Source organism: Clostridium sp. 19966, assembly GCF_032335695.1.
Taxonomy (GTDB): domain Bacteria; phylum Bacillota; class Clostridia; order Clostridiales; family Clostridiaceae; genus JACTOJ01.
In genome coordinates, this window is sequence record NZ_JACTOJ010000010.1 from 57,672 (window position 1) to 115,342 (window position 57,671).

At 31.9% G+C, this 57,671-nt stretch carries 51 protein-coding genes (2 of these 51 cut by a window edge); 41 read left to right on the plus strand and 10 right to left on the minus strand.

Features of this window, described 5'->3' with window-relative positions; translation table 11 throughout:
• The 3 genes in view from IAI10_RS11985 to IAI10_RS11995 are tightly spaced (at most 41 nt apart) and all read left to right on the plus strand, a layout consistent with a single transcriptional unit that may run on beyond the window.
• Positions 1-863, plus strand: partial view of a sensor histidine kinase gene (locus IAI10_RS11985; RefSeq protein WP_315673505.1) — the 3' portion only. The gene continues 919 nt to the left of window position 1, outside the view; only the last 863 of its 1,782 coding nucleotides appear in the window; its start codon lies beyond the left edge, outside the window; the stop codon is at positions 861-863.
• Between the two features lie 17 nt (positions 864-880).
• Positions 881-2,617 carry an extracellular solute-binding protein gene (locus IAI10_RS11990; RefSeq protein WP_315673506.1) on the plus strand — a complete coding sequence of 579 codons (1,737 nt, stop codon included), beginning with the start codon at positions 881-883 and terminating at the stop codon, positions 2,615-2,617.
• Positions 2,618-2,658: 41 nt separating this feature from the next.
• Positions 2,659-4,227, plus strand: coding sequence for a response regulator (locus tag IAI10_RS11995; RefSeq protein ID WP_315673507.1), 1,569 nt, complete (start codon positions 2,659-2,661; stop codon positions 4,225-4,227).
• Between the two features lie 158 nt (positions 4,228-4,385).
• Here the strand turns inward: IAI10_RS11995 and IAI10_RS12000 are convergent, their stop codons facing one another.
• Positions 4,386-5,603, minus strand: coding sequence for a glycoside hydrolase family 5 protein (locus tag IAI10_RS12000; RefSeq protein ID WP_315673508.1), 1,218 nt, complete (start codon positions 5,601-5,603; stop codon positions 4,386-4,388).
• A 673-nt stretch (positions 5,604-6,276) separates the two neighbouring features.
• On the opposite strand from IAI10_RS12000, the gene IAI10_RS12005 reads away from it, so the two are divergent.
• Positions 6,277-7,794 (plus strand): hypothetical protein, encoded by a 1,518-nt coding sequence (locus tag IAI10_RS12005; RefSeq protein ID WP_315673509.1) that lies wholly within the window; start codon positions 6,277-6,279, stop codon positions 7,792-7,794.
• A 45-nt stretch (positions 7,795-7,839) separates the two neighbouring features.
• A complete protein-coding gene (locus tag IAI10_RS12010) occupies positions 7,840-8,337 on the plus strand; it encodes a helix-turn-helix domain-containing protein (protein WP_315673510.1) in 498 nt (165 codons plus the stop codon).
• A gap of 46 nt (positions 8,338-8,383) precedes the next feature.
• Here IAI10_RS12010 and IAI10_RS12015 read toward each other — a convergent pair whose 3' ends face one another.
• Positions 8,384-8,719 (minus strand): rubredoxin-like domain-containing protein, encoded by a 336-nt coding sequence (locus IAI10_RS12015; RefSeq protein ID WP_315673511.1) that lies wholly within the window; start codon positions 8,717-8,719, stop codon positions 8,384-8,386.
• A gap of 388 nt (positions 8,720-9,107) precedes the next feature.
• On the opposite strand from IAI10_RS12015, the gene IAI10_RS12020 reads away from it, so the two are divergent.
• The 3 genes from IAI10_RS12020 (at position 9,108) to IAI10_RS12030 (ending at position 13,336) form a co-directional block, all read left to right on the plus strand.
• On the plus strand, positions 9,108-9,665 hold the full coding sequence (locus IAI10_RS12020; RefSeq protein WP_315673512.1) for a DUF1003 domain-containing protein: 558 nt from the start codon (positions 9,108-9,110) through the stop codon (positions 9,663-9,665).
• Positions 9,666-9,757: 92 nt separating this feature from the next.
• Positions 9,758-11,476, plus strand: coding sequence for an ABC transporter ATP-binding protein (locus IAI10_RS12025; RefSeq protein ID WP_315673513.1), 1,719 nt, complete (start codon positions 9,758-9,760; stop codon positions 11,474-11,476).
• Between the two features lie 3 nt (positions 11,477-11,479).
• Positions 11,480-13,336, plus strand: coding sequence for an ABC transporter ATP-binding protein (locus tag IAI10_RS12030; RefSeq protein ID WP_315673514.1), 1,857 nt, complete (start codon positions 11,480-11,482; stop codon positions 13,334-13,336).
• A gap of 120 nt (positions 13,337-13,456) precedes the next feature.
• Here IAI10_RS12030 and IAI10_RS12035 read toward each other — a convergent pair whose 3' ends face one another.
• Positions 13,457-14,881: a PocR ligand-binding domain-containing protein gene (locus IAI10_RS12035; protein ID WP_315673515.1), complete on the minus strand. Its 1,425-nt coding sequence runs from the start codon at positions 14,879-14,881 to the stop codon at positions 13,457-13,459.
• Between the two features lie 288 nt (positions 14,882-15,169).
• On the opposite strand from IAI10_RS12035, the gene IAI10_RS12040 reads away from it, so the two are divergent.
• From IAI10_RS12040 to IAI10_RS12095, 12 genes are all read left to right on the plus strand, one after another.
• Positions 15,170-15,601, plus strand: a complete 432-nt coding sequence (locus IAI10_RS12040) for an Lrp/AsnC family transcriptional regulator (RefSeq protein WP_315673516.1) — start codon at positions 15,170-15,172, stop codon at positions 15,599-15,601.
• Between the two features lie 243 nt (positions 15,602-15,844).
• Positions 15,845-16,687: a D-amino acid aminotransferase gene (locus IAI10_RS12045; RefSeq protein ID WP_315673517.1), complete on the plus strand. Its 843-nt coding sequence runs from the start codon at positions 15,845-15,847 to the stop codon at positions 16,685-16,687.
• Positions 16,688-16,703: 16 nt separating this feature from the next.
• Entirely contained in the window at positions 16,704-17,816 is a 1,113-nt protein-coding gene (locus IAI10_RS12050; protein WP_315673518.1) for a DUF4392 domain-containing protein, read from the plus strand.
• Positions 17,817-17,828: 12 nt separating this feature from the next.
• Positions 17,829-18,614: a putative hydro-lyase gene (locus IAI10_RS12055; protein WP_315673519.1), complete on the plus strand. Its 786-nt coding sequence runs from the start codon at positions 17,829-17,831 to the stop codon at positions 18,612-18,614.
• A gap of 10 nt (positions 18,615-18,624) precedes the next feature.
• Complete coding sequence (locus tag IAI10_RS12060; RefSeq protein WP_315673520.1) at positions 18,625-19,392, plus strand: 5-oxoprolinase subunit PxpA; 768 nt, start codon at positions 18,625-18,627, stop codon at positions 19,390-19,392.
• Between the two features lie 35 nt (positions 19,393-19,427).
• Complete coding sequence (gene alr / locus IAI10_RS12065) at positions 19,428-20,555, plus strand: alanine racemase (RefSeq protein ID WP_315673521.1); 1,128 nt, start codon at positions 19,428-19,430, stop codon at positions 20,553-20,555.
• 29 nt (positions 20,556-20,584) lie between these two features.
• On the plus strand, positions 20,585-21,286 hold the full coding sequence (pxpB, locus tag IAI10_RS12070; RefSeq protein ID WP_396334374.1) for a 5-oxoprolinase subunit PxpB: 702 nt from the start codon (positions 20,585-20,587) through the stop codon (positions 21,284-21,286).
• Positions 21,286-22,287, plus strand: coding sequence for a biotin-dependent carboxyltransferase family protein (locus tag IAI10_RS12075; RefSeq protein ID WP_315673523.1), 1,002 nt, complete (start codon positions 21,286-21,288; stop codon positions 22,285-22,287). Before pxpB ends, IAI10_RS12075 begins: the two co-directional genes overlap by 1 nt.
• Before the next feature lie 62 nt (positions 22,288-22,349).
• Positions 22,350-22,793: a biotin/lipoyl-containing protein gene (locus tag IAI10_RS12080; RefSeq protein ID WP_315673524.1), complete on the plus strand. Its 444-nt coding sequence runs from the start codon at positions 22,350-22,352 to the stop codon at positions 22,791-22,793.
• Between the two features lie 2 nt (positions 22,794-22,795).
• Positions 22,796-24,139: an acetyl-CoA carboxylase biotin carboxylase subunit gene (locus IAI10_RS12085; protein ID WP_315673525.1), complete on the plus strand. Its 1,344-nt coding sequence runs from the start codon at positions 22,796-22,798 to the stop codon at positions 24,137-24,139.
• A gap of 280 nt (positions 24,140-24,419) precedes the next feature.
• Positions 24,420-28,853 (plus strand): alpha-amylase family glycosyl hydrolase, encoded by a 4,434-nt coding sequence (locus IAI10_RS12090; RefSeq protein WP_315673526.1) that lies wholly within the window; start codon positions 24,420-24,422, stop codon positions 28,851-28,853.
• 175 nt (positions 28,854-29,028) lie between these two features.
• Positions 29,029-29,226 carry a cold-shock protein gene (locus IAI10_RS12095; protein ID WP_315673527.1) on the plus strand — a complete coding sequence of 66 codons (198 nt, stop codon included), beginning with the start codon at positions 29,029-29,031 and terminating at the stop codon, positions 29,224-29,226.
• Between the two features lie 78 nt (positions 29,227-29,304).
• Here the strand turns inward: IAI10_RS12095 and IAI10_RS12100 are convergent, their stop codons facing one another.
• Positions 29,305-30,195 carry an MATE family efflux transporter gene (locus IAI10_RS12100; RefSeq protein WP_315673528.1) on the minus strand — a complete coding sequence of 297 codons (891 nt, stop codon included), beginning with the start codon at positions 30,193-30,195 and terminating at the stop codon, positions 29,305-29,307.
• Between the two features lie 142 nt (positions 30,196-30,337).
• Positions 30,338-30,502, minus strand: a complete 165-nt coding sequence (locus IAI10_RS12105) for a hypothetical protein (RefSeq protein WP_315673529.1) — start codon at positions 30,500-30,502, stop codon at positions 30,338-30,340.
• An 88-nt stretch (positions 30,503-30,590) separates the two neighbouring features.
• On the opposite strand from IAI10_RS12105, the gene IAI10_RS12110 reads away from it, so the two are divergent.
• The 14 genes from IAI10_RS12110 to IAI10_RS12175 all read left to right on the plus strand — a co-directional run bounded on the left by IAI10_RS12110 (position 30,591) and on the right by IAI10_RS12175 (position 48,163).
• Positions 30,591-31,064 carry a MerR family transcriptional regulator gene (locus tag IAI10_RS12110; protein WP_315673530.1) on the plus strand — a complete coding sequence of 158 codons (474 nt, stop codon included), beginning with the start codon at positions 30,591-30,593 and terminating at the stop codon, positions 31,062-31,064.
• A gap of 252 nt (positions 31,065-31,316) precedes the next feature.
• Positions 31,317-32,642 (plus strand): MATE family efflux transporter, encoded by a 1,326-nt coding sequence (locus tag IAI10_RS12115; protein WP_315673531.1) that lies wholly within the window; start codon positions 31,317-31,319, stop codon positions 32,640-32,642.
• A gap of 510 nt (positions 32,643-33,152) precedes the next feature.
• Positions 33,153-34,553 (plus strand): glucuronate isomerase, encoded by a 1,401-nt coding sequence (gene uxaC, locus IAI10_RS12120; RefSeq protein ID WP_315673532.1) that lies wholly within the window; start codon positions 33,153-33,155, stop codon positions 34,551-34,553.
• Positions 34,554-34,777: 224 nt separating this feature from the next.
• Positions 34,778-36,127, plus strand: coding sequence for a glycoside-pentoside-hexuronide (GPH):cation symporter (locus IAI10_RS12125; RefSeq protein WP_315673533.1), 1,350 nt, complete (start codon positions 34,778-34,780; stop codon positions 36,125-36,127).
• 195 nt (positions 36,128-36,322) lie between these two features.
• Entirely contained in the window at positions 36,323-37,330 is a 1,008-nt protein-coding gene (locus IAI10_RS12130; RefSeq protein WP_315673534.1) for a LacI family DNA-binding transcriptional regulator, read from the plus strand.
• Between the two features lie 211 nt (positions 37,331-37,541).
• A complete protein-coding gene (locus IAI10_RS12135; protein ID WP_315673535.1) occupies positions 37,542-38,990 on the plus strand; it encodes a tagaturonate reductase in 1,449 nt (482 codons plus the stop codon).
• A 25-nt stretch (positions 38,991-39,015) separates the two neighbouring features.
• Entirely contained in the window at positions 39,016-40,500 is a 1,485-nt protein-coding gene (locus tag IAI10_RS12140; RefSeq protein ID WP_315673536.1) for an altronate dehydratase family protein, read from the plus strand.
• A 35-nt stretch (positions 40,501-40,535) separates the two neighbouring features.
• Positions 40,536-41,183: a bifunctional 4-hydroxy-2-oxoglutarate aldolase/2-dehydro-3-deoxy-phosphogluconate aldolase gene (locus IAI10_RS12145; protein WP_315673537.1), complete on the plus strand. Its 648-nt coding sequence runs from the start codon at positions 40,536-40,538 to the stop codon at positions 41,181-41,183.
• Positions 41,184-41,201: 18 nt separating this feature from the next.
• A complete protein-coding gene (locus IAI10_RS12150) occupies positions 41,202-42,152 on the plus strand; it encodes a sugar kinase (RefSeq protein WP_315673538.1) in 951 nt (316 codons plus the stop codon).
• A gap of 198 nt (positions 42,153-42,350) precedes the next feature.
• Positions 42,351-43,052, plus strand: a complete 702-nt coding sequence (locus tag IAI10_RS12155; RefSeq protein ID WP_315673539.1) for a response regulator transcription factor — start codon at positions 42,351-42,353, stop codon at positions 43,050-43,052.
• Positions 43,036-44,484 (plus strand): HAMP domain-containing sensor histidine kinase, encoded by a 1,449-nt coding sequence (locus tag IAI10_RS12160; RefSeq protein WP_315673540.1) that lies wholly within the window; start codon positions 43,036-43,038, stop codon positions 44,482-44,484. Before IAI10_RS12155 ends, IAI10_RS12160 begins: the two co-directional genes overlap by 17 nt.
• 78 nt (positions 44,485-44,562) lie before the next feature.
• Positions 44,563-45,885 carry a hypothetical protein gene (locus IAI10_RS12165; protein WP_315673541.1) on the plus strand — a complete coding sequence of 441 codons (1,323 nt, stop codon included), beginning with the start codon at positions 44,563-44,565 and terminating at the stop codon, positions 45,883-45,885.
• Positions 45,886-45,903: 18 nt separating this feature from the next.
• Positions 45,904-46,785: a LysR family transcriptional regulator gene (locus IAI10_RS12170; RefSeq protein ID WP_315673542.1), complete on the plus strand. Its 882-nt coding sequence runs from the start codon at positions 45,904-45,906 to the stop codon at positions 46,783-46,785.
• A 103-nt stretch (positions 46,786-46,888) separates the two neighbouring features.
• Positions 46,889-48,163 (plus strand): adenylosuccinate synthase, encoded by a 1,275-nt coding sequence (locus IAI10_RS12175; protein WP_315673543.1) that lies wholly within the window; start codon positions 46,889-46,891, stop codon positions 48,161-48,163.
• 90 nt (positions 48,164-48,253) lie between these two features.
• On the opposite strand, the gene IAI10_RS12180 is transcribed toward IAI10_RS12175, so the two are convergent.
• Positions 48,254-49,189, minus strand: a complete 936-nt coding sequence (locus IAI10_RS12180; protein ID WP_315673544.1) for a Gfo/Idh/MocA family oxidoreductase — start codon at positions 49,187-49,189, stop codon at positions 48,254-48,256.
• A gap of 117 nt (positions 49,190-49,306) precedes the next feature.
• On the opposite strand from IAI10_RS12180, the gene IAI10_RS12185 reads away from it, so the two are divergent.
• The 4 genes from IAI10_RS12185 (at position 49,307) to IAI10_RS12200 (ending at position 53,329) form a co-directional block, all read left to right on the plus strand.
• Positions 49,307-50,269: a YafY family protein gene (locus IAI10_RS12185; protein WP_315673545.1), complete on the plus strand. Its 963-nt coding sequence runs from the start codon at positions 49,307-49,309 to the stop codon at positions 50,267-50,269.
• A 149-nt stretch (positions 50,270-50,418) separates the two neighbouring features.
• Complete coding sequence (locus tag IAI10_RS12190) at positions 50,419-51,312, plus strand: diacylglycerol kinase family lipid kinase (protein WP_315673546.1); 894 nt, start codon at positions 50,419-50,421, stop codon at positions 51,310-51,312.
• Positions 51,313-51,523: 211 nt separating this feature from the next.
• On the plus strand, positions 51,524-52,639 hold the full coding sequence (locus IAI10_RS12195; RefSeq protein WP_315673547.1) for a ribose-phosphate pyrophosphokinase: 1,116 nt from the start codon (positions 51,524-51,526) through the stop codon (positions 52,637-52,639).
• Between the two features lie 162 nt (positions 52,640-52,801).
• Entirely contained in the window at positions 52,802-53,329 is a 528-nt protein-coding gene (locus tag IAI10_RS12200; RefSeq protein WP_315673548.1) for a 2'-5' RNA ligase family protein, read from the plus strand.
• A 105-nt stretch (positions 53,330-53,434) separates the two neighbouring features.
• Here the strand turns inward: IAI10_RS12200 and IAI10_RS12205 are convergent, their stop codons facing one another.
• The 3 genes from IAI10_RS12205 to IAI10_RS12215 are packed head-to-tail and all read right to left on the minus strand — an operon-like array spanning position 53,435 to position 54,692.
• Positions 53,435-53,569, minus strand: a complete 135-nt coding sequence (locus tag IAI10_RS12205) for a hypothetical protein (protein ID WP_315673549.1) — start codon at positions 53,567-53,569, stop codon at positions 53,435-53,437.
• Positions 53,570-53,579: 10 nt separating this feature from the next.
• The gene (locus tag IAI10_RS12210) at positions 53,580-53,735 is read right to left on the minus strand and encodes a hypothetical protein (protein WP_315673550.1); all 156 of its coding nucleotides are present in this window, start codon (positions 53,733-53,735) and stop codon (positions 53,580-53,582) included.
• 60 nt (positions 53,736-53,795) lie between these two features.
• A complete protein-coding gene (locus IAI10_RS12215; protein WP_315673551.1) occupies positions 53,796-54,692 on the minus strand; it encodes an AraC family transcriptional regulator in 897 nt (298 codons plus the stop codon).
• 188 nt (positions 54,693-54,880) lie between these two features.
• Here IAI10_RS12215 and IAI10_RS12220 point away from each other — a divergent pair, with 188 nt between their 5' ends.
• The 3 genes from IAI10_RS12220 (at position 54,881) to IAI10_RS12230 (ending at position 56,701) form a co-directional block, all read left to right on the plus strand.
• Positions 54,881-55,837, plus strand: a complete 957-nt coding sequence (locus IAI10_RS12220) for a glycoside hydrolase family 113 (protein WP_315673552.1) — start codon at positions 54,881-54,883, stop codon at positions 55,835-55,837.
• Positions 55,838-55,914: 77 nt separating this feature from the next.
• Positions 55,915-56,256 (plus strand): hypothetical protein, encoded by a 342-nt coding sequence (locus tag IAI10_RS12225; RefSeq protein ID WP_315673553.1) that lies wholly within the window; start codon positions 55,915-55,917, stop codon positions 56,254-56,256.
• A 136-nt stretch (positions 56,257-56,392) separates the two neighbouring features.
• Entirely contained in the window at positions 56,393-56,701 is a 309-nt protein-coding gene (locus IAI10_RS12230) for a 2Fe-2S ferredoxin (RefSeq protein WP_315673554.1), read from the plus strand.
• A gap of 27 nt (positions 56,702-56,728) precedes the next feature.
• Here IAI10_RS12230 and IAI10_RS12235 read toward each other — a convergent pair whose 3' ends face one another.
• Positions 56,729-57,671: the 3' portion of a sulfate/molybdate ABC transporter ATP-binding protein gene (locus IAI10_RS12235; protein WP_315673555.1), read on the minus strand. 134 nt of this gene lie beyond the right edge of the window; only the last 943 of its 1,077 coding nucleotides appear in the window; its start codon lies beyond the right edge, outside the window — the gene reads right to left on this strand; its stop codon occupies positions 56,729-56,731.

Sequence of the window (57,671 nt, forward strand, 5' to 3'; positions counted from 1 at the left end):
AAACCGTAGCTGTACTAATTTTCTTTTCAATTCTCATCGGTATTATAATTTACATAACTACCTCAGCTTTGCTTGCTAGAATCAAGATATTAGTAAAAGCTATGAAGCAAGTGAGGGAAGGAAATCTTAATGTTTCTGTGGAGGTTAAGTCTAAGGATGAATTTGGGCAATTAGGTTCAACCTTTAATCATATGACTAGCCGAATTCATGAACTAATAGAAACGGTATATAAGATAAAACTTATAGAAAAAGAAACAGAACTTAAAATTTTACAAGCTCAGATAAATCCACACTTTTTATATAATACTCTTGCGACTATATCATGGACAGCAAGAAAAGTAAAATCTCCTGAAATAGAAAAAATATCAAATTCTCTCGCTAAGTTTTATAGATTAGTACTTAGTAAAGGTCGTAATGAAATCACTGCTAAAGAAGAAATAGAAATGGTTAAGGCATATTTAAATATTCAAAAGATAAGATTTGAAGATATGTTTGATGTTGTTTACGATATAGATGAAGAGGTTTACAATCATAAAATGATAAAAAGTGTTCTTCAGCCGCTTGTTGAGAATGCTCTCAACCATGGGATAGAGCCTAAACGAAGTCATGGTACCATCATTGTAAAAGCAAATATGCTTCAAGATAAACTTTGCTTCAAAATTATTGATGATGGAGTTGGAACAACTAATGAAGTGTTGAAGGAAGTATTATCGGGACAAGTTACTGGAGCTAGAGAAAGCGGATATGCAGTAAAAAACATAATGGAAAGGCTAAAGGCATATTATGGAACAAGCAGCAGCTTTGAAATCTACAGTAAACCTGGAATTGGCACAGTGGTAAGAATAGTTATGAAAAGTCTTTAAGGAAGGAGAAAAATATAATGAAAGTACGCTTTATCAAAGGTTTAAATATTTTTATTACAATTACTGTGATAACTGTAGCCTCATCAGGTTTATGGGGATGTAAAAAAGCTCCAAGGGAAGCAAATAAAGCTGTAAAAGATGATCAGGAAGAAGCATTGAAGCTAGATGTGTTTTCTATGACATCCAATTATGCTGGAAAACAAAGCGGATGGTTTGGAAAAGTTGTTAAAGATAAATTTAATATAGAACTGAACATAATTGCTCCTAATCTTCAAGACGGGGAGGCAAAATACGGTACTAGAATGGCTGCAGGAAATCTTGGAGATATTATTATTTTTTCTACAGATGATCAAAAATATACAGATGCAATAAAGGCAGGGCTTTTATTGGATTGGAATAAGGATGCTTTGTTAGACAAATATGGTAAAGATATAGTTGAAAATTACTCTAAAGCTATCGAAAAAAATAAAACAAATTTCGGCGCTGGAAAAAGTGTTTATGGATTAGGACACGATATATCTAATATGTCCGCAAATTCGCCATCAGAAGGTAATTCCATGGCTTTCGGACCGGACTTAAGATGGGATGTCTATGAAAAAGTAGGTGCACCAAAAATGAAAACCATGGAAGATCTTCTGCCTGTATTAAAGAAAATGCAGGAGGCTGAGCCTAAAAGTGATTCAGGAAAACCTACTTATGGATTCTCCTTATGGGGAGATTGGGATACTTATTTTTTAACGGCTGGAAAACAGTTTGCCTGCATGTATGGTTATGATGAGTTGGGCTTTCTTTTAGTACATGCTAATCAAGAAAAATATCAAGATATTCTAGATGCTAAAGGGTATTATTTAAGAACTCTTAAATTATATTATGATGCCAACAAAATGGGACTTATTGATCCAGAATCAATATCGCAAAAATATTACGATGTAAACAATAAAATCATAGATGGACAAATATTGTTTTCTTGGTTTCCCTGGATGGCCGAAATGTATAATACCTGTGAAAGGGTAGATAATGGCAAAGGAATGGCTTTTGTACCTTTTAGTGATGAGAGTGTATATTCCTATGGAGCTACAAGCTATGGAGGGAATAGGGTAATTGCCATAGGAGCAAAAACTAAGGATCCTGAGAGGGTAATGAAATTTGTTAACTGGCTGTATACCCCTGAAGGAATAATGACCTCTAATTACGGACCTAAAGGGTTAGCGTGGGATATTAAAGATGGACATCCATTTGTAACAGATTTTGGCAAAAAAGCCCTTCCTTCAAATAAGGTAACTGTGCCTGAAAAATTTGGAGGTGGAGATTTTAATGAGGGAGGAAATCAGATAAACTATTGCAATGTAAAGACAACTTCAATAAATCTGGAATTTAATGAGCCCTATGATTATAATCTATGGAAATCTACCTTAGAAAGTCAGCCTACCAGCCTAGAGAAAAGCTGGAAAAGTGCTATGGGGGCTTCCACATCTAAGGAATATCTTATAAAAAACAATATGATAGCTATAAGTCCAGCACTTAGTATTAGCACAGATACACTTGGCAGTTCTCTACAGCAGAAACAAAGTAAAATTTCTGCTATAATCAAGCAGTATTCTTGGAAAATGATATTTGCGAATAATGATAATGCTTTTACTTCACTGGAAAATGAAATGATAACTAAGGCTAAAAACCTAGGCTATGATGAAGTGGTTAATTTTTATATAGGCCAGGCTAAGAAACAATTTTATGCTAGAAAAAATGGAAAATAATAAAATATTTATGTTATCAGTTTTTGGGAGGTAATTGATATATGTTGAAGGTATTAATAGTTGATGATGAGCCTAAAGCTAGAGAAGGAGTAAAAGAGTTTATACCTTGGGAAGAATATGGATTTTACATATGCGGAGAAGGAGTAGATGGCATAGATGCTGTGAAAAAGATAAATTCATTGGAACCAGATCTTGTTTTAATGGATATTAGTATGCCAGGAATGGACGGAATTGATGTTATAAAATATGTGAATGGAAGAGGCTTTAAAGGAAAATTTATTGTTTTTACTGGATTTTCAGATTTCGAATATGCAAGAAGTTCAATAAAATTAGGAGTGTGCTCATATATACTTAAACCAATAGATGAGGAAGAGTTTATAGAAGCGGTAAAGCATGCCAGAGATGAGATACTAAAAGAAAAGGAAGTCCAGCAAATGATATCCGATGGTGAAAAAAATTCTAAAAATATGGCTTTAAGAAATATAATTTTAGGAAATGAAAGCTTTCAACAATTTGAAAAGGTTAACAGTTTGAAAAAATCCTGCGAACCAAATATGAATTTCCAGACAGCATTAATATATAGCAAATTATTTCTGGAAAGCAATGCAGTTAAGGAAAAATTGATGTCTCTTATCTTAGACTTTATAGGAGAAATGGAAAATATTGATATTGTTACTATAGATAATAATATTGTATTACTAATTAAAAATACTAGCACTTCTAAATCAGTAAGAATATGTGAAAGGCTATATAAAAGAATAATCAGAGCTGAGAATTTAGAAATATTTATTACTATAGGAAGGATGATTGAAGGATGGAACAATATATCATTATCTTATAAAGATGCAATAAGACTACTGGAAATTGGATTTTTTAAAGATGAAATTAAAGTTGTATCTTGGGATAATATATTTAATAAATTTGTGATAAAGTCGTATAATCCTAAGAAAAAGGAAATATATGACTATATTGAAGAGCTATTTACCTATATAGAAGTAAACGATAAAGAAAGAATGATGAATATACTTGATGATCTAACCTCTTATTTTGTCCGTAACGATTATTCCTTAGATAAGGTAAAAGGCATATCTATAAATATTGCTGTGGAGCTTAAACAGAAGATTAACGCAAATTATAACCATATTAGTAATATGACTCCACCATGTGAAGAAATTATTTATCATATTTACGAAAAATCAAATTTATATTCCGTAATTAAATATTTGAATGATTTATTTTGTAGTATCTCTGATAAAGTTTGCAATAATTCTACTGATGGTGTTATAAAACGCATTTTAAATTATATTGATAAAAATTACTATAAATCATTAAGATTAGAAGGTCTGGCAGAGATATTTAATTATAATAGCGCGTATTTAGGTAAAATATTTAAAAATTATACTGGTGAAAATTTTAATAACTATCTAGATAAGGTAAGAATAGAAAAAGCAAAAATTATGTTGGCAGAAAAATCAATTAAGATTTATGAAGTCTCTGAAAAAGTTGGATATAGCAGCATGAACTATTTTTATGAAAAATTTAAAAAGCATGTAGGAGTAAGTCCTATGGAGTTTAGAAGAAAAAGTATGTATGTTTCAATCCATCATTAATATATTCTATAGAATCAAACATATGATTAATGAAAGGTGCTGTTCCGTAATGCATAAAAGTCCTAAATAATATGAAAACCATGCATAAATAGATATGAGAGTAATCTATTATGTATGGTTTTATTTGTATTGAAGTATCCTTTTTTTATATTAATGTCTTAGGAATTAATACCACTCATTATGGCATTAATTATTCCTTGTTGAGTTATAGCATAAGTAGATCTGTTAAACAATCCAAAACCATATTGTCCATTATATCCATTATCCCAGTATACTGGTACGGATTTATACTTTTTAGCTGTAGAACACACTGCTTTTGCAAATGCAGCACGATAAGTATTATTAGTTGAATCAGCACTCGTTTTATCTACTGCTCCATATTCTCCAATTACTACAGGATATCCTTGGGCTACGAATTTATTATACATTGACTGAAATTCTGAATTCAAATAATCTTCTTGTCCCCAAGTAGATTTCTTTGAACTATTAGTAGCAGTTGCTCCCCATTGCGTTATTGTGCCAGATTGATCACCACAAAAATCCCATGGAGAGTAATAGTGAGCCGATATCATTATTCTTTTTTCTGAACTTGGTATTGTACTTGATCTATAATTATCTGTAGGGAGAACAAAGCCATAATTTCCAGCTGTATAATCTATATTGGTGTTCCAGCCAGGAATTAAAAGCCATCTTGCACTATTGTTACCACCTGTTTGCCTTACAGTGTCAACAAAAATTTGATTATAGGCATTTATATTTGAATAGTAGGTAGTATTAGGTGTGCCGTAAGTACCATCAAATTCTTCATTCATAGATTCAAATATTAAATGCTCATCATAATTTATAAATTGGTTTGCTATTTGCTGCCAAACTTTTTGATATTTTGCTTTAATGGTAGTTTGGTCATTCGAATTACATAATAACCATGAGCCACTAACTGAAGTATATCCATCTCCGTGTATATTGATAATTACATATAGACCTTGGCTGTATGCGTAGTCAACAACTCCCTTTATTCTGGAGAGCCAAGAAGCATCTATAGTATAATTTGGAGCATTTCCTATTTTATTTAAGTATGACACAGGAATACGTATAGTTTTAAAACCTGCTGCTTTTACTTTTTGGATTAAAGCCTGTGTAACCGTAGGATTGCCCCAGGCAGTTTCGCTGGGTACACCATTAGAATTAGCTTCAAGCTGATTTCCTAAATTCCATCCAGCACCCATGTCAGAAACTATTTGTGTAGCATTTAATTGATTGAAATCACTTGTTAGTGAAGAGGAAGCTAAAACCGCAGAACTCCAGCCAGAGAGGATAGTTGTAAGTGAAAACATCATAGTAACAAGAAAAATTTTAATTGATTTAATTCTTGGCATTATAAAACATCCTTTCATAATTCATTTTCATTTAAATTTTCTACACAGTACTGGTTGAGCTTTTTTAGATTTAAATTTGAAGTTTTGTTATAAAGTGTATGATTTGGTAATCGTTAAGTTAGAATGATTTAATAATCACCTCCTTTAGATACAACTATTTAACAAAAATAAGGCTATATTTTAAGAGAATGCTGATAAAGGTTTTGATTGCCTAGGTATGGTTTCTTTCATACTACATAGAAGAAACTTTAAGGGTTGCTTTGTTATAATTGGCTACCAATCATAATGAGCCATCCTCGGTGATAAAATGGCTTTGCATGTCCTATTTTGGAGCATAAAAGATATTACTTGAGATAGATAGTATCTTTATCCTCTAAAGTAATCGGTTACAGCAAAGTATAAAAGGTGAAGTTATTTAATACATTATAGTCTAATAATACAATTATTGTACTATAATGTAAAATGTCAAAAATAAGCAAAATACAAAATGTAAGTTGAAATACTTACATTAATCCTAAAAATATCTACGATAGACAATATAGCTTCTATTATTACATAGATTAATTATATTTATTTTAGGATGTGGGTTAATAAATTAGATATTTTATGCGATTTGAAGTATAATTTATATGTTTGGATATGTTTAATAAATTAGAGAAGATAGGAGGATATTATGAACAAAAATAAAAAAAGTAAAAGAAAATTATTCCTATCAATGCTGACTAATCCAGTATTTATTTTAGTGTACGTTATAGCGTTTTACGAATTAGATATCTTGTGCCGAGTTGGAAGAAAAGATTATAATACTGTCATTTTACCTGTCTGTGCTGCATTTTTTTTAATATATCTAATCATTTTTATAATTAGAATTGTAAAAAATTTGCGTAATGGAAAAATAGATAAGGTAAGGGATGATTTAGAATCTGATGAAGATCACAAAAGCGTTTATAAGACTTTGTGGTCTTGTATAGCTATAGTAATTATAGTGTTCATAACATTATTTTATGGAACTAGAATATATCATAGCTCACAGAAATATAATGGAAAGTTAGCTTGGTTTTTAAAGGATCTAGAAGATAAAAGAACTGTGACCTTTGTACATAATAATATCTATAATGATGGAATAGAAGGGATTTTTACTGATATTAAAAGTAAAATTACTATGCCTGAAAAATTATATATTTCCACAAATTTTGCCTTTAAATTTAACTCTAGCGGAACCATTACTTCTTTAGATACATTTATTTATGGAAAAAATTCTAAGGGTAAAATGGAAAGCTTTTTAATTAGCTATGATAGCGTTAAGTCAAATAAGATAACTATATATTTAAATGGTTATGCAAAACCTGACTATAGTGAAGATAAACTCTTAGAACCATTATTTAAAACCATGAAAGTTATTCCAATCAAGAAAACAATAAGCAATTGGAAAGATCAGAAGGAATATGGGATTCTGTATTCTGGTAAACGAAGCTTTGGATATAGTACAACTGGGGTGGTTTATATTGATGGAAAGGGAAATACAAAACAAGCCTATCAAGCTAATTCAGAAATAATAGGGTATTTCGTATCAGTATATGTGCCAGGTAAAGAAAATGCATATACTCCTGTTAGATATAATTTTACTGATGATTTAAATAATATCAAATCTGAAAATGAGAATAACAATATAAGCATTGGAACAGATGACAACAACAAGCCAGATGTAGCGGAACAATTCTATTTATCTAAAAAAATAGGATATCGCTTAGAAGTCACCGCAGCTGCAGCAGGTAGCAGATCCTATTCATTAGCATCTACTTCCGATGGAGGGGCAACTTGGAAAACTATAAATCAGGATCCTTTTTCAGGAAAGCTTGGAGTAGCAGCAGGAATAACTTTTTTGAATGATAAGCTCGGCTTTTTATGTTTATCCTATAGCGGAGGAAAGAGTGGTGAGTTGTATCGTACAGAAGATGGAGGACTGTCTTATAAAAAGCTAGATTTTCCAGCTGTAAAAGCTACATTAAAGGGAGGGGAAACTTATAATCCTTTTGATTTACCTGAGATGCCTTATAATAAAAACGGAAATCTTAATGTCTTAGTTGGGCAAGGAGCTGATGGTGATTATAATGGTGGAAGTAAAGCGCTATATCAATCATCAGATGAAGGCAAAACCTGGCATTACGTTCAAGAAGTTGTAAAAAATTGATGCTGAATATTTTAGAAACATTTTTAAATTGAAAGGTTAGGTATCATGGAAAATAATTTTTATACAATAGATAAGGTTGCAGAAATATTAGGAATGCACCATAAAACTATAAGAAAATTTATATCAGATGGAAAACTTGAAGCCAGCAAGGTAGGAAAGCAGTGGCGAATATCAGAGCACGCATTAAGTGTATTTATGGAAAAAAATAGTCATGGAGTTAAAGAAGAAAAAGTTGAGGATGAGGAAAATATAGATTTTGTAACTACTGAAAAAATGGAACATGTTTCGAAGGAAAGGATTAATATATCAACCGTTATAGATTTAAAGGATGTAAATAAGGATGAATATATGAGAATATCAAATACTCTCATAGCTGTAATGAATATTAATGATTCTAAAATGGATAAAGCCACACTTAATATGAAGTATCAGGAGAAAGAAAGCAGATTAAGAATAATGCTATGGGGAAATATGAAGTTTATACAAGATATGTTAAGTTCAATTTCAGTGCTCATAGAGAAAAAAGACCAAGAAGAATTATAGAATAGTTGATAAAAAAAGCCGCCTAGAAAGGCGACTTCTCTCTTTTTTACCATTTTCCTAATTTCATGTGTCCAGCTAATTCAGTCTTACATCTTTGTTTTATTGTCCAAGCTTCATTCTTTGCTTGATTAAAAGCAGCTACACATTTTGGATCTAGATTATCTTCTATTCCTTCTTCGCTTAAAGCTATTATTTTTGAAGCTAAAGCTATTACTTCCATATGAATATCATTTGTTTTATTAGAACGATATATTTTTTCAGCATCTTCGCTGCTTAATTCCTCAAATTTATCTGCTCCAACTCCGCATTTAGGACATTTTTCTGGTGCTGCTTCTCCTTCGAATATGTAACCACAAACACTGCATTTAAATAATTTTTTCATTAAAATCCTCTCCTTCAATCATAAAATTGTTTTTTAAACTCTAATAAATTCATTATATGAGTAAAATAAAAATTGTGCTTTTCAATAATGCTTGTATTAATAATGTTCTTGTCTATATTTATAATATAATACCAATAAAGGGAAAAGTCAATATTTTTTATTAAATAATAATTATTATTTACAAACTTTTATTTTTTAAAAACGGTAATGCAATATTACTTCAGTTTGGATATATTTTGTAGGACATAGGCTAATTTTTAAAGATAATATCAACATTTTAAAACATAACATTATATTTTATACGTATTTAATTATTGGCGAAATATTTTTGCTAATGAGTGGTAAAATATAGATAAGTACCCAATATTAAAGTTAGGAGTGATTATTTATGGAAGAAAAAAATAAATTGCCTGATAAAGAGGAGCTGGTAAGAGAAATATTAGCCAAAGACCGGGATTTAAAAGGAAGTAATATTGATGAGGAACTAATACACGAACTTATTAGCGGAAAAGTTTCTAAAAATATCAATAAGACTCAAGATGATAACTTAACTGTTGGGCAAAGAACAGCAGATAAAATAGCAACCTTTGGAGGAAGCTGGATATTCATAATTGGTTTTGTAGCAGTATTAATAATTTGGATTGCAATTAATACAGTTATATTGGCTACAAGGGCCTTTGATCCCTATCCTTTTGTTTTTTTAAATTTAATGTTATCTTGTCTTGCGGCTATACAGGCTCCAATTATTATGATGTCACAGAATCGTCAATCAGAAAAGGATAGATTAACAGCTTCAAATGATTATCTTGTTAATTTAAAATCAGAAATAATAATAGAAGATCTTCACAATAAAATAGACTTGCTAATAGAAAGACAGGAAGAATATAGAATAAATCAAGAAGCTTTACTAAAAGAAATGGAAAGCTTAAGAAGTAATAGTAAATAGCTGTAGGTTTGTATACATAAAATATAAGCTTTTGAGAAGGAAATGGATTTATAATATATAAGTAGCACCATAGTAAAGAGAGGAATTAAAATATGAACTTATATAGTAAATATTTCAACAAATACAAAGTGCCATTTCTAGTGGCTGTTTTTTGTGTGGCCTTCGAAGCAATCTGTGACTTGCTTGGTCCAACACTTATGTCAAATATTATTAATATGGGAATTGATAACAAATCACTTTCCAAGGTCTATTATTGGGGAACTCTTATGTTAATAGTAACTGCTGCAGGAGCAGGTTTCGCGGTTATACGTAATATTTTAGCAAGTAAAGTATCTCAGCGAGTGGGGGCAGATTTGAGATATGATTTATTTGAAAAAATGATATACTTTTCAGAGGAAAGTACCGATAAAATTGAAAGCGGCTCTCTTATAACTCGTATGACAAATGATACATCACAAATTACACAGTTTGTAAATGGAATTATGAGAATCTTTTTAAAAGCTCCTATCACCTGTGTTGGAAGCATTATACTTGCAAGTCTGCTCAATTTTAGATTAAGTATTATCATTTATATAATTGTGGCAGCGGTGGCTGTGCTTATTGTAATTAGTATGAAGCTCAGCTATCCTCGATTTTATAAACTGCAGAAGGCTATGGATAAGGTAAATTCAGTGGTACAGGAATATCTTATAGGTGTTCGTCTAGTGAAAGCTTTTGGTACCTATGATAAGGAGACAGATAAATTTCAAGCAGCCAATATGAATTTAATGAAAAAAGGCATATCTTCTCAAATTGTTATTACTTTAATATCCCCGCTTATAACACTTACTGTAGGAATAGGCACGGTAAGCGTTATTTTCTTGGGAAGCAGGATGTTTGTATCAAATCTAGCTAAACCTGGAGATATAACAGCATTTACAATATACATGGCACAAATACTTACATCTTTGATTATGATAACAAACATATTTAACACTTTTGTAAGGACAAAAGCTTCTACAGCCCGCATTAAAGAAGTGTTTGACTGCAAGGCGGATTTCGACAATAAAGGTGAGAATAGAGAGCTAAACGGCTATATTGAATTTAAAAATGTGACCTTTGCATATCCTAATGGAAGTGGAGTTCCGGCAATAAATAATCTATCTTTTTCAATCAAGGATGGACAAAGTTTAGCAATAATAGGTCCAACAGGCAGCGGTAAATCTACAATTGCTTGGCTACTTTTACGATTTTATGATGTAAACAGCGGTAAAATTCTAATTAATGGTGATGATATTAAATCCCTTAGTGTTGATTCTGTGAGAAGAGATATTGCTATTGTACCTCAGGCACCTATGTTATTTTCGGGATCCATTGCAGAAAATATTAAATGGGGAAATAAAAAAGCTAGCAATGAAATGCTTCATGAAGCTGCAAATAAGGCAGAAGCAGGCTTTATTGAAAAGATGCAGGAAGGATATGAAAGCAGGCTAGGAAGTGCAGGAGTTAATGTATCAGGTGGACAAAAACAGCGAATTTCAATAGCCAGAGGTATAATAAAAAATTCATCTGTAATTATGTTAGATGATGCTACAAGCGCTCTTGATGCGGTAACTGAAGCTAAAGTGATATCTAATTTAAATTCTAAATCTGAAAAACAGACTATAATTACTATTACTCAACGCTGCGGAACAGCTATGTTTGCAGATAAAATTCTAGTTATGGATAATGGAATAAATGTTGGGTTTGGTACTCATGATGAACTTATGAAAGATTGTGAAGTATATAGGGATATTTATAGGACGCAAATAGAAAGCAGTAAGGAGATGTAGCATATGGCTCAGCAATTTTCTAAACAAGAAGTAAAAATTCCATCCATGGGCGGAAGGCCAGGAGGTGGAGGACCTAATCGTTTTGCTCCCACTGCAAAACCTAAGAATGCAAAGAACACGTTGATGAGAATAATAAAAATATATATGCGTTGGGCTAAAACCATATTTGCAGCTATGATACTTACAGCTTTTTCATCAGTAATTTCTGTAGCTATCCCTTATTTTATCGGAAAAACTTTTAATAGCTTTAATATAGCTAAAAAAACAGTGAACACAGATATACTTATAGGATTTTTAATCATAATTACAGCACTATACATATCCAACTGGGTGATTTCTTTTATAAACGGGATTACAATGCTCAGGGTATCACAAAAGCTTGTATTCGTTTTGCGTACAGAATTCTTCGAGAAAATGCAAAAGCTTCCCTTAGGATTCTATGACACGCGATCTCATGGTGATACTATGAGTAGAATTACAAATGATGTAGATAATATCAGCACAACAATAGCACAAACTACCACACAATTAATTTCAAGTGCTTTAACTTTAATTGGATCTTTTGTGGTAATGATAGCACTTAATATACCGCTTACTTTTGTGGTTTTGCTATGTATTCCTCTTGTAATGCTGCTTACCAAAGTAATTGCTTCGAGAAGCAGAACTTATTTCTTAGATCAGCAGAGAAGTTTAGGAGCTTTAAATGGAGTGATTGAAGAAAACATACTAGGCTTAAAGATGGTAAAAGCTTTTGGAAAGCAGCAAGATGTACTGACACAATTTAAAGAAATAAATGAAAAATTGTATGCAAGCAGTAACAAAGCTCAGGTATGGTCTGGATATATGATGCCTCTTATGAATGTGATTAATAATTTTATTTTTACTATGGTTGCCATTACTGGAGGTATATTATCTGTAGAGTATGGACTAGCTATAGGTACTGTAGTAAGCTTTATGAGTTATTCCAAGCAATTTGCACAGCCGCTTAATTCAGTAGCAGGCATGTTTAATACTATTCAATCTGCACTGGCTGGAGCAGAACGTGTATTTGAAATCCTAGATAGCAAAGAAGAACTGGCAGATATAGAAAATGCTATTGAGATTGAAGCTCCAAAAGGAGATGTTACTTTTGAAGAAGTGTGCTTTTCCTATGATAAAGCTACGCCTATATTAAGACAGGTCAGCTTTAGCGTAAAAGCTGGAGAAGTGGTGGCTTTAGTAGGAGAAACTGGTGCTGGAAAGACTACCATTGTAAATTTATTAACACGATTTTATGATGCTGACAGTGGTAGAATTTTGATTGATAACGAACCCATTACAAATTTAAAAAGGGATAGTCTCAGAAAATGTTTTTCAGTGGTACTGCAGGATACCTGCCTCTTTACAGGTACAATTATGGATAATATACGTTATTCACAAAGAGAAGCTACTGATGAACAAGTAATTAAAGCTGCTAAAATAGCGCATGCTCATGATTTTATTGATAAATTACCAAAGGGATACCATACAATGGTATCTGGAGCCACGGATAATTTAAGTCAGGGGCAGAGACAGCTCATAGCTATTGCAAGAGCAGTACTTTGTGATAGCCCTGTATTAATTTTAGATGAAGCAACCAGTAGTGTGGACACAAAAACAGAAAAAGAAATACAAAGAGCATTGATAAATCTAATGAGAAACCGAACTAGTTTTCTAATAGCGCACCGCCTTTCTACTATACGTGATGCAAATCATATTATGGTGATAGGAGGAGGAAGAATATTAGAAAGTGGAAATCATCAAAGTCTCATGAAGGATAAAGGTCAATATTATAAAATGGTGATTAGTCAAATGGGAAAAGCATCGAAGAATAGTATTTGAATATATAATCCCCAGCAGAGATTAATCTTAAAAAATATACTTATTGAGAATTTTGTATTAAATAAAAAAGCTTGTTAGTAATGCCTAACAGGCTTTTTCAAAAAGTTAAATTATCCGTCCTTATAAATAAATATCGGAGAACTCTAGCTTTATATTTTCTACAAGACTATTTAACTTTTCACATTCATTAAAGACTTTATCTGATTTGTCTTTAACTAGCTTTATAGGGATTCTAATTATAAATTCACTGCCTACACCAACTTTACTTTTTACACTGATTTCACCACCATGCATTTCTACAAGAGATTTTGCTAAGAATAAACCTATTCCACTTCCTTCAGCACACCTTTTAAAAGAACTATCTACCTGAGTGAAAGTGTCAAAAATTTTTTCAAGCATATCCTCTGGAATGCCGCATCCTGTATCTTTTATGGAAATAAATATATAGTTATTCTGCTTAGAAATATTAACACATATTTCTCCGCCTGAGCTAGTAAATTTTATAGCATTTGATAATAAGTTAAGTATTATCCTTTCGAATTTTTCAGGGTCAAAGGCCATTAACATTTCTTCGATTTCAGTATCAAAGATTAAATTAATGTTTTTTAAATTTGCATATTCCACCACAGATAATGTTATATCTTCAATAATTTTTACAATGTCACTATTCTTTAAATTAAGATTAAAAAAGCCTAATTCTATCTTATTCATATCTATTAGATTATTAATCAATCTTAGAAGTCTGTAGCAATTTTGCTTCATTATTTTCGAATATTTTAAAAATATATCATTCTCAGATGTGAATTTACCAGCTGAATATAGTGTTTCCATTAGTTGAAGGGAGCTGAAAATAATATTAAGAGGAGTTTTTAATTCATGGGATATTGTTGAAAAAAGCTGAGTTTTAAGCTTACTATATTTTTCAGACTCATCTAATAATAAATCTTTTTTCATTATTTCAATTTTTAAGTTTTCTGAAATGTTCTTTAGCCTTATTTCTTCGTATCCAATTTTAGATAGGGCGTTTGCGATGGTAAATAGAACCTCTGCCGCTGCCTTAACATTCTTTTCAGCTGTGATTTTAACACTTCTTAACGCTTTCACAAGTTCGGTTTCATCAACACCTATATCATTAGCTGTTTTCTTATATTTTGATAATTCAGGTTTGTTTGTGAGAATTTGTCCACCTAAAATTGTACCTATTTGCTTATTTTCAACTAAAATAGGGGCGGCAAAATCTATAAGTCCAGCATGGCAGGTATATATATAGGGTCTGCCTAGAAAAGCTGCCTTTTCTCCACCAATTCTATGAGATTCTGCACATTTATTATCACCTAGTGGAGTAGAATGTATAAGTTTTATACAGAAATCTGTATATGAACTAGGATTTGTAACAGGTGTTCCTTTCAAGCCAACAGTTACACTAGCAATATCCATGCTTTCAGCAAAATTATCTTGAAATATTTGCAATAAATCTATATTAATAACATCCTTTATTTCAAGAAAACCTATATCAATGTCTCCATTGCTATCTCTAATTATCATTTTGATACCTCCACTTAATAAATAGGATAAGCTGGTTTATATAATAAAATATTATAATTTTACAATATATTTATAGTAAATACTAATTTCTACATTACTTTTTAAAAACCTTTATTTTTAAATATAAAATTTATAATTATTGATTTTCTTAGAGAATAATATAATTATATAGAGAATAAAATGATATGCTATAAGCATGCTAGTAACTTTCATATATTAAAAATTAGGACTGATAAGTAACATTTTTAATTAAGCAGGATAAGAATATATTGGGAGTGGTGTTGTATTATGGATTACATGGATTATAAGATATTAGAGTGTTTAAAAGCTAATTCTAGAGTTAAAGCATCAGCTATAAGTAAAGAAGTGCATTTGTCTGTGTCTGCAGTTCTTGAACGTATTCGAAAAATGGAGACAAGCGGTATAATAAAAAATTACACAATAGTGTTAGATGAAAATAAATTGGGCAACGATACAAGTGCTTTAATGGAAGTAAGCCTAGATCATCCTAGGTTCTATGATTCTTTTACAGAAGCGGTGAAAGAAAATAAAAATATCGTATTTTGCTACTATTTAACCGGTGATTTTGATTTTATGCTTAAAATACTTTGCAGCTCCTCAGAAGAATTGGAGAAAATTCACAGAGAAATAAAAAGTATAGATGGAGTATCTAGAACAAAGACTAGTTATATTTTAAAGAATGTGAAAATGGAATTTTAAAGTGCTAAAAAATGATAAAATAATAATATGAAAGATAAATAGTTAGCACACCGCAAAAATTACATAATATATATTGATAAACCGGAAAAAATTCTGGTAAAACAAAAAAACAAATAAATTATACAGAAATTTCAGTAAATATTGAAAAGAATTAGTTTCTACTATAGTATTTATGTATGATTAAAACTATTAAAACTCATGTGTACAAGTATGAGTTTTTTATTTTACGGGAGGAATATATATATGGAAAATTTGGGATATTATAATGGAGAGTACGATTTAATTGAAAACATGAAAATACCAATGAATGATCGTGTGTGCTATTTCGGTGATGGGGTGTATGATGCTACTTATAGCAGAAATCATAATATATTTGCATTAGATGAGCATATTGATCGCTTTTTTAATAGTGCAGGTCTCTTAAGAATTAAAATTCCATATACAAAAGAGGAATTAAAAAATTTATTAAAAGAAATGGTTAAAAAAGTCGATTCTGGAGAGCAATTTGTATATTGGCAGGTTACGAGAGGAACAGCTATGCGTAATCATGCTTTTCCAGGAGAAGATGTAAAGGCCAATATTTGGATAGTATTAAAGCCGCTAACTATAAAGGACATGTCTAAAAAACTTAAATTAATTACATTAGAGGATACTAGATTTTTACATTGTAATATAAAAACTCTAAATCTGCTTCCTAGTGTAATTGCAGCTCAAAAAACTGAAGAAGCTGGCTGTCAAGAAGCTGTATTTCATAGAGGAGACAGGGTAACAGAATGCGCTCACAGCAATGTATCAATTATTAAAGATGGTATTTTAAGGACTGCCCCAACGGACAACTTGATTTTACCTGGTATTGCAAGAGCACACATTATAAAAATGTGTAAAAAGTTTGAGATTCCAGTAGACGAAACAGCTTTTACCTTAAAGGATTTAATGGATGCAGATGAAGTAATTGTTACTAGTTCAGGACAGTTTTGTATGGCAGCCTCTGAAATAGATGGAAAGCCAGTTGGCGGAAAAGCAGCTGAAATTGTTAAAAAGCTTCAGGATGCATTACTTAATGAATTTTTAGAAGAAACAAAATAAATTTAGGAGGTAGTGTATGGATCAGCAGCAGTTAACAATATTAAATATGGGAGAAAACTTGGACAATTTAATGAATTTAGATCCAAGGGGCTATGGAGTATGCAGAATTTTATATAGCGCAGCAAGAGAATACACTAAAGAGCCTTTAACTATGAATAGTGCTAAGAAGCTAGTAAATATATTAAAAGAAGGTGATTTGGTATATATAATGACTGGGTTTGTTTTACTGCCTTTTAAGAAGGCGGAAATGGATGGAATAGTAAGTTCCATGCTTTTAGCAAGAGCTTTAATTAAAGGCTTTAATGTTAAACCTGTAATTATATGTCCTGAAGATAATCTTCAAGCTGTAAAAAATCTTTCTTATATAATAGGACTTCATTTTCATGATAATATTGAGGATTTAAAAACATACCCTTTGTCCTTGGCTGGAATAAGTTTTACTAAGGATATATCAAAAGCCAACAAGCAGTCTGAGGGGCTTATCGAAAAAGGCCTTCCAAGTGCAGTTATAAGTATAGAATGTCCTGGAGCTAATTCTCTTGGAGTTTATCATAATGCTACTGGACTTGATGTAAGTGAATTAGAGGCAAAACAGGATGTTTTATTCAATAAGCTTAAAGATTTAGGAGTGCTAAATATAGCCATAGGAGATCTTGGAAATGAAATTGGTATGGGTACTATAAAGAAACAGCTAGAAAAATATGTTCCATATATAGCTGAAGGTAGATGCAGATGTGGCTGTAACGGAGGAATACTGGCAAGTACAAAAGCTGATAATATCATAACTGCTACTGTATCAGATTGGGGATGTTATGGACTTATAGCGGCTTTAGCCTATCTGAAAAAGGATATAAATATAATGCATACCAAGGAAATGGAAAGAGATGCTGTAATTACAGCTTCCAGAAGTGGAATGATAGATATGTATGGCGATTTAATACCTGCTATAGATGGCTGCAATTTAGAGATAAATGTGTCCATAGTAAGTCTTATGAGAGAGAGTATAGAATCTGCTATAAACTTGGAAAAAACTTGTGCTACTTGGTTTGAAAAAGTACTTGAGCTTGGTTTTTATGAAAGACAGAATACTAGTGATGAACAAAGTGATTTTTGGGAAAATATTATATAAGGTGGGATGAACATGGATTATGCAGACATGGAACCTTATGCTATTCGCAAACTAATAAGAGAAGGGAAAATCACAACTCCTACAGCAGGTATGTGCGCAGGTTACGCACAAGCTAATTTGGTGATTCTGCCTAAGGAATTAGCCTATGACTTTATATTGTTTGCTCAAAGAAATCCTAAATCCTGCCCTATATTAGAGGTAAGTGATGTAGGAGACAAAAAACTAAAATTTTTAGGACAAGATATTGATATCACTAAAGATATTCCCAAATATAGAATTTATAAAAATGGCATTCTATCTGGAGAATATACAAGTGTAGAAAATTTTTGGAGAGAAGATTTTGTTAGCTTTTTAATTGGATGCAGCTTTTCTTTTGAATCAGAGCTTATAGAAGCGAATATACCTATACGGCACATAGAAGAAAAATGTAATGTGCCAATGTATATAACTAACATTGACTGCGTTCCAGCAGGAATCTTCAATGGAAAAATGGTGGTAAGCATGAGGCCTCTTTCTTATGATAATATAGTTAAGTCCGTTTTGGTAAGCGGAGAAATGCCTAGAGTGCATGGAGCACCAGTTCATATAGGTGATCCTTCAATTATTGGAATAAAGGATATTAATAAACCGGATTTTGGGGATTCTGTGACTATAAAAGAAGGCGAAATTCCTGTGTTTTGGGCTTGTGGTGTCACGCCTCAGGCGGTTATTATGAATGTTAAACCTAAGATAGTTATAACTCATGCCCCTGGACATATGCTTATTACTGATATAAAAAATATAGATTTGAAATATTAAAGGAGATAATATGTACAAGGTTGATTTAAATTGTGATTTAGGTGAAAGCTTTGGAAATTATAAAATTGGATCAGATGAGGAAGTTATCCCTTATATTTCATCGGCAAACATTGCTTGCGGATTTCATGCCTCTGACCCAGTGGTAATGGATAATACAGTGGGATTAACAAAGAAGTATAATGTTTCCGTAGGAGCACATCCAGGCTTTCTTGATTTGATGGGGTTTGGCAGAAGAAAGATGGATATTTCTAATAAAGAGGCTAAGCTCATAGTGCAATATCAAATTGGAGCGTTAAAGGCTTTTTGTATGGCCTACAAAGTAAAAATGAATCATGTTAAACCTCATGGAGCACTTTATAACATGGCAGCTAAGGATTTTGATTTAGCTCTAGCTATCTGCCAAGGAATAAAGGAAGTGGATGAAAATCTGATTTTGCTTGCATTAAGCGGCAGTAAAATGATTGATGCAGCAAAAAGCATAGGATTAAAGGCTGCAAGCGAGGTTTTTGCAGATAGAGCCTATAATGAGGATGGTACCTTGGTAGATAGAAAAAAGGAAGGCGCCGTTATCACCGATGAAGAGGAAGCAATCAAAAGAGTTGTTGGAATGATAAAAGAAAATAAGGTTAAGACCATAAGCGGAAAAGACATTGAAATTAAAGCGGATTCAATATGTGTACATGGAGACGGAGTAAAAGCGCTGGAATTTGTAAAAAAAATAAGACAAACACTTGAAAAAGAAAGTATAGAGATAGCATCATTAGACAGAATAGTGTGAAATTTCGCCGTTTAAGAAGGAAGGTAGCAGGCTTTATGGAAGAATATTTGAGAACCTATGCAAAAATAGACTTGGAGGCTATAAGACACAACATAAATGAAGTAAAAAGAAAAGTAAAGGATAATGTGAAAATTATGGCCGTAATAAAAGCTGATGCTTATGGCCATGGAGCTGTAGAAGTTGGAAATTTTCTTAAGGATAAAGTGGATTATTTCGGAGTAGCAACTATAGAAGAGGCAATAGAACTCCGTGAAAATGGCATAGATATACCTATATTAATATTAGGATACACCTCTCCAAGTCAATATAAGTGTTTAGCACAATATGATATAACTCAGACTATATATAATGTAGAAATGGCTGAAAATCTATCTAAATGTGAGCTGGAATTTAAAAAGAAAATAAAAATTCATATTGCTGTAGAAACTGGAATGAATAGAATAGGTTTTAAAGTAAATTCTCAAAGTATTATTGATATGAAAAATATTGCGAATATGGATGGAGTGATACTAGAGGGTATATTTACTCACTTTTCCTGTGCTGATGAAAAAGATAAAAAGTACACACAAACTCAGAAAGAAAAATATGATAATTTCATAGATATGTTAGAAAGTAATGATATACACATTCCTATTAAGCATGTATGCAATAGTGCTGGTATTATTGATTTTGATGACCATCATTTAAATATGGTAAGAAGCGGAATAATTACTTATGGATTATATCCTTCAGAGCAGGTTAATAAGGAACTAATAAAGCTGAAACCTGCATTGAAATGGAAAGCTCATGTAATCAATGTGTCAGAGGTATGCCAGGGCTCTGGAATAAGTTATGGGAAAACATATATTACAAAAGGTAAAACAAAAATAGCCACTATATCTATTGGCTACGCGGATGGATATATGAGAGCTCTCTCTTCTAAGGGGAAGGTAATAATCCATGGACAGTATGCACCAATTTTAGGAAGAGTATGCATGGATCAGATGATGGTAGATGTGACAGATATAAATGATGTAAATATAGAGGATGAAGTAACTTTGATAGGAGAAGAAGGGAAAAGCGCTATTACCGTTGAAGAAATTGCCAATATGGCGGGAAGCTTTAATTATGAGTTTGTTTGCGGAATAAGTAAGCGTGTAAAGAGGGTTTACAAGGAAGTATAAGAGAAGGAATTGAAGAGGAGGTACAAGCTATAGTGGGAAATCCTGTGAATATTTTTCAAATAAGTGAAACTTCAGCTTTAGTAGAGTTTGGAAATGAAATACATAAGGATACAAATAAGCAAATTAGATTATTTTGTGAGAGTGTTGATAAAAATCCATTTCATGGATTAATAGAATATATACCTTACTTTTCAAGTGTTTCTTTAATTTATGATCCTATAAAAATAGGGAAGGACCCCTTTAAAACAGTGCGACTAAAGCTTGAAGAAATATTATCAAAGATGGACTTATCAGAAGAATATGAAGAACATATAGTTAAAATACCAGTTTGCTATGGTAAGGAACTAGGGCCAGATATTGAGCATGTTGCAAAAACAAACAATCTTACAGTGGAGGAAGTGATACAAATTCACTGCAGTGGTGATTATCTGGTTTATATGATTGGCTTTGCACCTGGATTTCCTTATTTAGGGGGACTATCTAAAAAAATCCATACTCCAAGGAGAAGTTCACCAAGAACAGCTATTCCAGAAGGCTCAGTGGGTATTGCAGGAACTCAGACTGGAATTTATCCAATAGAAACTCCAGGAGGATGGCAAATAATAGGACGAACGCCGTTAAAATTATTTGATTTAAATAGCCAAGAAAAAACTCTTTTAAAATGCGGAGATATAGCTAAATTTTATCCTATTTCCTACCAGGAATATGTAGATTTGAAGGAGAAGATATAATGAATATAAGAGTATTAACTTCAGGTCTTTTAACCACAATTCAGGATAAAGGAAGATATGGTTATCAAAAGCAGGGAGTTATAGTTAGTGGCGCCATGGATATGTATTCTATGAGACTTGCAAATATTGCCGTGGGAAATGATGAAAATGAGGGCGTTCTTGAAATAACTTTGATTGGACCATCCTTAAGCTTAGAAAAGGGAAGCTTGATTTCTATAATTGGAGCTGATATATCACCTACAATTAATGAGAAAAAAGTTCCTATGGGAAGACCAATTTATTTAAGAGAAGATTGCGTACTTAAGTTTGGAAAATGTTTATCAGGCTGCAGATGTTATTTAGCTGTAGCAGGTGGTTTTAATATACAAAGATGCATGGAAAGCAAAAGTACTTATTTAAGAGCTAAACTAGGTGGAAAAGATGGAAGAGCTTTAATAAAAAAAGATGTGCTTGAGCTTGGAGAAAAAAGTAAGCTTTCATTAAACATAATAAAAAAATTAAAAGAAATAAAAAGTAAAGAAAATTTTGTTTTTGATAAATGGTATATGAAAGATTCTGTAGTTCCAAATATATTTAATGCAGCAGTCAGGGTATTTGAAGATAGGCAATTTGAAAAGATAAGCGAAAAGAGTATTGATGACTTTTTCAGATGCTCCTTTGCTATAGATTCGAAATCAGATAGGATGGGCTATAGATTGAAAGGCCCTAAAATAAATTTTAGAGAAAATATAGAAATGATATCTGAAGAGGTATCCTTTGGAACAATTCAAATCCCACCTGAGGGAAATCCTATAATTCTTCTAGCGGATAGAGCCACAGCAGGGGGATATCCCAAAATTGCGCATGTGGCTTCTTATGATCTCCATAAATTAGTTCAGCTTAAACCTTCTGATACAGTAAACTTTAAAAAAATAACTATGAAGGAAGCTGAAAGTTTATATTTAAAAAGAGAAAAATATATAACTGAGCTTAAAAAGTCCATCGATTTAATAAATATATAGTTTATTTTAGTATGTTATGTGCTTAGGTACATAACATAAATTATATAGGGAGGAAGATAAAAATGATTAATGCGGATGATTTGGACAAGATACTGAAAATTGCGGAAAAATATAACTTTTCTAGATTAGAGTTTCAACAGGAGAACAGTAAGGTAATTATAGAAAAAGGGGATTATTTACAGGCAAAAGTTAAGGAAAGTATTGAAGCAGCTACATCAGAAAATTATTTTGAAGAGAAGTTAATTAATAAGAAAGAAGAGAGAACTTATATAAAATCAAGTTTAGCAGGCACATTTTATCTATCAAAGGAAGAGAATGCAGAGCCTCTAGTAAAGGTTAAAGATATAGTAAAGGAAGATACAATTGTAGGATTAATTGAAGTAATGAAGCTTTTTAATGAAATAGAAGCAGGGGTCAGCGGTGAAATTATAGATATTTTAGTGGAAAATGGTGAGTTTGTTGAGTATGGACAGCCTTTATTTGAAGTAAAAGGAAGTGGTAAATGATTATGTTTAAGAAAATCCTTATAGCAAATAGAGGAGAAATTGCAGTTAGAATCATACGAGCCTGCCGTGAGCTTGGGATTTCTACAGTAGCAATTTATTCTGAAGCAGACAAGGAAGCCCTTCATGTAAAATTAGCAGATGAAGCTTATTGTATAGGAAAAGCATCTCCAAAGGACACTTATCTAAATATAAATAGCATAATAAATATAGCTCTTCATTCAATGTCTGATGCCATTCACCCAGGATACGGGTTTCTTTCGGAGAACTCAAATTTTGCAAAAGCCTGCGAAGATTTTAATATATGCTTTATGGGTCCTGATTATAGAATAATAGATAAATTGGGAGATAAAGCTAATGCCAGAGCTACAATGAAAGCGGCGGCAGTTCCAATTGTAGCAGGAACAGAAGGTGAAATAACAAAAGTAAACAAGGCATTAGAAATTGCAGAGAAAATAGGATATCCTGTTATAGTAAAAGCCTCCGCTGGGGGAGGTGGAAAGGGAATGAAAGTAGCAAGAAGTAAAGAAGAACTTGAACATGCAGTAAAAACAGCTCAAAAGGAAGCTGAAAGCTATTTTGGAAGCCCTGCAGTTTATTTAGAAAAATATTTGGAAAACACAAGGCATATAGAAATACAAGTTATAGGAGATAACTATGGGAATGTTGTACATTTAGGAGAAAGAGATTGTACAATTCAGAGAAGACATCAAAAACTTTTGGAAGAAGCGCCATCTCCTGCATTAGGAAGAGAGCTTAGGCAGCAGATTGGCAATGCGGCTATAAGAGCTTGCAAGGCTGTCAATTACAATAGTTTAGGAACAGTAGAATTCCTATTAGATGAGGATGATAATTTTTATTTTATGGAAATGAATACAAGAGTGCAGGTAGAACATGGAGTAACAGAAATGACAACGGGTATAGATTTAATAAAAGAACAGATATTAGTGGCTCAAGGAGAAAGGCTATCTTTTTCTCAAAAAGATATAAATATTGTTGGATGCGCCATTGAATGTAGAATAAATGCAGAGAATCCATATAAAAATTTCATGCCGTGCCCAGGAAAAGTTATTAATTATATAGTACCAGGAGGTATCGGTATAAGAATAGATAGTGCTGTGTACAGTGGATATAGCATTCCCCCATTTTATGATTCAATGATATCAAAGATTATTGCCTGGGGAAGAGATAGAAATGAGGCAATTGAAAGAATGATAAGAGCCTTAGATGAATTTATTATCGAAGGCATCGATACTACGGTGGATTTTCATAAAAAATTAATGAAAGATGAAATTTTCAAAAGCGGAAAATTCAATACAAAATTTCTAGAAACGCACGATATATTATAAATTAAAATGATTACATAATTATCATTGATAGTTTGTGACTCTAATTTCATGCATCATAGAACTAAAGAAAACTATCAATTAAATAATTGTGTAATTTTTGTTTTATAGTGGAAAGGAGTAATAGTTAATTCTATTAAAAAACCTATCTTTATATCTATAGTAATAAACAATAAAATAAATAAAAAATCTTTCCTGGTTTGTATTGAAAAAATAACATAATTGTAATAAAATTGATATGTGATGCAATCGGTTGCATGATTTATGTAAAAGGAGGGGTATATTGAAAAAAAATAAAAAAATACTGAGTCTTCTTATGACCATCATTTTTCTAATCAGTTTTGCACCAAAGAGTTTGATTTATGTTAATGCTGCAGATAGTATTAAAAGCACAGTAATCAATTCTGATGGTACTGTTACTTTCAATTATCAAGGTGATGGCAGCGAAACAAAGGTAATAGTAAAAGGATCTTGGGATCAAAATTGGACACCAGTTCAAATGATAAAAGGGTCAAACAATGTTTGGTCAGCTACAATAACACTACCTAAAAAGGCTTTGTACCAATATGGAATATGTACTTGGTCACCTACTACAAAAGATCAAAGTAACGGCGATTGGAAAGGTGATCCGCTAAATTCAATTAAAGCAGCAGATGGAAATCCGCTGTTAGTAATGAGTCCTATAATAAACAATGATGATACTATAACATTTTATTATGTGAGTAAAGGAGATGAAACAAAAGTAATAGTAAAAGGCTCCTGGGATGCTAACTGGTCGCCAGCTGAGATGCAAAAGGATGCAACTAATACAAATCTTTGGTATAAGACTCTAAAGTTATCTCCTGGAAGCTATGAATATGGAATATGCACTTGGTCTCAAACAACAAAGGACCAAACCAATGGAGATTGGCAGGGAGATCCACTTAATATAAATCCTAAGGGAGGAAATCCTGTTGTAAATGCTCCATCAGAATTTCAGAGCATTACAGTAAACGATAACAGAACTGTTACTTTCAAGTTTCAGGGAGATGGCAATACAAATTCTGTAAATCTAGCTGGGGATATGAATGGGTGGAGTTCATCGGTCACACCTATGACAAAGGGAGAAAATAATATATGGTCAGCAACAACATCCCCAATAAATCCAGGTAAGCATGAATATAAATTTGTTTTAAACGGAAGCAATTGGATTACAGATCCACAGAATCCTAATAAATCCTCAGGTGGAAATTCTCTTGCATATATTTCAGGCTTTTACGCTATAAATGCTTTAGGACAAGTCCAGCAGAATACAACAACTCAAGTGTCAGGTATAAAATTAAATGCAGATGGTACAGATTTAACACTAACAGGTGTTAATTGGAGCGTATCTCCCAGCAGTTTAGCCTCAATAGATTCAAACGGAAATCTTCAGGCTAAAGCTTTACCTTCTAATGCAGATAATGGAACCGTTACCATAACAGGAGAAAAAGATGGAATTACAGTTACTAAAGATATGAGTGTAGTAAGAGAATTAAGTGAGCAGCCAGGGGGTAAAGAAGTAGTTCTGGTTGGAGATATACAAACAGTTGCAGGAGCAAGCTCCTGGGCGCCAGCAGATACTAAGACTAGAATGCTCTATCAAGGAAATGGATTGTACAAAATAACTCTAAAAAATGTGCCTGTAGGAAATTATCAATATAAAGTAGCAATTGGAGGCTCTTGGGCTGAAAACTACGGCGCCAATGGAGCTTCTAACGGAGGCAATATATCTTTAACTGTTCCTAGCGCTGAAGATGTAACTTTTCTATATTCTGATAATACACATCTAATAGTTGATACTACCACTTACGTTATGGCAACTCCTAAACTATCAGGAATGGATGTGCCAGAAAATGCTATAATGCAGGATTACAATTTAACAGGAGTATACAGCTGCAAGATTGCATTAACAGAAGGAGTTCACAGCGATTTGGTTATAGCCGATGGAGCAAAGAAAATAAACGTACCTCCAATAACTATAAAAGATACTTCTAAGGAGGTTACCATAAATTATGATGCTGGAACAGAGATAGTATTTAATGATTTATCAAGTGATAAACTGGATATTTCAAGCTTATACTTCGATTCTAAGGACTCAAATTATAAATCCATTTACGGAGCAGTACCAACCAATTCAAAGATTACTTTCAATTTACGAGCTAAAAAAGATGATTTAACTGCTTCAAAGCTTGTAATTTTATCAGGATCTGGAGCTCAAGTTATTGATATGCAGAAAAATGGTACCTTTACTTCTGACGCAAATAATCAATATGATAAATGGACAGCAGATTTTAAACCAACCGCAATCGGTATGTATCAATACTATTTTGTTGCAATTAAAGGATCAGATGTAAAAGCTTATGGTGATGATGATGGATACTATGGTACTGGCAAAGCTGATGATTTAGGGAAGGTTGGAAAATATGATTTAAATGTTTATGATGAAAATTTTAAAACCCCTGATTGGTTAAAAAATGCTGTAATTTATCAGATTTTTCCAGATAGGTTTTTCAACGGAGATACCAGCAATGATTATGCTGAAACCGAAGCAAGAGGAGATATTTCCTATGAAAATGTGAACAACTGGTATTCAGTACCTGAAGATCCTGATATTGAGTATGAAAAAGACTCAGATGGGAATATTAAGAAAGATTCAAATGGTAAGCCTATTATAAATCCAAACTACAAGGGGAATGTTGGAGATGGACAATGGAATAATGATGTATATGGAGGGGACTTAAAAGGAATACAGGATAAGCTAAATTATTTGAAGGCTTTAGGAGTAAATACTTTATATATTAATCCAATATCTGAAGCAAGTTCAAATCATAGATATGACACTAAGGATTATTCTCAGGTTGATCCTATGCTAGGTCATATGGATGATTTTATAAGTCTTGTAACAGCAGCTCATAAAATGGGTATGCATTTAATCCTTGATGGTGTATTTAATCATGTGTCTGATGACTCAAATTACTTCGATAAATATGGCAAGTATATACAATCAGGAAAACCTATAGGTGCATATCAATATTGGTCAAGAGTATATGATTTGATGAATAAGCAAAGCATTAATGAAGAGGATGCAGAAACAAAGGTGGAAGCTGATTTTAAGGCACAGGGAATAACAGATTTTCATTATAAAGATTGGTTTATTGTTAAAAATCAAAAAGACCAATCAGGTTACTATGAATATAATGGATGGAACGGCAATGATTCTATGCCAGAAATTCAAGCCTTAAATAATTCAGAATACAATGTATCCTCTTGGGCAAATGACATAATTGATGGGCAAAATTCGGACTCTGAATATTGGTTAAATGAAGGCAGCGATGGTTGGAGGCTTGATGCTGCAGACAGTGTTTCAGATGATACTTGGAAGCATTTCAGACCTGCAATTAAAAATTCTAATTCCCAAGATGTTATAATAGGAGAAATTTGGGGAGACTCTTCAAAATATCTTCTCGGAAACATGTTCGATTCTGTAATGAATTATAGATTTAGGGGAGCTATTCAGGAATATGTTACAGGTTCGGGAGATGCTGTACAGGCTACTAAAGATCTTGAAAAAATAAGAGAACAATATCCAAAGGAAGCTTTTGAAGTTTTAATGAACATAGTGGATTCTCATGATACAGAAAGGATAATATCAGATTTAGATGGAGTTGGAAACGATAAAGAAGTAGCTCCAGATCCATCAGAGGATGCACTTGCAAAAATGAAGCTTGTTCCTTTTATACAAATGACATATCCAGGTGCACCTACTATTTATTATGGTGATGAGCTTGGAACACCTGGGTCTGCAGATCCTGATGACAGAAGAGCTATGGCGTGGGGAAAAGGAAATAAAGATCTAGTTAATTGGTATGCTAAGCTTGCTAATATTAGAAATTCTTATTCTGTTTTGAGAACAGGAGATATGGTTCCTATTGAAGTAAGCAGCGATTATTCCAGTGATGTATTAGCTTATACTAGAAACGATTCTTCTAATCATGCCATAGTGATAGCGAATAGAAGAACTTCCGATATAAATGGATTAAAAATAAATGTATCAAGTATACCAGAAGGAACAGTACTAACAAATGCTTTAGATAGCAGCGAAAAATTTGCAGTAAATAATGGTGCTGTGACTATTAATGTTCCAGCTGAGTCAGGCGTAATTTTAGTGGCTAATTATACTAATGTAACTGTAGATCAAGCAAACTTAAAGGATGCATATGATACAAGTTATATAGTTAGTGAAAAAATAAGAGTGTCAGGTATAACTATAGATTCTTCAATTTCATTACAAGTGGGAAAAACAGGTACTCTTACAGCTAAGGTTAGCCCAGAAAATTCTACATTAAAAAATGTGAGCTGGATATCTAGCGATGATAAAATTGCCAAGGTGGATAGCAATGGTATTGTTACAGCCATAGGAGAAGGAACAGCCTATATAACTGCAACTACGGTAGATGGGGGATATAAGTCTACTTGCAAGGTAACGGTAACTAAAGTGAGCAGCAATGCTGAAAATGCTGGGACTGGAGGCGGTGACGCCACAGTTCAGAACAGTACAGTTAATTTAAATGAAGCTAATCTTCCTAAAACAGGAACTATTATAGATAGTTCAGTACTTATTGCATTGGGCTCTTCAATGCTTATATTTGGGCTTATAATAGTTTTATTACCTACTAAAAGACGAAAAATAAAATAAAAATCTTGATTTATATAAAAAATTGTGATATTGTTAAGAAGAACTTAAATTAATGGTAATTAATGCAACACAATATGTTTCAATTAGTATTAAAATTAGTATATTAATATAGAAATTTTATTAGTGGGTTATTACAATCAGTTTAAGAATAATAAAATTTCGGAGGTACACATTCATGAATGGTACAGTAAAATGGTTTAATTCAGAAAAAGGCTTTGGATTCATTACAGGAGAAGACGGAAAAGATGTTTTCGCACATTTTTCTCAGATCAAAGTAGATGGTTACAAAACACTTCAAGAAGGACAAAAAGTTTCTTATGAAGTAGTTGAAGGACCAAAAGGACCTCAAGCTGAAAACATTACTACTCTTTAGTAAGTAAAGTTTATCCCTTAAATAGTTAATCTATTTAAGGGATTTTTATTTTTTATCAACATTCTTTCAAGAAATAGCCTAGCTATTAAATTGAAGCCCTTTTTTCCATCTGCCTCTAATAAAACGAGTCAAAAGAAGAATAAATCTAGTTACATTATCTGCTACCATGCATAGCCAGACTGCATTTAATCCAAGTTTAAATATTGATATACAGAGGAGTGTAGATATAATTCTAATGCCCCACATGCTGAATACTGAAAAGAAGAAAGGGGTTTTTGTATCTCCAACTCCATTGAAAATTCCTTCTAAGATTATAAGGGATCCGAACATTGGCTCTGAAATGGCAACTATTCGCAAAGCTGAAGCTCCAGAGTGAATAACGGTTGTATTTTCAGTAAAAATAGACATCATCACATTCGGAAATAGAAATAATATTCCACCTGTTATGGACATGACAGTTACAGCCATTATTATTGTTACTGATGTTCTATGCAGCTTTTTCTCATTTTTCTCACCTACAGCATTCCCAGCAAGAGTGGCTGCAGAGGCTTGCATACCATATCCAGGTATATAAAAGGCTTGCTCAGCGGTTAATGCTATGGAATGAGCCGCAAGAGCAACCGTACCTAATCTTGTAACCAGCGATGTGAAAACTACTTGACCAAGGAAAGTTGCAATACGTTCCAAAGAAACTGGAAAGCCAACTCTAATACATTTGTACATAATAGGTTTATTTATTCTTATTTTTTCGCCTTTAGGTGAAACTATTTTGTTTTTATAAAGTGCAATAAACATTAAAAAGCCGCTTATGCAGTAAGAGACAGCGGTTGCTATTCCGGAACCTACCACCCCTAATCCTGCACCGTATACAGTTAAGTGAAAATTGCCAAAGGTTACATTCCTAGTAGGATAAATCAACAAAAAGTTTAAAATTATATTGATTATATTCATAAACAAATTAACAATCATAGGAGTTTTCATATCTCCTGTGGCACGAAGCTTTGCTTTATCATATTTTTTTTGCTCCAATAGAAGCAGATATATATGCTAGGGCTCCAATTCCCATGGCGGAAAGAGGACTGTTTATTAACCAAGTTACTGTGGTTGTAAGTCATACAGCAGCAGAAGCTTCAGCACCTATCCGGCCTACCATTGTAGAGTCAGCATATTGAACTATAGTTTGTAGAGCTTGTTCAACAATTGAAGGCCACGCTAAAGCAACAATTGTAATCACCATATTTTTGCTATCATATAAGTATTTTCGAGTATTAATCATATTAGTTCAACCTCATGTTATTGTAGTAATGTTTTGCAATTGATATAATAAGGGGTATAGTAACTATATAGTCAAGCGGTTTAGAAAGATGAGCGATAAAATATATTTTACCACAGGTGAATTGGCAAATATGCTAGGAGTAACAAAGCAGACAGTAATTTACTATGATAGGATTGGCCTTATATCTCCTGCTAAAAGAGGGGAAAAAGAATATAGGTATTATACTTTGGAACAGGCAGATGAATTGGATTCCATTTTAACTTTTAGGAATCTTGGCGTATCTATTAAGATGCTAAAAGAATATTTAAGTGAAAGAAACGCTGAAAGATGCATAGAAATGCTAAAAAAGCAAAAGGATAAAGTAGATATGGAAATTCAGAAGCTAGATAGGATTCGAAAAAAAATTGAAGGAAGATCAAAATTGCTAGAACAGGTTATCAAAGTGAAAGACTTTAAAAAAGTTGAGATTTCTGCTTATGAAACAGATCTTTTAAGCACACTTACTAATTTGGATAGAGATGAATATATGAAACTTATAGCTATACAGGTATGCAAGCATTAGTTTTGAATAAAAATTATTCTTCATGTCACTACTATTATTATATTTGAAGTGATTTTTAAGGCTATGTTTTAAAATATTGATGGAGATTTTGCTTTTTTAGAAACTTATCAATATTTTTAGGCATAGTCATTTTTGCGTGAATAAGATTATAAAAATTTAATTGACTTTTCTTTGCTTTATAATTGTTATACAATAATTAAATGGTGTAAATTTGCCACTAAAAATGTACTAAGGATGGGAGAGTGAAAAATTTTGACTACAGATATGACGAAAGGAAAGATTTCTAGGCATTTAATTAAATTTGCTATTCCTTTAGTTCTTGGAAATTTATTTCAGCTTACTTACAATGCAGCAGATTCTATAATAGTAGGTAAGTATGTTGGAACTAATGCTTTAGCAGCAGTAGGTACAGCTAATCCTATTATGAATATTATAATGTTTCTTATAATAGGAATTTGTATGGGAGCTTCTGTGTTAATGAGCGAATATTTTGGGGCAGGAAATATAAAAAAGCTTAAGAGAGAAGTTTCAACAACTATGGTGGCTGGATTCATATTTACTGTATTTATAATAATAACTTGTGTGATACTTACAAAACCCATTTTAAAGCTGATAAGAACTCCAGAAGAAATTATTCCTGATGCGTCCAATTACCTTAGAATCATATTCTTTGGATTGATTTTTACTTTTTTGTATAATGTTTATGCTGCAGCTCTTAGAAGTATTGGTGATTCAAAAACGCCGCTTAAGTTTCTTATCATATCTTCAATTTTGAATGTAGTAATGGATTTTATTTTTGTAGTAGGACTAAAATTAGGAGTAGAGGGATCTGCCATTGCTACAGTAACAGCAGAGATGTTTTCAAGCTTATTCTGCATAGTCTACGTTCATTTTAAAGTACCGCTTCTAAAGTTTTCAGTAAAAGAAATGATTATTGATAGAAGTTTGTTAAGAAACACTATAAATTACAGTTGGGTCACAGCTATGCAGCAAACTTGCTTATATGTTGGAAAAGTCTTTGTCCAAGGTGCGGTAAATCCGTTGGGAGTAGAGGCTATAGCTACTTTTAATGCTGTAAACCGCGTAGATGATTTTGCATTCGCACCGGAGCAAAGTATAAGTGCAGCTATGACTACTTTCTTGGCGCAAAACCGCGGAGCTAAAAAAAAGGAACGTATAAAACCTGGATTATGGTCTGGAATGCTTATAGAAACTATATATTGGCTATTATTGGCTGGAATAGTTTACTTTGGAGCGAAAGGATTGATGCAGCTTTTTGTACCTGAAAAAAATTCTAAAGTAGTAGAACTTGGAGTAATGTATTTGCACATGATGGCCTTTTTCTATTTGCTTCCAAGTTGGACAAATGGTATTCAAGGATACTTTAGAGGTATGGGAGATTTGAAAATTACGCTAATTTCAACATTTATGCAAATGGTAGGAAGAGTAGCGTTTTCCTACATACTAGCACCTAAAATGGGAGTGGCGGGAATAGCCATTAGCTGCCTTGGAGGTTGGATAGTCATGCTTGCTTTTGAAGTACCATTTTTTATTAGGCATAGGAAATCAATGCTTTAGCAAATTAGTTTGTAGGAAGATTTATCCTATACAAATAGATTTTTAATAATTTTAAGATGGCTTTGCAAAAAAATAAAAAAATTTTTATGTTTCAAAATTTAAAGTGTTATTAAAAATAAATTAAGCTGTTAATAAATTAACTTATGAATATGACAAAAAAATGTTAATATATGCGGTTGGAAATACTAATAATATAATGGATTTAATAAGAGTATTTATATATCGCTAAACATTTATTAAGGTTTAAACTAGTAAATATCAATATTTATGAAGAAAATTCTGATATGCTAAATAAATTTCACATATTATTTTTTGCAATTATAACAGAGAAACTAATTAACAATAACAGCTTAATAAAAAAATGTAATCCTATTCTTTTTTACGCAAAAAAATGTTCACGTTAACAATTTAACTATTGTTTTTTTGTTTTGGCTATATTATAATGAACTTGTTGGTTTATGTTAACGTGAACAATAAGCAATTTTAGAAATTGGAGGTAGAGGTTAAATTATGAAAAAGTTTATGGATGAAAACTTTTTACTATCTAATGACACAGCAATAGATTTGTATCACAACTATGCTAAAAATATGCCAATTATAGATTATCATTGTCATATTAATCCAAAAGAAATCTACGAAAATAAAAAGTTTAAAAACATTACAGAGGTATGGCTATATGGTGATCACTATAAGTGGAGAGCTATGAGAAGTAATGGTATAGATGAAAAATATATTACAGGTGATTCTAGTGACTACGAAAAGTTTTTAGCTTGGGCTAAAACAATACCAATGACTATAGGAAATCCTCTTTATCATTGGACACATTTAGAGCTTCAAAGATTTTTCGGAATATATGATGTTTTAAATGAAGAAACTGCTCCTGCAATTTGGGAAAAGGTAAATGCTCTTATAACAAGTGAAGGCTTTGCAGTAAGAGATTTAATTAAGAAATCTAATGTTGATACTATCTGTACTACAGATGATCCAGTAGATTCACTTGAGTATCATTTAAAGCTTAAAGAAGATAACACTTTCTCAGTAAAGGTTCTTCCAGCTTTCCGACCAGATAAATGTATAGAAATAACTAGAGCTACATTTCTTCCATGGATTGAAAAACTTGGACAGGTATCTGGCAAAGAGATTAATAATTATGATGAATTGTTAGAAGCTTTGGAATCAAGGGTTAGATTTTTCCATTCAGTTGGATGCAAAGTTTCAGATCATGCATTAGATTCAGTAGTATATGCAGAAGCTACAAAAGAGGAAGTAGCATCTATATTTGCTAAAGTTTTAAACGGACAGGTTATAAGCAAAGAAGAAGAAAGCAAATATAAGACTTATACATTAAAATTCTTTGGAAAGCTATATGCAGAATTGAAGTGGACAATGCAGCTTCATATTGCAGCATTGAGAAATAATAATACAAAAATGTTCAATAAGTTAGGAGCAGATACTGGTTTTGATTCAATAAATGATGAAACAATAGCTTATGCTCTTTCAAGACTTCTGGATTCATTAGAAGTAGAAGATTCTCTGCCAAAAACTATATTATATACATTAAATCCAAAAGATAACTATGTGTTAGGAACTATGCTTGGAAACTTCCAAGGCAGCGGAATTCCAGGAAAAATTCAGTTCGGATCAGCTTGGTGGTTCAATGATAATAAAGAAGGAATGATAGAGCAAATGAAAACTCTAGCTAACCTTGGACTTCTAAGCAGATTTGTAGGAATGTTAACTGACTCAAGAAGTTTCTTATCCTATACTAGACATGAATATTTTAGAAGAATAGTGTGCAATCTAATCGGTGAGTGGGTTGAAAATGGAGAATTTCCTGATGATAAAAAACTTCTTGGACAAATTATTCAGGGAATATCCTATAATAATGCAAAACAATATTTTGGCATGTAATATATAAATTATTAGTGCAATTATTAACGTGTGCGTAATAAAAATTAAAATATTTCGTTGTTATTAAGCGCACGTTAGCCTAATATAATTATAAGTTTATTTAAATTAGTATTTAATATGATTTTTTAGTATGAAAACGTTATTTGCAATAATTAATAAAAAACAAAAAAACTTGGTATTAATTAGCTTAGCTAATAAATTATAAACTAAAAGGAGAAAAAAACATGAAAAAACTAAGCTTGAAAGAAAAGATTTCATATGGTTTTGGTGATTTTGGAAACGGCTTCATGTTCGATTTAGGTCAGGCATATCTTTCAAAATTCTTTACTGATGTATGCGGCATACCAGCTGCAATGGCAAAAAATATATTCGTATTTACTAAAATATTTGATGCCTTCATGGATCCAATAGCGGGATCAGCAGTAGATTCAAAGAAGCCAGGCAAATATGGCAAATTTAGACCTGTAATGATGATTTCTAGTATAATACTTGCTGCACTAACAATATTCACATTCACTATGCCTGATATGTCATTAACACAAAAATTAGTATATGCTTATGCTGCATATATGATATGGGGACTTGTATATTCCTTTACTAATGTACCTTATGGTTCTTTGGCTTCTGTTATGACTCAAGATGTTGAAGAGAGAAGCCAGTTGGCTACATTTAGACAGACTGGTTCTTTAGCAGCACAGCTAATAACAGGTGTTGCATTTGTACCTATACTTATACATTTTTCAAATCCTAGAATAGGTTATCCTGTAGCAGCTACTATTATGGCTCTAATAGGAATAATATCATTCTTTATATGTTTTAAAAATACTAGAGAATATATTCAGCCTGCAGCAAAGGTTAAAGAAAAAATGACTTTTGCGGATTACAAAAGAGCTATATTCCACAACAAACCTCTTATAGCACTAATTATAATGACTTTATTTACAATCTCAGCTATGAACGCTAACAATCAAATGATGATATATTATTGTCAATATGCTCTTGGAAATGTAAAACTTCAGCCAGTAATAAATACAATAATGATTGGCTGTTCAATATTGGGTATTGCAGCAATTCCAAAGCTTGTTGCTAAATTCGGCAAAAAGAAAACAGCAATGATAGGATTTGTCATAGGCATAACCGCAGATGCGTTGAATTTTATATTGCCAGCTAATATATATGTATTTACTATATTGGTTACAATAGGGTACGCTGGACTAGCTATACCAAATGGCGTAACTTGGGCATTCGTTTCTGATGCAATTGATTATGGTGAATGGCATACTGGAACAAGAAGAGAAGGTATAACTTATGCTGCATTTAACTTCTCAAGAAAAATAGCTCAGTCAATAGCAGCTTACGTTACATTAGGTGCATTGAGCTTAACTGGTTATGTAGCTAACGCTCATCAGACTGCTAAAACTATATTAGGAATGAAAGCTGTTATGGCTTTATATCCAGCAGTTGCGTTAACTATAGCTGCTATAGTTATAGCAATAATGTATAATTTAACTGATGATAAGTACAAAGATATAGTTAAAGATTTACATGAAGGTAAATTTGAAGCAACAAAATAATACTATTGCTTAAATTGAAGGCTGTTGATGAATGAGTTTTATCAGCAGCTTTTAATTCTTAAAAATGGCTAATTTCGTCACAAATTATATAAAACCACTAAACATTGACTTAATCGCCTTTTTAGTATAGTGTACTATAAAAAAATATGTTATTATTTTAAATAGATACATATAATTTAGAAAGAGGCGGACACTATGAGCGTAACTATAAAGGATATTGCAAAGCTAGCTAATGTATCACATACTACAGTTTCTAGGGCGCTTAATAACAGCCCATTAATAAATGATGAAACAAAGCAAAGAATTAGGGCTATAGCTCAGGAACTAAATTATGTTCCTAATTATAATGCGAAAAGCTTGGTATTAGATAAATCATATACTATAGGATTGTTTTTCTCTAGTATTAGTCAGGGTACTTCACCTGGTTTTTTCTTCGAAACAGTTAAAGGGGTAAGCAGCACTATAGAAGAAAATTATAATTTAGTTGTAAAAGGCATAGATAGTTATGAAGACTTTATACCTATCAATAATAAGAGATTTGATGGTATCATATTAATGAGCCAAAGCGAGAATGACAATGCATTTATTTACCATGTATTGAACAGTAAGATTCCACTTGTTGTTTTAAATAGAGAAATTGAAGTTAATTCATTGGCAAATATTTTGTCGGACGATAGAGAAGGAGCATTTAAGGCAGTTAAATGTTTGATTGATAATGGACATAAAAACATTGCAATAATTGAAGGAAAAGAAGATTTTAAGTCAACTAAAGAGAGAAAAGAAGGATACTTAAAGGCTATTATTGAGAATAAATTGCCTGTATATAGTGAATATATGATAAAAGGTAATTATGATATGAAGAGTGGATATGAATGTATGAAGAAATTACTAAGCCTTAAAAATGTACCTACTGCTGTATTTTGTTCAAATGATGATATGGCTATAGGCGCTATTAAAGCTGTGTTTGATAGTGGACTAACTGTACCTAAAGATGTTTCAATTGTAGGTTTTGACAACATTGGTTATTCTCAGTACTCTACCCCATCTTTAACTACCGTAAAAAGACCTATGGAAGAGATAAGCATTGAAGGTGGAAAAAAGATGATAGATATAATTAATCAGGTAAGTTACGAAGGAGAAAAGATATATATTAAAACAGAATTAATAAAAAGAGAGTCAGTAGCTAAATTAGATTCTAAATAGAAACTTATTTAGCTTAGTGACTTGTAGTATGAGAAAAAAGAAAACCATAAAAATATTAATTTAGATTTATTTTTTAAAACGCATTGTTAACGTGTGCATAAGATGATATAATGTATAAGGAAACTACATTAATGGAATCTTATAAATAAAGAAGAAAATATAAAAGGCATGATAATGCACACGTTAACGGAATGAATGGAGGAAAATTATAATGAAACTTAACAAAGAGTCCTATAAGGAATACAAAACTTATCCTGAAAAAGTAGTGCAATTTGGAGAAGGAAACTTTCTTAGAGCTTTTGTAGATTGGCAAATAGATAAAATGAATAAAGAAGCTGGTTTTAACGGAAGTGTAGTAGTAGTTCAGCCATTAGCTAATGGATTAGTTAATATGCTTAATAATCAAGATGGATTATATACACTATACTTAGAAGGAATAAAAGATGGAAAAGCTATAAGAGAGCATTCTGTTATAAATAGTATAAGCAGAGGAATCAATCCTTATACACAATACGATGAATATTTAAAAGTGGCAACTCAGCCTGAAATAAGATTTATAATTTCAAATACAACTGAAGCTGGAATAGCTATGGAAGAATCAGATAAACTTGAGGGCGGAGTACAATCCAGTTATCCTGGAAAATTAACAGCATTTTTATATAACAGATTTAAGCATTTTGATGGAGATAAGAGCAAAGGGTTAATAATAATTCCATGTGAACTTATAGATAGAAATGGCGAAAAACTAAAGAAAATAGTTTTAGAGTATGCTAAACTATGGAATTTAGGTGAAGAATTTGTTACTTGGATAAATGAAGCTAACACTTTCTGCTGCAGCCTTGTTGACAGAATAGTTCCAGGATACCCAAGAGATAGAATAAATGAAATACTAGCTGAATTAGGATATGAAGATAATTTGGTAGATGTTGGTGAACAGTTCCATTTGTGGGTAGTTGAAGGACCAGAATGGATAAAGAAAGAATTCCCGGTGGATGAAGCTGGATTAAATATAAAATTTGTAGAAGATATGACTCCATATAGAACAAGAAAAGTTAGAATACTTAATGGTGCACATACTGCTTTAGTGCCAGTTTCTTATCTTTATGGCTTGGAAACAGTTGGAGAATCAGTAGATCACGAGGTTATAGGTAAGTATATAAAGGATGTAATATATGAAGAAATAATTCCTACTTTAGATCTTCCAGAGGATGAATTAAAATATTTTGCTGGAGCTGTTCTTGAAAGATTTATGAATCCATTTGTAAAACATTACTTAATGAGTATAGCATTAAATTCTATGTCTAAGTATGAGACAAGAGATCTTCCAAGTTTAACTGAGTATGTAAATAGAAAAGGAGAACTTCCAAAGAAACTTGTTTTCTCTCTAGCAGCTTTAATTGAGTTCTATAAAGGAAAAAGAGGAACCGAGGATATAGCGCTTAAGGATGATGAAGATATATTAAATCTATATAAGTCATTATGGGCAAACTATGATGGAACTGAAGCAGGATTAAAAGAAATAGTTACTTCAGTTTTAGCATACGAGAAAAACTGGAAGAAGAATCTTAATGAAATTCCAGGGCTTACAGATGCAGTTACTAAATATCTAGTTTCTATAGAAAAGTTAGGAATTAAGGAAGCACTTAAGGAAGTTATGTAACTTATAGAAAGTATGAGGTGATTCCATGAAAAATTTTATAAAAATAAATAGTGATGATAATGTGGTGGTTGCACTTAGCGATATAAAAAAGGGAGATACTATATCTGTGGATAACGCAGATATAGTACTTAAAGAAGATGTGAATAGAGGTCACAAAATATCATTAATAGATATAAGCACAGGGGGAAATATTGTAAAGTACGGTTTTCCTATAGGTCATGCAATTAAAGATATAGCTCAAGGAGAATGGGTTCATACTCACAATGCTAAGACTAATCTTGAAGGCATAAAAGACTATTCTTTCAATCAACATCTTTTTAAAAGTATGTTTTCTAATGTAAATAAAACTTTTAAGGGCTATAGAAGAAAAAATGGAGTTGGAATAAGGAATGAATTATGGATAGTTCCTACTGTAGGCTGCGTTAATGGTATTGCTGATAAGATTATGGAAAGATTCAAAAAAGAAATTGGAGAATTGGCTATAGATAATACATTGGTCCTAAAGCATAATTATGGCTGTTCTCAACTTGGCGATGATCATGTGAATACTAGAACTATACTTGCTGATGCAGTTAGACATCCTAATGCTGGTGGAGTATTAGTATTAGGATTAGGCTGTGAAAATAATAATATGGTGGATTTTCAAAAGGCAGTAGGAGACATAGATGAAACAAGAATAAAATTCATGATAAGTCAGAAGGTTTCTGATGAAATAGAAGAAGGTGTAAAGCTTCTAAAAGAATTATATGACAACATGAAAAATGATAAGCGAGAAGATGTGTCTCTATCTGAACTTAAAGTTGGTCTTAAATGCGGAGGATCAGATGGGTTTTCTGGAATAACTGCAAATCCTCTTCTTGGTAAGTTTTCTGATTTCCTTGTAGCCCAAGGTGGAACAACAGTATTGACTGAAGTCCCTGAAATGTTTGGAGCAGAGACTCTTCTTATGGCTAGGGCTGAAAATGCGGAGGTATTTGATAAAATAGTGCACCTAATTAATGATTTTAAGGAATATTTTATAAAATATGATCAGCCAATATATGAAAATCCATCACCAGGAAACAAAGCTGGTGGAATAACAACTCTTGAAGATAAATCTTTAGGCTGTACTCAAAAAGCTGGTTCAGCTACAGTTAAGGATGTTTTAAAATATGGCGAAACCCTTAAGACAAGAGGCTTAAATCTTTTAAGTGCTCCAGGAAATGATTTGGTAGCGGCATCAACATTAGCAGCAGCTGGATGTCAGATGGTACTATTTACAACAGGAAGAGGAACTCCATTTGGAAGTTTCGTTCCTACTATGAAAATATCTACTAATTCACAGCTATATAATTTTAAAAGAAATTGGATAGATTTTAATGCTGGAAGTCTTGTAGAAGATAAATCCATGGAAGATTTGTTAGAAGATTTTATAGCTTATATTATAAGCGTAGCCAGTGGAGAATTTGTTAATAATGAAAAAAATGATTTTAGAGAAATAGCTATATTTAAATCTGGAGTAACGCTATAATAAAATGGTAGTTATTTATATAGGGAGGAAATAGAATGAAAAGAATAGAAACTATACAGAAAATAGTAGAAGCTGGTGTTGTTGCTGTAATAAGAGGAGAATCTAAGGAGCAAGCAATAAAAATAATAGATGCTGTTAAAAAAGGTGGAATAAAAGTATTAGAAATTACTATGACAGTGCCAGGCGCAGTGGATATAATAAAAGAATTATCCGAAATATATAAGGATGAGGACGTTATTATAGGTGCAGGTACAGTACTAGATTCAGAGACAGCAAGAGCTTGTATATTAGCAGGATCAAAATTTATAGTTAGTCCTTATTTTGATGTAGAAACTGTAAAGTTATGCAATAGATATAGAGTGCCTGTTATGCCAGGAATTATGACAGTTAAAGAGGCAGTAGAAGCTCTTGAGTATGGAGCAGAGGTATTGAAGGTATTTCCAGGAAATGCTTACGGTCCTTCTATTATAAGTTCATTTAAGGGACCTCTTCCACAAGCTAATTTTATGCCAACCGGTGGCGTTAATCTAGATAATGTTAAGGACTGGATTAAATCTGGAGCTGTAGCTGTGGGAACTGGCGGAGATTTAACTAAAGGCGCAAAGACAGGTGATTACGAGTTAGTTACTAAAACTGCAGCACAGTTTGTAGAAGCAGTAAACAGGGCTAGAGGTAATAACTAAAGGAAGGTGTTATTTGATATGAAGGAAGTTTTAACTTTCGGAGAAACCATGATTGTTATGAGTCCCGATTCAAATGGCCCTTTAAGGTATGTTAACAGCTTTAATAAATCTATAGGCGGAGCAGATTCTAATGTTGCCATTGCACTTGCTAGATTAGGTCATAGCGCAGGATGGTTTTCAAAGCTGGGAAATGATGAATTTGGTAAATATGTTTTAAATACCGTTCGTGGTGAAGGCGTAGATGTTTCCAAAGTAAGATTTGATGATGAAGCTAGTACTGGACTTCTTTTTAAGGAAAGATTCAACAATGATAATCCTAATGTATATTATTACAGAAAGAATTCAGCTGCCAGTAGATTAAATATAGAAGACATGGACTTAGATTATATAAAAGATACAAAAATTATTCATATAACTGGTATAACTCCAGCACTATCTAAAAGTGCTAGAGAAGTAGTTTTTAAAGTGATTGAAGTCGCGAAGCAGAATGGAGTTATGATTTCCTTTGATCCAAATATAAGATTAAAACTTTGGACAATTGAGGAAGCGAAACCAGTGCTTTTAGAAATTGCTAAGGCTTCGGATATAATATTCCCAGGCAATTCAGAAGGTGAACTGCTTTTAGGAACAGCTGATGAAAAGGAAATAGCTGATAAATTTCTTGCTATGGGTTCTAAGATTGTAGCTGTTAAGCTTGGCGCCGATGGCTGCTATGTAGCTGATAATAAAACAACTAACTACGTAAAGGGCTTTAGAATAGAGAATCCAGTGGATACTGTAGGCGCTGGAGATGGTTTTGCAGCTGGATTTTTATCAGGTGTATTAAAAGAACTTTCACTAGAAGAGTGCGGAATCTTAGGTAATGGTGTTGGGGCCATGGCTACCCTTGTAAAGGGCGATATGGAAGGATTCCCTTACTATGACCAATTAATGCAGTTTATGGGCAAAAAGAAAAAAATAGATAGGTAATAAATGTAACAAAGAGCTTGAATTTCATTCAGGCTTTCTTTTTTTGTCTTAAGAAACATGAGGTATTACACTTGCGTATGTATTTTAGTTATATATGTTATAAGAAAAAGAATACTTACTATTAATTAACTTGTTAATGGAAGTATATGAAATATTATGATATATTAAAAATATATTCATATACTGGAGGAAATACAGATGCATGAAAAGATTTTAGTAGTAGATGACGAAGAAAATATAGTAAACGTTATAAGCTATGCTTTAAAAAAAGAAGGTTATACCGTAGAAGGTTCTTATGATGGAAGGGATGCATTGAATAAAATGAAGGAATTTGTCCCTGATATTATAATTTTGGACTTAATGCTGCCAGAGGTAAATGGCTATGATATATGCAAAAAAATAGAGGATGAGGGAATTGGAATAATAATACTTACAGCTAAAAATGATATCGTGGACAAGATATTAGGGCTGGAATTAGGAGCGGATGATTATCTTACTAAGCCTTTTGATATAAGGGAAGTGATTGCTAGGGTAAAATCATTATGTAGAAGAGTTAAAAGATTAAGAAAGGAAATGCCAAGTAATGATGTGATTAAGATAAATGATATGGTGGTGCATGCAAAGCAGAGAAGTGTAACTATAAATGATGTAAGAGCTGATTTTACAGCTATGGAATTTGATTTGCTTTACCTACTTATCTCAAATCCTAATATAGTTTATTCCAGGGAACAGCTATTGGATAAAGTATGGGGAATGGATTATATAGGTGGGACAAGAACTGTGGATACTCATATACAAAGAATAAGGAAGAAATTAAGCTTAGATTATCAATATATTATCCAGACAGTTCATGGCATAGGTTATAAAGGAGTGAGCGACACTATTGAAGGTAGGGATTAAGTTAAAGCTAATAGCATTTACTACATTTCTTTTGATTATAGTAATATCCTTTTTGAGCTTTTTTGTATTAAACGGAATAAAGCAATATCAAAACAAGCAAGCAGAAGATACTTTATTTAATCAAAAGGACATGTTTGAACAGTATATTTCTGAAAGGGCTAGCAGTAACAATGACAAAGTAGAACTGGTAAGAGGAAGCATCTTTAATAAACCATGGCTCAGGACTATACCAAGCAATATATATGATATTAATGGAGAATTGCTCTCTGGATTTCAAACGGACAGCAGAACCAATGAAAATAAAGATAAAGAAATTATGCTTAAATATGCTATAGAAGGTAAGGTGTCCTATGAAACAAGCAATGGAATTATATATTTCTATTCCCCTATAAAATATAAAAATAAAACAGTTGTATTATTGGAGCTTCAATATCCAATAAAGGATAACTTAAGCTTTTATGAAAGCATAGAAAAGATGTTTTACATAATAGGTGCATTATCATTATCTATTGGTGTCATGCTAGGAATAGTATATTTTTGGGGACTTACACGGGATATATATATTATGAAAAATTCTGTGGAGAGTATTCAAAAAGGTGAATTCAAGGCTGTTAGAAAGATTAAGCGTCAGGATGAGCTTGGTCAATTAAGCAGCGGGATATGCTTGATGAGTAACACAATAGAAAAAAATATTGAGGAACTGAGAGTTGAGAGAGATTATTTGAGCAGAGCTGTTGACAAATTAAGAAAAATGGACGAACAACAAAAAGAATTTATAGGGAATATAACTCATGAATTTAAAACCCCTATCACTTCTATTAGAGCATATTCTGATCTTATGACTATGTATGAGGATGATATAAATCTAATCAAAGAGGGAAGTAATAGTATCTCAAAAGAGTGCCAAAGGTTAACTGATATGGTGGACAGGGTATTAAAGATAGCTGCTGTAGAAAAGTATGATTTTGAAATAGAGAAGAGTGAAATCAATATAAAAGAAGTGATAATTTCTATTGTAAAAAGAATGATGGGAAAAATAAAAAGAAATAACCTTACTTTGGAATGCAATATGGAGGATGCTGTGATTAGCTGTGATGAAGAAAGCTTAAATCATATAATAGTAAACATATTAGATAATGCAATTAAATACAGCAGGGACAACGGATGTATAAAAATTAGTTGCCACAAAGAAGAAAATAAGGCAATTTTACAAATCAGCGATAATGGTATTGGTATAGATGAGAAGTCTTTACCAAATATATTTCAGGCTTTTTACAGATCAGAACAGCATAGAAGCAGAAAAACCGGAGGTGTAGGTTTAGGATTGGCATTAGTAAAAAAATTAGTAGAAAAACAAAATGGAGTTATAAATGTTGAATCTGCATTGAATGAAGGAACAACATTTTCTATAGAGTTTTTTACAATAAGTTGACAAAACTGTGACATTGCTTAATAATCCTGTGAAAAAAATCTGATAAAATTAATTTATAAAGAAAAGGAGGGAAACGAGATGAACAAGAAAAAAATTTTATCAGTTTTATTAACTACCATGCTTATAGTTGGAGTTAGCGTATTTGCCAGCAAAGAAAATAATAATAGTCATGGTGGAAGCAATAAAAACATAAAGGTATTAAATTATAAACCGGTATCAAAAGCAGAGACTATTAAAGTAAATGGCTTTCAAATTGATAAGTACGAAAATCAAGATATTATTGACTGGATAAGTGATAATGAAGCACTGACATTTCATGAGCAGTATGTGGATTCAGCTAATTTTCATGTAGGCTACTGCAGTGTTTATAATTTGACTACAAAAACTTCTAAGGATTATAAAAATGTTGAGATTGCCAACTATATGGGAATATCTCCAGATAAGAAATACGTATTATATAAAGAAAAGAGATTTGTTCCAGAGGATAAGGTTCAATGGCAAAAGGAGTTGGATTCGGGAAGGTTATTACATGCCAATTTAAAACTTCTTAATTTAGCTACTGGAGAAATTACGGATGTAAAAACAGAAAATGATAACAAGGATGCTGAATTTAAGTGGATCAATAATAATGCTATAATGGCTAACTATTTTGATAAATGGGAAATAATAGATACCACAGGCAAGTTGTTAGATCAAGCGAGTTATGAAAATAACAAATACGCCTATCCTTCGATTTCTGGATTAGATAACATAAAACAGACTGATGATGGTTTTGAAGGAAGGCTGTATTACACTTCCAGTATAAGGGGAACGGCAGAGTCAAAATTAATGAGCATGGATATTAAATCTAAAAAGATTAAGACAATACTTCCTGCTTCTGATAAATATTTTCATGCTGATGAAAAATCAGATACCATTATAATGGACACTACGAATAATAATGGTCCAGCCAATTCTAAAGGAGTTTTCGAAAATAGAACCTTTGGAGCTCAGGTATTAGATACTACAGGAAAAGTTCTTAGAAATATTGAATTGCCTAAAGGAAGAATTGATGATAGCAAAGATCTACCCAAGGAATACACTCTTTCACCAGACGGAAGCAAAGCCGTCTATATAGAGAAAAATACTGATATAGGTGACGCTTCAGTTTATAAGAAAAAGGGAGTAGAAGCTGTACTTAAGGTTATAGATACAAAGACTGGTGAAGTAAAAAATATAGTTTCTGCAGAGGACATAGAAAAACAAATTCAACTAAGGGAGGATCAGAGACCTATACTAACTGGAGATTATTCCTATTTTGATAATCTCATCTGGAGCAGTGACAGCAACTCCTTATCCTTCAATTATGAACTGGGGAATAAAGTCAATAGTTATATAGTTAGTTTCGATAATATAGATTAAATTTGGATGTGATTAATTGTGGTAAACCTGGAACACTATAAAATATTCTACTATGTGGCAAAATATAACAGTATTACTCTCGCAGCTAAAGAGCTTTTTATAACTCAGCCTGCTGTGAGTCAAGCAATAAAGCAATTAGAAAATTCTATAGGTGGAACTTTATTTTACAGAAATGCAAAAGGAGTAAAATTGACTCCAGAAGCAGAAGTTTTGTATAGATATGTTTCTATGGGATATGAATATTTATCTTTAGGTGAAAAAAAGTTCCAAGAATTGCTGGCTTTAGAAGAAGGAGAAGTTAGGATAGGGGCAAGCGATATGACTTTAAAGTTCTACCTGCTTAAATACCTAGAAAAATTTCATAATCTATATCCTAAAATAAAGGTTAAGGTTACCAATGCTCCAACTCCAAGTACATTAGAATATTTGTTTGAAGGAAAAATTGATTTTGGTATAGTTACCGGTCCGGTAGAAGAAGATAAAAATTTAAATATATATCCTGTGGAGATGATTCAAGATATATTTATAGCAGGCAATAGGTACGAAAGTTTAAAAAATAAAACTATAAATATAAGAGAATTAAAAAATTATCCTATTATTTCTCTAGAAAAAGGAACCAGTACGAGAAACTATATGGACAATTTTTTTCAGGATGACAACTCTGACTTTAATGTGGAGTTTGAACTAGCTACTAGCGATTTAATTGTAGAATTTACTGCAAGAAACTTAGGCATAGGCTTTGTGGTGAAAAACTTTGCTAAAGAGCTTATGGAAAAAGAAAAATTATTTGAAATAAAACTAGAAAATCCTATAAAAGAAAGGAATATATGTGTAGTAACTAATGATAAAAACCCCATTTCACCAGCTGGAAAGAAATTACTGGATTTATTAGTTACATAATTTATACTTATATTAATCATAAATATTATTAATTTTATTTATATAGCCTTTTATGATACCATAATTTTGTTAATTAATTATTGTATTTTAGGAGGTATTTTTTATGGTTAAAGCTGTAGTTGGTGGAAATTGGGGAGACGAAGGAAAAGGTAAAATTACAGATATGCTATCGTGCAATTCAGATATTGTAGTCAGGTATCAGGGAGGAGCTAATGCAGGGCATACTATAATAAATAATTACGGCAGATTTACACTTCATCTTTTGCCATCAGGAGTTTTTAATAAGGGAGTAACAAATATTATCGCTCAAGGAGCAGCTTTAGATTTATATAAGTTATTTGAAGAAATTGATAAACTCACAGAAGAAGGACTAGACTTTCCTAATATTTTAATATCCGATAGAGCACAGGTTGTTATGCCATATCATATATTGTTTGACAGATTGGAAGAGGAAAGATTATCCTCGAAAAGTTTTGGATCTACCAAATCAGGTATTGCTCCATTTTATTCGGATAAGTATCTAAAGATAGGAATACAAGTCTGTGATTTATTTTATGATGATATTTTAAAAGAAAAAATTCATTTGAATTGTGAACTAAAAAATAATGCATTAAGGAACTTATATAAATATAATCAATTAGATGAAAAGAAAATCTATGAGGAAATTGTAAGCTATAGAGAAAGATTAAAACCTTTGGTATGTGATACTGCATTATTTTTAAATGAAGCCGTAAAACAGGGTAAAAACATCCTTTTGGAAGGGCAGCTAGGAGCACTAAAAGACCCTGATAACGGAATATATCCATTTACCACTTCCTCATCTCCTCTAGCTGGATTTGCTGCAGTAGGGGCAGGAATAGCACCTCATTTTATAAAAGAAATCATAACTGTAGTAAAAGCTTATTCCTCTTGTGTAGGAGCAGGAGCTTTTGTAACAGAAATTTTTGAAGATGAAGCTCAAGAACTAAGAGATTTAGGAGGAGATAAGGGTGAATACGGAGCAACTACTGGCAGGCCTAGAAGAGTTGGATGGTTCGATTCAGTAGCCACAAAATATGGATGCATGCTTCAAGGAACCACAGAGATAGCATTGTCTCTTATGGATGTTTTGGGTTATTTAGACAAGATTCCTGTATGTACTGCTTATGAAATAGATGGGCAGATTACAAAAAGCTTTCCTACGACTCCTAAACTTAATAAAGCAAAACCTATATATGTTATGTTAGATGGATGGAAATGCGATATAAGTGGTATAAAAAATTTTGAAAACTTGCCTTACAATGCAAAAAAATATATAGAATTTATAGAAGATGAATTAGGCTATCCTATAAAAATAATATCTAATGGCCCAAAGAGAGAGGATATCATTTATAGATAAAACTTCATTCAGTTGGAGAGGCTATGTTTTAAAATGGTGATCAAGGCCTTTATCAACATTCTTTTATAACATAGCCTAATTATTGATAAGCTATCTGTTATTTATGAGTCTGTTTGCATGCAAAGCAATTTCTAATGAGATAATTGAATCTTTTATATCAAGCCTGCTTTCAGTGTTACTGACGCAGCATTTAATAACATGATTGAGCGCTTTTTCATAGCAATTTTCATTAGCAAGCTCTAAGATTTCATGTTTATTATCTGTGAAAAGCTGAAAGGAACTTTCACTCTTATTTTCATAGCCGTTTTCAACAAACTCTAGAGTCCCTTCATCAAAAGCAGCTTCATATCCTACAGTAAAAGCATGATAGTAAGGCATCATGGAGGAACATTGGATTTCAACTAAAGCTTCATCGTAATTTAATAGAGCTTCTACATGAGATTGACCTTCTTTTCCGCTCATACCTATAGCTGAAACCTTTGAAGTATCTCCAAGAATCCAACTTATAAAATCAAATTCATGGAGCATTAGACTTGTTATTATTTTATTTAACCCTAAATCACCCCATATAGGAGGTGTTTTCCTCTTTATATTTAGGGTTCTTAATTTTCCTAGAGAATTATCTTTAATTATTTTGTAGAGGTATTCATAGGCTGGTTCAAAACGTATAAACATATCTACAAAAGCTTTCTTATCATATTTTTCAGCTGCATTTTTTATATTTTCTGCGTCCTGTAAATTTAAACATACGGGTGTCTCGCAAAAAACATGTTTTCCATATTCTAATGCTTTTAAGGCATACTGGGAATGAATAGCACTAGGAAGACAAACATCTATCAGAGTTATGCTTTCATCCATAAATATTTCTTCAATATTAGTAGTTATTTTTACATTTAAATCCTCTTTTAATTTGTGAAGTTTTTTTATATCACGCCCATAAACTGTTATGGATTCCACCTCAGGTATATTATTGTATATTTTTGTATGATAGGCTCCAAATCCAGTTCCTAATATTCCTATTTTCATAAATAATCTCCTTTCAATTTTAAGATTAGCTTAATTATAATGAACTATTGTTGACAATAAGTTGTCATAAATATATTATTATTTTAAATATAGCAATCAGTAAAAAAGGTGAATAAAATGAGATTACATAGAATGATTTTTATATTGCTATTAATCGAATCTAAGGGAAAAGTAAAGGCTAGAGATGTAGCATTTGAACTTGAAACTTCAGTTCGTACTGTCTATAGGGATATTGAAGCCTTAAGTGAAGCTGGGATACCTATAGTAAGTAGTACTGGGCCTAATGGAGGAATAGAATTTATAGAAGGTTATAGTCTTGGGATAAAACAATTAAAAACAGAAGATATTGTGAATCTATATCTGGGGAGTATGGGGATAAAAGCGGATGATGGTACTAATATGGCTTCTAAACTAAACTCAGCTCTTATTAGGCTTCAAAAGAATCTATCCAAGGATGCAAAAGAAAATTTAAACACTGTTAAAAGAAGGTTTTTTGTAGATGATACACCTTGGTGGGGTGAAAAAACTGGATTAAATAATATTGATTTAATTATGGAATCAATTTGGAAGCTGAAAAAGCTTAAAATTGCATATAAAAAAAGCAGTGGAGATTTATCATATAGAATTATTAGACCTTATGGTATCGTAGTTAAAGATAAGGAATGGTATATGGCAGCTTACTGTGAAAATAGCAAGGCTTTAAGAATCTTTAAATGTGACAGGATAATGAAATGCAGATGTTTGGAAGAAGACTTTGTATTACCAATGGATTTTTTTGTTGAAGATTTCTGGAATAAAAATAAGCAAAAGTTTATAATGGAATGCTCAGAAAGAGAAAGTTACCCTGTTAATATAAAAATAAAAAAAAGTTTGCTCTATGTATTAAAGAATTATCAGATTTATAATATGGAAGAAAAAGATGAATATGTGTTTGCCACCATAAATATGTACAAATATGAGTTCGCAATAGAAGATATAGCTGAAATATTATACTATGGGGAGATAATAAATCCTGCAGAATTAAGAGATTATGCTGCTTTAAAACTTAAAAGCATTAAGGAATATTATGATAAAAACTAGTAAGGAATCTTATAAAAAATTTTTAAAGGGTTGTTTTTATAGTTGGTTTGATTGTATCCAGGAGAGAAAATATTTACTACTTTTAAAAAGTATAAAGATATGTTAATGTAGAAAATATAAATACAAACTACATAAAAAGCGGTGAGAAAGTGAAATATTTGTTTATAGTCAATCCTAAAGCTGGTAAAGGTAGAGGGTTACAATATATAGAAAATATCAAGCATATCATAGATAATAAAATAGATTATAGAATTGAAGTGACTAACAAAAGTGGACATGCTACTGAAATTGCTAGGAAATATTCTCATGATGAGGAATATATAATTTGCTCTGTAGGCGGAGACGGAACACTTAATGAAGTAGTTAATGGAATGGCAGGAGGAAAAAGTACTTTAGCCATAATACCTACAGGCAGTGGAAATGATTTTGTAAGAACTATTTATCCCAAATATATATTAAAGGATCTTTTTTCTAAAGTTATATGCGGTGATACTAAATTGGTAGATTTAATAAAGATAAATGAAAAATACTTTTTAAATATTGCTTCTGTGGGCTTAGATGCAGATGTGGCGTATAATGCTATAAAATTTAAGAAAAATAAATTTATAAGCGGAAGTATGGCATATATGCTTAGCGTATTTAAAACTTTGCTAAATAAAAGAGGAACTTGGGTTAAACTAAATATAGATGGCACTCAGTATGATTACAAAAAATTATTGTTAATAGCGATTTCTAATGGAAAATCTTATGGCGGAGGTATACATATAACTCCTCAGGCTGAAGTCGATGATGGTTTTGCGGATATATGCATGATAGAAAATCTAAGACTTTTAAGAATATTTCGCATGATGCCTAAATTATTTAGGGCTCAGCATTTACAAGTTAAAGAAGTTAAAATGTATAAAGCGCAGGAAATCGAAATAGAAGGGAGAAGTGAATTTAAAGTAAATGTGGATGGCGAAATAGTTTCAGCTAGTAATATTAAGATTCAAGTGATTCCTAAGGCACTAAAAATTATAATACCAAAATTTGATGTTTTATAACATAAACTGTCAAATTTAAATTAAAAGCATAATTAGTTTAATATAAGAACAGTAATGCTCACTCTTTGAAATGGTTTCCTTAGTGATTTTATAAAAGATTGTAGGAATTTATAAAGAAATATCTATTGACATAATTCGATTACCTATCTAGACTTAATTAGGGAAGATTTTTAACATAAAATTAATATAAAGTGGAACATGGAGGATAAAAATGAGTAACGGTCAAATTTTTACCCATAATAATGGAGATTTGGGACTAATAGTTTTAGAAAGCTGTAGAGAAATAGGACAAAAAATTGATGAGCATATCAAAGGAAAAAGAGAAACTGAGGAATCTTTTTTAGTTACATCTGATGAAATACGTTTTTCCAATGGTGAAGGAAAAGTAAAGCTCTCAGAAACCGTTAGAGGTAAGGACATATATATACTTTGTGATGTAGGAAATTATAGCTGCACCTACAATATGTTTGGAATAAAAAACCATAAGGGCCCAGATGAACATTTTCAAGATATTAAAAGAACTGTTTCAGCTATAAGAGGAAAAGCAAAAAGAATAACTGTTATTATGCCTCTTCTTTATGAATCAAGACAGCACAGAAGAAAAGGAAGAGAGTCTCTGGACTGCGCTTTAGCTCTTCAAGAATTAGAGAGATTAGGAGTTCAGGAAATATTAACTTTCGATGCACATGACCCTAATGTTCAAAATGCAATTCCATTATTGTCATTCGAAAATTTATATCCTACTTACGATATTGTTAAGACTATAATTACAGAAGAAAATATAGAAAACTTAAGCTCAAAAAACATGCTAGTAATAAGTCCTGATACTGGAGCTATGGATAGAGCTATCTACTATTCCAGCGTATTAGGAGTAGATGTAGGATTATTCTATAAGAGAAGAGATCACTCCACCATAGTCAATGGTAAAAATCCAATAGTTAAACATGAATATATGGGCAGAGATGTAGAAAACCAAGATGTATTAATTGTGGATGACATGATTGCTTCTGGTGAATCCGTATTAGATATTGCTAAAGAATTGAAGAAGAGAAAAGCTAGAAATGTGTATGTGGCTACTACTTTTGCACTATTTACTGAAGGACTTTCTAAATTCGAAAAAGCCTTTAATGAAGGGATATTAAGCAGAGTTTATTCTACAAATTTAACTTATATATCTCCTGAACTTGAAAAGGCAGAATGGTTTAGAAAAGTTGATATGTCAGAATTTATTGCAACAATAATCAATAGATTAAATAAAGATAGATCCATTGCTAAATTTATGGATGCTACTTACGTTATACAGGAACTTTTAAAAGATAGAAAATAAGCAAAACAGCATGCCTGAAAGTATTTTTAGGCATGCTGTTTTTGAAGTATAGAAATATATAAAACTAGGAAACTATATAACTAGATAAGAATATAACTAGTTGTAATGATATCAAGGTTTTAGTTAAATTGTATTCAATAAAATTAGAAAGAAGGTGCATGCTTGAATAGATATGTTATAGTCTGTCTTTTGGAAGATAAAATACTGGAATTTCATAATAAGTTATTAGCTGAGCTGTGCCAAAAATATGATGTGAAAAGACAGAAACTAGGGGCTCATTTTACTATAAAGGCACCTTTTGAAAGAGAAAGAATTGACGATATAGTTGAAATAACTGAGGAGTATGCTAAATTAAACAAAAAGGCACCGATTATGCTTAAAGGCATTGGGAATTTTAGAGATTCAGTACTCTATATACCTATATATCCTTCTGAGGAAGCTATGAATTTAAATAATAATTATTTTAATAGGCTAAAAAGAATCCCTGATTTAGAATTTAAAAGAAATGAATTGCTGAATAAAGTGTATCACTGCACTATTTTGTCAAAGTTAAGAGAACCCTTATTTAGTGAAGTGAAAATTTATTTAGATGAATTTTCTCCTTGCTTTGAAACCTATTTTTCTAATATATCTATACTTAAATGGAACAACCACTCTTGGGAAATTTATAAGAAGTTTGATTTTAGTTAGATTACAATTAAATTTATGCATCAAATATTCCACTGGAAAAAGCTCTTAAAGAAGGCTGATATTCTTCTAAAAGAGCTTTTATAATATATTTAAAAGAAATAAAATTTAAACATCATTATTTTTTACTGAATGTTTTTTTGAATTTGGATTATGATTTTGCGCCTCAGCAGTAAGGGATGTTTGACCTCTGCTTTTTTCTTTTCTCACTTTTTTGTTGTCAGGCTGACTGTCCTTTGCCATAAAACCACCTCTACTTAATAATATTTGCTTTTGATTTCCCCGTTTTTGCCTTTCCTTGAATCTCTGGTACAGGTTCTACATCATTTTTAGATAGTTTCATTTTTTTATTGCTTTCTGTACCGTGAGGGTCGCTAGGATCAGGACGTCTCATACCGGCTTTTGCCATAGTTTTCACCTCATTTACTTAGAATATATAAATATTATCTGAAAAATAAAAAATAATATTCTAAGATGCATTAGAAGATCTAAACTTACCTGGAGATATTTTATAATGCTTTTTAAATATTCTACTAAAGTAGCTAACACTGGAAAATCCAGATTGTTCAGCTATGGATTGAAGAGAGAGATTAGTGTTAATCAAAAGATTAGAAGCATACTGCAATCTGTTAGCAATTAATTTTTCCTTAAAGCTCATAGAATAGTAATATTTCATTATTCTGTTAAGTTGTCGAACACTTATATTAATTATTTTAGCAAGTTCCTTGAGAGAAGAATCTGAGGTGCAGTGCTCCAAATAATTATCTATTACAAAACGCCTGAGATCATCTGGCACCTTTCTTGGAATATAGTAGTCGGAGGTTTTGTTTTGATCAAAGCATCTTATAGAATTTAAAATAATCTGACTTACTAAATTTTGTATGAAGAGATAGTAGCCTATACGCTTTGTTTCTAATTCATTAATAACTTTTTCAAATAGAGCTGAACTTTCAAATATATCTTTGCCAAACCAAAAATTAGTATTTTCTAGTATATGTAAAATTGAATCAATTTCAGATTTTAGGTAGAGCTCATTGTTATTTTGTTTCGTGTTTACCACATTAAATTCAAAGTTTATACAATATTCGCACATAGGATTGGCAAAGTCTGCATATTGTTCATGGTACACACCTGGTCCTGTTAAGTATAAAGTACCGGGTATAATCTTATAACTTTTGTTCATTATATTTAAAATACCGTATCCTTGAGGTATAAAATGAAGCTCGTAACCACTGTGAGAATGATTTCCATAATTCCAGTTAGGAACTGAGGATTCGTAATTTATATAAAGAATATTTATGATTATATTTCCAAAGGCCAATTTAAAATTAAGATCCATAAAATGAGAGCTTCTATTATTGTTCATATATTTGCCTCCAGTATAAAACTTATGTATACATATAGTGTAATCTATTGAAATACATATTTCTATAATTTAATTGAACTTTTATGCCGTTTAATAAAAAAATATGGCGTGTTTGTATATATATTTGTTTATTTAGTGCATATATAATATAATTCGAAAACAAATTATATTGTGAAGAGGTAATTAAAATGGATAAATTATTTATAAAGGGCTTTACCTTTGGCTGGATGGCTAGAAGGGGAGAATATGCAACTAAAGAAACATTTGATTCCTTAATAAAATTAAAGGAGACTGGATCGGAATGGGTGGCATTAGCTTTCCCTATAAATCAGGAAACAGTTTTTTCTACTAAAATATATTTTGATTATGCTAAGAGTGTTAGTGACAAAGAGATCACTGAATTAATCAATAAAGCTCATGAAATGGGGTTTAAAGTTTGTTTAAAACCAGTAATAAACTCCGGCGACGGAATATGGAGAGCTAGAATAAATTTTCCAGATGATGGAGAACAGTACTGGAAAGAATGGTTTGAATCCTATGAGGCATTTATCACTCATTATGCAGAAATAGCTGAAGATACAAATTGTGAAATGTTTTGTATAGGCTGTGAGATGACAGGTACTGAAAGAAAAACTGATTATTGGGAAGCTACCATATCCGAAATAAGAAAGCTGTATACTGGAAAAATTATGTACAATACAAATCACGGCGATGAAAATGATATAGAATGGCTTAACCAGGTGGATTTAATAGGAACAAGCGCTTATTATCCTGTGGGAAGAGATTCCAATGAAGATGAAGAGCAGATGATTGAAAAATGGGAAAAGGTTAAATTGGACTTATATAAAGTTCATAAGAAATTTAATAAACCTATAGTTTTTGCAGAAATAGGCTGCAGAAGCGCAAAAGAATGTTCAACAATGCCTTGGGATTTTATGCATAAAGGACTTCCTTTTGATGAAGAGGAACAAGCTAGGTTCTATAGTTCTGTTATGAAGTCATTTTGGAAGGAAGAATGGTTTGCAGGATTTTTTTGGTGGGATTGGAGCCATAAGTTACATTCTTTAGAAGAAGCAAAAAGTGATAGAGGATTTGGAATATATGGGAAAAAGGCAGAAAAATTAATTAAAGAATGGTATAAATAAAATATTACTTCCAACACATGAAGATAGGTGTTAAAATTATTCTATAATAAATTAGAAAAATTGAAAATGAGGTTTTTATGTGCAAAGAAGAATTTGTTAATGTACTAGATATAGCCAAAGAGCTGAATTTATTTGTTAAGGTAGTCACCTCTGTAAGCAGCTTTAGCAATTATAATAGCTTTTATAATATTTATGACGAGAATGATGAGCCTTGTAGGAGACTATTGGTTTTGACTCCTTATGAGGATTTAGAGGAAGTAACTGACCAGAATCCAGATGTACCAGTAATTGATTTAAAGCTAATAGATGGCAATGTGTGGATTAAAGATTACCCTTTAACTCAAAATCCGAAAAATATTGATTTTAAAGATATTAAGGTATCTAAATCAATATTATTGAAGGTAATAAGAGATAAATAAAATGCCATTTTAACAATATAGCTGCTTATTTTATGTGTAATTAGCAAAAATAAAAATATTTTGTTGATAATTCTCTATCAAACATTGAATTGTATTAACATTGTGCTATAATTCAATGTTTTGGGGAGATGGTAGAATGGTAGAGATAAAGCATCATATTTTTGTGTGTACAAGTTGCAGGCTAAATGGAAAGCAACAGGGATTTTGTGTATCCAATGCATCCACTGAGGTGGTAGCAAAGTTTATGGAAGAGATACAGGACAGAGATTTATCTAGTGAAGTAATGCTTACTAATACTGGATGTTTTGGAGTTTGTGATAAAGGTCCTATTGTAGTTGTATATCCGGAAGGGGTTTGGTATGGGGCCGTAACTGAAGATGATGTAGAAGAGATTATGGATTCGCATATTGAAGAAGGTAATGTGGTGGAAAGACTAAAAATTTAATGATTACATTAAGAGCAGGAGTTTAATTTATTCCTGCTCTTTTTCATTAATAAGTATAATTTTATCAAGATTAAAAGTTATACTCCACGGCAAGGGCATTTTCTGTATTTTATCCCATTCCTCCGTAGATATATCCCACAATAGATTATAATCTGAGCTGTCTATTGGCGGCTTATGAAGTTTAAGAAATACAAATTTTCTGAAGGGAGTTTCTGTTAATTCAGTGGGCCAAGCGTTGAAGGTATTTTCCTTATTGGCTTCTGAAAGATGAATATAATGAGCTCTTATTCCAATATAATTTAAATCACCATTTATGGGTTTATTTAAAATAATTTTGCATCCCCAATCAATAGCTTCTATGGTATGCATATCAACTTTTTTTGCAGCGCTTATATTTTTGCAGCCAGTGATTCTAGCTGCAGCTTTACTAGGAGGCTTCAGAAAAATATTATATTTACTATCGTAGCCTTTCATTTCCCCCTTTTCTAATACTATAATGTCTTCGGAAATCTGATATGCCTCATCCATATTGTGAGTTACAAATAAAGTTATTCCCTTGAATTTAGATAGGGTATCTACCATGCTTTTGACCATAAGGTTTCTTAAATGATTATCTAATGCTGAAAAAGGTTCATCTAACAGCAAAGCATCTGGATTTACGGCTAAGGCTCTTGCTATAGCAACTCTTTGCTGCTGACCGCCGGACAATTGGGATGGGTATCTCTTTCGAAGTGCTTTAATTTGCATTATATCAAGAAAGTACTCTATTATTTCTGCTTTTCTTGCTTTGTTAAGTTTGTTTAATGCATAGGCTATGTTATCTTCTACATTCATATGAGGAAATAGAGCATAATTTTGAAAAAGAAACCCAATATTTCTTTCCTGAATAGGTAAATTGATATTTTTAGATGAATCAAATAGTACTCTGTCATTTAACACTATTTTGCCGCAATCTGGAGTGATTAGACCA

Coding starts and splice junctions, on each gene's coding strand:
- IAI10_RS11990 (WP_315673506.1), top strand. CDS start 881: ATGAAAGTACGCTTTATCAAAGGTTTAAATATTTTTATTACAATTACT.
- IAI10_RS11995 (WP_315673507.1), top strand. CDS start 2,659: ATGTTGAAGGTATTAATAGTTGATGATGAGCCTAAAGCTAGAGAAGGA.
- IAI10_RS12000 (WP_315673508.1), bottom strand. CDS start 5,603: ATGCCAAGAATTAAATCAATTAAAATTTTTCTTGTTACTATGATGTTT.
- IAI10_RS12005 (WP_315673509.1), top strand. CDS start 6,277: ATGAACAAAAATAAAAAAAGTAAAAGAAAATTATTCCTATCAATGCTG.
- IAI10_RS12010 (WP_315673510.1), top strand. CDS start 7,840: ATGGAAAATAATTTTTATACAATAGATAAGGTTGCAGAAATATTAGGA.
- IAI10_RS12015 (WP_315673511.1), bottom strand. CDS start 8,719: ATGAAAAAATTATTTAAATGCAGTGTTTGTGGTTACATATTCGAAGGA.
- IAI10_RS12020 (WP_315673512.1), top strand. CDS start 9,108: ATGGAAGAAAAAAATAAATTGCCTGATAAAGAGGAGCTGGTAAGAGAA.
- IAI10_RS12025 (WP_315673513.1), top strand. CDS start 9,758: ATGAACTTATATAGTAAATATTTCAACAAATACAAAGTGCCATTTCTA.
- IAI10_RS12030 (WP_315673514.1), top strand. CDS start 11,480: ATGGCTCAGCAATTTTCTAAACAAGAAGTAAAAATTCCATCCATGGGC.
- IAI10_RS12035 (WP_315673515.1), bottom strand. CDS start 14,881: ATGATAATTAGAGATAGCAATGGAGACATTGATATAGGTTTTCTTGAA.
- IAI10_RS12040 (WP_315673516.1), top strand. CDS start 15,170: ATGGATTACATGGATTATAAGATATTAGAGTGTTTAAAAGCTAATTCT.
- IAI10_RS12045 (WP_315673517.1), top strand. CDS start 15,845: ATGGAAAATTTGGGATATTATAATGGAGAGTACGATTTAATTGAAAAC.
- IAI10_RS12050 (WP_315673518.1), top strand. CDS start 16,704: ATGGATCAGCAGCAGTTAACAATATTAAATATGGGAGAAAACTTGGAC.
- IAI10_RS12055 (WP_315673519.1), top strand. CDS start 17,829: ATGGATTATGCAGACATGGAACCTTATGCTATTCGCAAACTAATAAGA.
- IAI10_RS12060 (WP_315673520.1), top strand. CDS start 18,625: ATGTACAAGGTTGATTTAAATTGTGATTTAGGTGAAAGCTTTGGAAAT.
- alr (WP_315673521.1), top strand. CDS start 19,428: ATGGAAGAATATTTGAGAACCTATGCAAAAATAGACTTGGAGGCTATA.
- IAI10_RS12075 (WP_315673523.1), top strand. CDS start 21,286: ATGAATATAAGAGTATTAACTTCAGGTCTTTTAACCACAATTCAGGAT.
- IAI10_RS12080 (WP_315673524.1), top strand. CDS start 22,350: ATGATTAATGCGGATGATTTGGACAAGATACTGAAAATTGCGGAAAAA.
- IAI10_RS12085 (WP_315673525.1), top strand. CDS start 22,796: ATGTTTAAGAAAATCCTTATAGCAAATAGAGGAGAAATTGCAGTTAGA.
- IAI10_RS12095 (WP_315673527.1), top strand. CDS start 29,029: ATGAATGGTACAGTAAAATGGTTTAATTCAGAAAAAGGCTTTGGATTC.
- IAI10_RS12100 (WP_315673528.1), bottom strand. CDS start 30,195: ATGATTGTTAATTTGTTTATGAATATAATCAATATAATTTTAAACTTT.
- IAI10_RS12105 (WP_315673529.1), bottom strand. CDS start 30,502: ATGATTAATACTCGAAAATACTTATATGATAGCAAAAATATGGTGATT.
- IAI10_RS12110 (WP_315673530.1), top strand. CDS start 30,591: ATGAGCGATAAAATATATTTTACCACAGGTGAATTGGCAAATATGCTA.
- uxaC (WP_315673532.1), top strand. CDS start 33,153: ATGAAAAAGTTTATGGATGAAAACTTTTTACTATCTAATGACACAGCA.
- IAI10_RS12125 (WP_315673533.1), top strand. CDS start 34,778: ATGAAAAAACTAAGCTTGAAAGAAAAGATTTCATATGGTTTTGGTGAT.
- IAI10_RS12130 (WP_315673534.1), top strand. CDS start 36,323: ATGAGCGTAACTATAAAGGATATTGCAAAGCTAGCTAATGTATCACAT.
- IAI10_RS12135 (WP_315673535.1), top strand. CDS start 37,542: ATGAAACTTAACAAAGAGTCCTATAAGGAATACAAAACTTATCCTGAA.
- IAI10_RS12140 (WP_315673536.1), top strand. CDS start 39,016: ATGAAAAATTTTATAAAAATAAATAGTGATGATAATGTGGTGGTTGCA.
- IAI10_RS12145 (WP_315673537.1), top strand. CDS start 40,536: ATGAAAAGAATAGAAACTATACAGAAAATAGTAGAAGCTGGTGTTGTT.
- IAI10_RS12150 (WP_315673538.1), top strand. CDS start 41,202: ATGAAGGAAGTTTTAACTTTCGGAGAAACCATGATTGTTATGAGTCCC.
- IAI10_RS12155 (WP_315673539.1), top strand. CDS start 42,351: ATGCATGAAAAGATTTTAGTAGTAGATGACGAAGAAAATATAGTAAAC.
- IAI10_RS12165 (WP_315673541.1), top strand. CDS start 44,563: ATGAACAAGAAAAAAATTTTATCAGTTTTATTAACTACCATGCTTATA.
- IAI10_RS12175 (WP_315673543.1), top strand. CDS start 46,889: ATGGTTAAAGCTGTAGTTGGTGGAAATTGGGGAGACGAAGGAAAAGGT.
- IAI10_RS12180 (WP_315673544.1), bottom strand. CDS start 49,189: ATGAAAATAGGAATATTAGGAACTGGATTTGGAGCCTATCATACAAAA.
- IAI10_RS12185 (WP_315673545.1), top strand. CDS start 49,307: ATGAGATTACATAGAATGATTTTTATATTGCTATTAATCGAATCTAAG.
- IAI10_RS12195 (WP_315673547.1), top strand. CDS start 51,524: ATGAGTAACGGTCAAATTTTTACCCATAATAATGGAGATTTGGGACTA.
- IAI10_RS12205 (WP_315673549.1), bottom strand. CDS start 53,569: ATGGCAAAGGACAGTCAGCCTGACAACAAAAAAGTGAGAAAAGAAAAA.
- IAI10_RS12210 (WP_315673550.1), bottom strand. CDS start 53,735: ATGGCAAAAGCCGGTATGAGACGTCCTGATCCTAGCGACCCTCACGGT.
- IAI10_RS12215 (WP_315673551.1), bottom strand. CDS start 54,692: ATGAACAATAATAGAAGCTCTCATTTTATGGATCTTAATTTTAAATTG.
- IAI10_RS12220 (WP_315673552.1), top strand. CDS start 54,881: ATGGATAAATTATTTATAAAGGGCTTTACCTTTGGCTGGATGGCTAGA.
- IAI10_RS12225 (WP_315673553.1), top strand. CDS start 55,915: ATGTGCAAAGAAGAATTTGTTAATGTACTAGATATAGCCAAAGAGCTG.
- IAI10_RS12230 (WP_315673554.1), top strand. CDS start 56,393: ATGGTAGAGATAAAGCATCATATTTTTGTGTGTACAAGTTGCAGGCTA.